The 53828-nt window shown below is 73.4% G+C and carries 59 protein-coding genes and 1 other RNA gene (2 of these 60 only partly in view); 28 read left to right on the top strand and 32 right to left on the bottom strand.

Features of this window, described 5'->3' with window-relative positions; translation table 11 throughout:
* From QQZ14_RS06185 to QQZ14_RS06170, 4 genes are all read left to right on the top strand, one after another.
* A protein-coding gene (locus QQZ14_RS06185; RefSeq protein WP_284533350.1) for a zinc-dependent alcohol dehydrogenase crosses the window boundary here: on the top strand, positions 1-957 show its 3' portion. The gene continues 234 nt to the left of window position 1, outside the view; 957 of the gene's 1191 nt are visible here — the last part of the coding sequence; its start codon lies off the left edge, out of view; the stop codon is at positions 955-957.
* A 109-nt stretch (positions 958-1066) separates the two neighbouring features.
* Positions 1067-2647 (top strand): lactate racemase domain-containing protein, encoded by a 1581-nt coding sequence (locus tag QQZ14_RS06180; protein WP_284533349.1) that lies wholly within the window; start codon positions 1067-1069, stop codon positions 2645-2647.
* A 7-nt stretch (positions 2648-2654) separates the two neighbouring features.
* Positions 2655-3581: a lysophospholipid acyltransferase family protein gene (locus tag QQZ14_RS06175; protein WP_284533348.1), complete on the top strand. Its 927-nt coding sequence runs from the start codon at positions 2655-2657 to the stop codon at positions 3579-3581.
* Between the two features lie 161 nt (positions 3582-3742).
* Positions 3743-4084, top strand: a complete 342-nt coding sequence (locus QQZ14_RS06170) for a hypothetical protein (RefSeq protein ID WP_284533347.1) — start codon at positions 3743-3745, stop codon at positions 4082-4084.
* Positions 4085-4147: 63 nt separating this feature from the next.
* On the opposite strand, the gene QQZ14_RS06165 is transcribed toward QQZ14_RS06170, so the two are convergent.
* The 3 genes from QQZ14_RS06165 to QQZ14_RS06155 form a co-directional block, all read right to left on the bottom strand.
* Positions 4148-5296: a Dyp-type peroxidase gene (locus QQZ14_RS06165; RefSeq protein ID WP_284533346.1), complete on the bottom strand. Its 1149-nt coding sequence runs from the start codon at positions 5294-5296 to the stop codon at positions 4148-4150.
* On the bottom strand, positions 5296-5856 hold the full coding sequence (locus QQZ14_RS06160; protein ID WP_284533345.1) for a copper chaperone PCu(A)C: 561 nt from the start codon (positions 5854-5856) through the stop codon (positions 5296-5298). Before QQZ14_RS06160 ends, QQZ14_RS06165 begins: the two co-directional genes overlap by 1 nt.
* A 78-nt stretch (positions 5857-5934) precedes the next feature.
* Positions 5935-6651, bottom strand: coding sequence for a hypothetical protein (locus tag QQZ14_RS06155; RefSeq protein ID WP_284533344.1), 717 nt, complete (start codon positions 6649-6651; stop codon positions 5935-5937).
* Positions 6652-6862: 211 nt separating this feature from the next.
* Between QQZ14_RS06155 and QQZ14_RS06150 the strand changes: the two genes are divergently transcribed.
* Together QQZ14_RS06150 and QQZ14_RS06145 are read left to right on the top strand one after the other, a co-directional pair.
* Complete coding sequence (locus QQZ14_RS06150; RefSeq protein WP_284533343.1) at positions 6863-7243, top strand: hypothetical protein; 381 nt, start codon at positions 6863-6865, stop codon at positions 7241-7243.
* A 4-nt stretch (positions 7244-7247) separates the two neighbouring features.
* Positions 7248-8096, top strand: coding sequence for a serine/threonine-protein kinase (locus tag QQZ14_RS06145; protein WP_284533342.1), 849 nt, complete (start codon positions 7248-7250; stop codon positions 8094-8096).
* Positions 8097-8180: 84 nt separating this feature from the next.
* On the opposite strand, the gene QQZ14_RS06140 is transcribed toward QQZ14_RS06145, so the two are convergent.
* The 3 genes from QQZ14_RS06140 to QQZ14_RS06130 are packed head-to-tail and all read right to left on the bottom strand — an operon-like array spanning position 8181 to position 10685.
* Positions 8181-8849: a response regulator transcription factor gene (locus tag QQZ14_RS06140; protein ID WP_284533341.1), complete on the bottom strand. Its 669-nt coding sequence runs from the start codon at positions 8847-8849 to the stop codon at positions 8181-8183.
* Positions 8834-10240, bottom strand: coding sequence for a sensor histidine kinase (locus tag QQZ14_RS06135; protein ID WP_284533340.1), 1407 nt, complete (start codon positions 10238-10240; stop codon positions 8834-8836). The genes QQZ14_RS06140 and QQZ14_RS06135 overlap by 16 nt, the downstream gene beginning before the upstream one ends.
* 52 nt (positions 10241-10292) lie before the next feature.
* A complete protein-coding gene (locus tag QQZ14_RS06130) occupies positions 10293-10685 on the bottom strand; it encodes a hypothetical protein (protein WP_284533339.1) in 393 nt (130 codons plus the stop codon).
* 134 nt (positions 10686-10819) lie between these two features.
* Here QQZ14_RS06130 and QQZ14_RS06125 point away from each other — a divergent pair, with 134 nt between their 5' ends.
* The gene (locus QQZ14_RS06125; RefSeq protein WP_284533338.1) at positions 10820-12370 is read left to right on the top strand and encodes an AMP-binding protein; all 1551 of its coding nucleotides are present in this window, start codon (positions 10820-10822) and stop codon (positions 12368-12370) included.
* Between the two features lie 6 nt (positions 12371-12376).
* Here QQZ14_RS06125 and QQZ14_RS06120 read toward each other — a convergent pair whose 3' ends face one another.
* From QQZ14_RS06120 to QQZ14_RS06105, 4 genes are all read right to left on the bottom strand, one after another.
* Positions 12377-12910, bottom strand: coding sequence for a NifU family protein (locus tag QQZ14_RS06120; RefSeq protein WP_284533337.1), 534 nt, complete (start codon positions 12908-12910; stop codon positions 12377-12379).
* The gene (gene feoB, locus QQZ14_RS06115; RefSeq protein ID WP_284533369.1) at positions 12907-14799 is read right to left on the bottom strand and encodes a ferrous iron transporter B; all 1893 of its coding nucleotides are present in this window, start codon (positions 14797-14799) and stop codon (positions 12907-12909) included. The genes QQZ14_RS06120 and feoB overlap by 4 nt, the downstream gene beginning before the upstream one ends.
* A 59-nt stretch (positions 14800-14858) precedes the next feature.
* Positions 14859-15146 carry a FeoA family protein gene (locus QQZ14_RS06110; RefSeq protein ID WP_284533336.1) on the bottom strand — a complete coding sequence of 96 codons (288 nt, stop codon included), beginning with the start codon at positions 15144-15146 and terminating at the stop codon, positions 14859-14861.
* 136 nt (positions 15147-15282) lie between these two features.
* Entirely contained in the window at positions 15283-15588 is a 306-nt protein-coding gene (locus QQZ14_RS06105) for an antibiotic biosynthesis monooxygenase family protein (RefSeq protein ID WP_284533335.1), read from the bottom strand.
* 323 nt (positions 15589-15911) lie between these two features.
* Here QQZ14_RS06105 and QQZ14_RS06100 point away from each other — a divergent pair, with 323 nt between their 5' ends.
* From QQZ14_RS06100 to QQZ14_RS06090, 3 genes are read left to right on the top strand one after another with little or no spacing between them, the layout of a single operon-like run.
* The gene (locus QQZ14_RS06100) at positions 15912-17039 is read left to right on the top strand and encodes a Nif3-like dinuclear metal center hexameric protein (protein ID WP_284533334.1); all 1128 of its coding nucleotides are present in this window, start codon (positions 15912-15914) and stop codon (positions 17037-17039) included.
* 49 nt (positions 17040-17088) lie between these two features.
* Positions 17089-17793 carry a zinc ribbon domain-containing protein gene (locus tag QQZ14_RS06095; protein ID WP_284533333.1) on the top strand — a complete coding sequence of 235 codons (705 nt, stop codon included), beginning with the start codon at positions 17089-17091 and terminating at the stop codon, positions 17791-17793.
* A complete protein-coding gene (locus QQZ14_RS06090) occupies positions 17790-19001 on the top strand; it encodes a bifunctional RNase H/acid phosphatase (protein ID WP_284533332.1) in 1212 nt (403 codons plus the stop codon). The genes QQZ14_RS06095 and QQZ14_RS06090 overlap by 4 nt, the downstream gene beginning before the upstream one ends.
* Here QQZ14_RS06090 and yaaA read toward each other — a convergent pair whose 3' ends face one another.
* Positions 19002-19751: a peroxide stress protein YaaA gene (yaaA, locus tag QQZ14_RS06085; RefSeq protein ID WP_284533368.1), complete on the bottom strand. Its 750-nt coding sequence runs from the start codon at positions 19749-19751 to the stop codon at positions 19002-19004.
* Positions 19752-19775: 24 nt separating this feature from the next.
* Between yaaA and QQZ14_RS06080 the strand changes: the two genes are divergently transcribed.
* Complete coding sequence (locus QQZ14_RS06080) at positions 19776-21224, top strand: RNB domain-containing ribonuclease (RefSeq protein ID WP_284533331.1); 1449 nt, start codon at positions 19776-19778, stop codon at positions 21222-21224.
* 15 nt (positions 21225-21239) lie between these two features.
* The gene (locus QQZ14_RS06075) at positions 21240-21500 is read left to right on the top strand and encodes a class I SAM-dependent methyltransferase (protein WP_284533367.1); all 261 of its coding nucleotides are present in this window, start codon (positions 21240-21242) and stop codon (positions 21498-21500) included.
* A gap of 80 nt (positions 21501-21580) precedes the next feature.
* On the opposite strand, the gene QQZ14_RS06070 is transcribed toward QQZ14_RS06075, so the two are convergent.
* Positions 21581-22825 (bottom strand): HNH endonuclease signature motif containing protein, encoded by a 1245-nt coding sequence (locus QQZ14_RS06070; RefSeq protein ID WP_284533330.1) that lies wholly within the window; start codon positions 22823-22825, stop codon positions 21581-21583.
* Between the two features lie 430 nt (positions 22826-23255).
* On the opposite strand from QQZ14_RS06070, the gene QQZ14_RS06065 reads away from it, so the two are divergent.
* The gene (locus QQZ14_RS06065; protein WP_284533329.1) at positions 23256-24326 is read left to right on the top strand and encodes a hypothetical protein; all 1071 of its coding nucleotides are present in this window, start codon (positions 23256-23258) and stop codon (positions 24324-24326) included.
* Here the strand turns inward: QQZ14_RS06065 and QQZ14_RS06060 are convergent.
* Genes QQZ14_RS06060 through acsA form a run of 5 tightly spaced genes read right to left on the bottom strand, consistent with a single transcriptional unit; the run spans position 24323 to position 29666 of the window.
* A complete protein-coding gene (locus tag QQZ14_RS06060) occupies positions 24323-24574 on the bottom strand; it encodes an acyl carrier protein (protein WP_284533328.1) in 252 nt (83 codons plus the stop codon). The two genes, QQZ14_RS06065 and QQZ14_RS06060, sit on opposite strands and share 4 nt — an antisense overlap.
* Positions 24571-25926 carry a dihydrolipoamide acetyltransferase family protein gene (locus tag QQZ14_RS06055; RefSeq protein WP_284533327.1) on the bottom strand — a complete coding sequence of 452 codons (1356 nt, stop codon included), beginning with the start codon at positions 25924-25926 and terminating at the stop codon, positions 24571-24573. Before QQZ14_RS06055 ends, QQZ14_RS06060 begins: the two co-directional genes overlap by 4 nt.
* Position 25927: 1 nt before the next feature.
* Complete coding sequence (locus tag QQZ14_RS06050) at positions 25928-26911, bottom strand: alpha-ketoacid dehydrogenase subunit beta (RefSeq protein ID WP_284533326.1); 984 nt, start codon at positions 26909-26911, stop codon at positions 25928-25930.
* Positions 26908-27894 (bottom strand): pyruvate dehydrogenase (acetyl-transferring) E1 component subunit alpha, encoded by a 987-nt coding sequence (pdhA, locus tag QQZ14_RS06045; RefSeq protein ID WP_284533325.1) that lies wholly within the window; start codon positions 27892-27894, stop codon positions 26908-26910. Before pdhA ends, QQZ14_RS06050 begins: the two co-directional genes overlap by 4 nt.
* Positions 27891-29666: an acetate--CoA ligase gene (acsA, locus tag QQZ14_RS06040; protein ID WP_284533324.1), complete on the bottom strand. Its 1776-nt coding sequence runs from the start codon at positions 29664-29666 to the stop codon at positions 27891-27893. The genes pdhA and acsA overlap by 4 nt, the downstream gene beginning before the upstream one ends.
* 178 nt (positions 29667-29844) lie before the next feature.
* Between acsA and QQZ14_RS06035 the strand changes: the two genes are divergently transcribed.
* From QQZ14_RS06035 to QQZ14_RS06025, 3 genes are all read left to right on the top strand, one after another.
* Entirely contained in the window at positions 29845-30522 is a 678-nt protein-coding gene (locus QQZ14_RS06035) for a phosphoribosyltransferase (protein WP_284533323.1), read from the top strand.
* Positions 30522-31973: a bifunctional aminoglycoside phosphotransferase/ATP-binding protein gene (locus QQZ14_RS06030; RefSeq protein ID WP_284533322.1), complete on the top strand. Its 1452-nt coding sequence runs from the start codon at positions 30522-30524 to the stop codon at positions 31971-31973. Before QQZ14_RS06035 ends, QQZ14_RS06030 begins: the two co-directional genes overlap by 1 nt.
* Before the next feature lie 132 nt (positions 31974-32105).
* Complete coding sequence (locus QQZ14_RS06025) at positions 32106-33314, top strand: phosphoribosyltransferase family protein (protein WP_284533321.1); 1209 nt, start codon at positions 32106-32108, stop codon at positions 33312-33314.
* On the opposite strand, the gene QQZ14_RS06020 is transcribed toward QQZ14_RS06025, so the two are convergent.
* The 3 genes from QQZ14_RS06020 to QQZ14_RS06010 all read right to left on the bottom strand — a co-directional run bounded on the left by QQZ14_RS06020 (position 33315) and on the right by QQZ14_RS06010 (position 34436).
* Positions 33315-33683: a hypothetical protein gene (locus QQZ14_RS06020; protein ID WP_284533320.1), complete on the bottom strand. Its 369-nt coding sequence runs from the start codon at positions 33681-33683 to the stop codon at positions 33315-33317. It lies immediately after the preceding gene.
* A gap of 86 nt (positions 33684-33769) precedes the next feature.
* An RNA gene (gene rnpB, locus QQZ14_RS06015) (RNase P RNA component class A) lies at positions 33770-34158 on the bottom strand.
* A gap of 8 nt (positions 34159-34166) precedes the next feature.
* A complete protein-coding gene (locus QQZ14_RS06010) occupies positions 34167-34436 on the bottom strand; it encodes an isocitrate lyase/phosphoenolpyruvate mutase family protein (protein WP_284533319.1) in 270 nt (89 codons plus the stop codon).
* A 49-nt stretch (positions 34437-34485) separates the two neighbouring features.
* Here QQZ14_RS06010 and QQZ14_RS06005 point away from each other — a divergent pair, with 49 nt between their 5' ends.
* Positions 34486-35055: a GNAT family N-acetyltransferase gene (locus QQZ14_RS06005; RefSeq protein ID WP_284533318.1), complete on the top strand. Its 570-nt coding sequence runs from the start codon at positions 34486-34488 to the stop codon at positions 35053-35055.
* Entirely contained in the window at positions 35052-35501 is a 450-nt protein-coding gene (locus QQZ14_RS06000; RefSeq protein WP_284533317.1) for a tetratricopeptide repeat protein, read from the top strand. Before QQZ14_RS06005 ends, QQZ14_RS06000 begins: the two co-directional genes overlap by 4 nt.
* Before the next feature lie 22 nt (positions 35502-35523).
* Here the strand turns inward: QQZ14_RS06000 and map are convergent, their stop codons facing one another.
* Positions 35524-36351: a type I methionyl aminopeptidase gene (map, locus tag QQZ14_RS05995; protein WP_284533316.1), complete on the bottom strand. Its 828-nt coding sequence runs from the start codon at positions 36349-36351 to the stop codon at positions 35524-35526.
* Between the two features lie 24 nt (positions 36352-36375).
* On the opposite strand from map, the gene QQZ14_RS05990 reads away from it, so the two are divergent.
* Positions 36376-36561 carry an SPOR domain-containing protein gene (locus QQZ14_RS05990; protein ID WP_284533315.1) on the top strand — a complete coding sequence of 62 codons (186 nt, stop codon included), beginning with the start codon at positions 36376-36378 and terminating at the stop codon, positions 36559-36561.
* Positions 36562-36571: 10 nt separating this feature from the next.
* On the top strand, positions 36572-36859 hold the full coding sequence (locus QQZ14_RS05985) for a hypothetical protein (RefSeq protein WP_284533314.1): 288 nt from the start codon (positions 36572-36574) through the stop codon (positions 36857-36859).
* A gap of 6 nt (positions 36860-36865) precedes the next feature.
* Here the strand turns inward: QQZ14_RS05985 and QQZ14_RS05980 are convergent, their stop codons facing one another.
* The 9 genes from QQZ14_RS05980 to QQZ14_RS05940 all read right to left on the bottom strand — a co-directional run bounded on the left by QQZ14_RS05980 (position 36866) and on the right by QQZ14_RS05940 (position 45376).
* Positions 36866-37714 (bottom strand): endonuclease/exonuclease/phosphatase family protein, encoded by an 849-nt coding sequence (locus QQZ14_RS05980; RefSeq protein ID WP_284533313.1) that lies wholly within the window; start codon positions 37712-37714, stop codon positions 36866-36868.
* Positions 37715-37780: 66 nt separating this feature from the next.
* Positions 37781-39034 (bottom strand): hemolysin family protein, encoded by a 1254-nt coding sequence (locus QQZ14_RS05975; RefSeq protein WP_284533312.1) that lies wholly within the window; start codon positions 39032-39034, stop codon positions 37781-37783.
* Between the two features lie 41 nt (positions 39035-39075).
* A complete protein-coding gene (locus tag QQZ14_RS05970; protein WP_284533311.1) occupies positions 39076-40251 on the bottom strand; it encodes a PQQ-dependent sugar dehydrogenase in 1176 nt (391 codons plus the stop codon).
* A gap of 30 nt (positions 40252-40281) precedes the next feature.
* Positions 40282-40887, bottom strand: coding sequence for a response regulator transcription factor (locus tag QQZ14_RS05965; RefSeq protein ID WP_284533310.1), 606 nt, complete (start codon positions 40885-40887; stop codon positions 40282-40284).
* The gene (locus tag QQZ14_RS05960) at positions 40884-41987 is read right to left on the bottom strand and encodes a sensor histidine kinase (RefSeq protein WP_284533309.1); all 1104 of its coding nucleotides are present in this window, start codon (positions 41985-41987) and stop codon (positions 40884-40886) included. Before QQZ14_RS05960 ends, QQZ14_RS05965 begins: the two co-directional genes overlap by 4 nt.
* A gap of 24 nt (positions 41988-42011) precedes the next feature.
* Positions 42012-42803 carry an ABC transporter permease gene (locus QQZ14_RS05955; RefSeq protein WP_284533308.1) on the bottom strand — a complete coding sequence of 264 codons (792 nt, stop codon included), beginning with the start codon at positions 42801-42803 and terminating at the stop codon, positions 42012-42014.
* A complete protein-coding gene (locus QQZ14_RS05950) occupies positions 42800-43735 on the bottom strand; it encodes an ABC transporter ATP-binding protein (RefSeq protein WP_284533307.1) in 936 nt (311 codons plus the stop codon). Before QQZ14_RS05950 ends, QQZ14_RS05955 begins: the two co-directional genes overlap by 4 nt.
* Before the next feature lie 214 nt (positions 43736-43949).
* Positions 43950-44804 carry a 3-methyl-2-oxobutanoate hydroxymethyltransferase gene (panB, locus tag QQZ14_RS05945; protein ID WP_284533306.1) on the bottom strand — a complete coding sequence of 285 codons (855 nt, stop codon included), beginning with the start codon at positions 44802-44804 and terminating at the stop codon, positions 43950-43952.
* Between the two features lie 98 nt (positions 44805-44902).
* Positions 44903-45376, bottom strand: coding sequence for a VOC family protein (locus QQZ14_RS05940; RefSeq protein WP_284533305.1), 474 nt, complete (start codon positions 45374-45376; stop codon positions 44903-44905).
* A gap of 277 nt (positions 45377-45653) precedes the next feature.
* Here QQZ14_RS05940 and QQZ14_RS05935 point away from each other — a divergent pair, with 277 nt between their 5' ends.
* Positions 45654-46418: a class I SAM-dependent methyltransferase gene (locus QQZ14_RS05935; RefSeq protein WP_284533304.1), complete on the top strand. Its 765-nt coding sequence runs from the start codon at positions 45654-45656 to the stop codon at positions 46416-46418.
* Positions 46419-46428: 10 nt separating this feature from the next.
* Here QQZ14_RS05935 and QQZ14_RS05930 read toward each other — a convergent pair whose 3' ends face one another.
* Entirely contained in the window at positions 46429-46929 is a 501-nt protein-coding gene (locus tag QQZ14_RS05930; RefSeq protein WP_284533303.1) for a hypothetical protein, read from the bottom strand.
* A gap of 17 nt (positions 46930-46946) precedes the next feature.
* On the opposite strand from QQZ14_RS05930, the gene QQZ14_RS05925 reads away from it, so the two are divergent.
* Entirely contained in the window at positions 46947-47732 is a 786-nt protein-coding gene (locus tag QQZ14_RS05925; protein ID WP_284533302.1) for a hypothetical protein, read from the top strand.
* A 94-nt stretch (positions 47733-47826) separates the two neighbouring features.
* On the opposite strand, the gene QQZ14_RS05920 is transcribed toward QQZ14_RS05925, so the two are convergent.
* Entirely contained in the window at positions 47827-48150 is a 324-nt protein-coding gene (locus QQZ14_RS05920) for a hypothetical protein (RefSeq protein WP_284533301.1), read from the bottom strand.
* A gap of 53 nt (positions 48151-48203) precedes the next feature.
* Between QQZ14_RS05920 and QQZ14_RS05915 the strand changes: the two genes are divergently transcribed.
* The 6 genes from QQZ14_RS05915 to QQZ14_RS05890 all read left to right on the top strand — a co-directional run.
* Positions 48204-50363, top strand: a complete 2160-nt coding sequence (locus QQZ14_RS05915; RefSeq protein WP_284533300.1) for an NAD(+) synthase — start codon at positions 48204-48206, stop codon at positions 50361-50363.
* 81 nt (positions 50364-50444) lie between these two features.
* Positions 50445-51098 carry a hypothetical protein gene (locus QQZ14_RS05910; RefSeq protein ID WP_284533299.1) on the top strand — a complete coding sequence of 218 codons (654 nt, stop codon included), beginning with the start codon at positions 50445-50447 and terminating at the stop codon, positions 51096-51098.
* Positions 51095-51247, top strand: coding sequence for a hypothetical protein (locus QQZ14_RS05905; RefSeq protein WP_284533298.1), 153 nt, complete (start codon positions 51095-51097; stop codon positions 51245-51247). Before QQZ14_RS05910 ends, QQZ14_RS05905 begins: the two co-directional genes overlap by 4 nt.
* Before the next feature lie 54 nt (positions 51248-51301).
* On the top strand, positions 51302-52639 hold the full coding sequence (gene glnA / locus QQZ14_RS05900) for a type I glutamate--ammonia ligase (protein ID WP_284533297.1): 1338 nt from the start codon (positions 51302-51304) through the stop codon (positions 52637-52639).
* A complete protein-coding gene (locus QQZ14_RS05895; RefSeq protein ID WP_284533296.1) occupies positions 52639-53379 on the top strand; it encodes a type 1 glutamine amidotransferase in 741 nt (246 codons plus the stop codon). The genes glnA and QQZ14_RS05895 overlap by 1 nt, the downstream gene beginning before the upstream one ends.
* Positions 53376-53828, top strand: partial view of a bifunctional [glutamine synthetase] adenylyltransferase/[glutamine synthetase]-adenylyl-L-tyrosine phosphorylase gene (locus QQZ14_RS05890; RefSeq protein WP_284533295.1) — the beginning only. It continues 2535 nt past the right edge of the window; 453 of the gene's 2988 nt are visible here — the first part of the coding sequence; the start codon lies at positions 53376-53378; its stop codon lies off the right edge, out of view. The genes QQZ14_RS05895 and QQZ14_RS05890 overlap by 4 nt, the downstream gene beginning before the upstream one ends.

Here is a 53828-nt window from a genome sequence, read left to right as displayed (position 1 = left end):
GTCGTGTCGCTGCCGTTCGTGCCCGGCCACGAGGTGGTCGCCGAGCTGGTCGACGACTGCGAGGACCTGCCCGCGGGCACCCGCGTCGTGATCGACCCGGTGCTGGCCTGCGCGGCCCGCGGCGTCGAGCCGTGCGACGCCTGTGCCGGTGGCGCGACCAACCGGTGCGCGCGGATCACCGTCGGGCACCTGTCGCCCGGACTCCAGACCGGCTTCTGCCACGACACCGGGGGCGGGTGGGGCCAGCAGCTGGTGGCCCACCGCAGCCAGCTCCACCCCGTGCCGGAGGGCTTCTCCGACGAGCAGGCGATCCTGCTCGAGCCCGTGGCGTGTGCCGTGCACACGGCGCTGCGGGCCGGGATCCGTGGCGGGGACCGGGTGCTCGTCAGCGGAGCCGGCTCGGTCGGGCTGTTCGCGACGCTCGCGCTGCGCGAGCTCACCGACGCCGGCGAGATCATCGTGGTGGCCAAGCACGCCCACCAGCGCGAGCTGGCCCGTGAGCTCGGTGCGACCGAGGTGGTCGCCCCGGGCGAGGTGATGCGGCGCGTACGCCGCTCGACGGGCGCGTTCCAGCTCGAGCCGGAGCTCTCCTCGCCGTACCTCCTCGGCGGCGTCGACGTCGCGATCGACGCCGTCGGCAGCCGGCAGTCGCTCGAGACCTCGCTGCAGTCGACCCGCGCCGGCGGCCGCGTCGTGCTCTCCGGGATGCCCGGCTCCGCCGACCTGTCCGCCGCGTGGTTCCGCGAGCTGGAGGTCGTCGGCACCTACGCGTCGGCCCGCGCCGACGACGCGTTCGCCCGCGCCACCGAGCTGGTCGCCACCGGCGCCGTCCAGCAGCTCGCCAAGTCCGTCGCCGCCTACCCACTGCACCGTTGGCGGGAGGCGCTCGACCACGCCCACTCCGCCGGCCGTCTCGGCACGGTCAAGGTGGCCTTCTCACCGGGCAGCACGTCGTGAGGAACGAACGGCGTGCGTGGGCCCGGGGAGGTCGAGCAAGCGGCGCGGCCGAGGCACGAGGGCGCGGCGGCGCGTCGAGACCCAGCTACATGTCAGGAGCGATCACACGATGAGCCGTCCAGGATTCGTCCTCGAGGTCGACGACCGTACCCCGCCCCTGATCGTGCACGAGGGGCTGGGCTTCCGGCTCGAGAGCTTCCCGCTCGGCACCCGCGTGGTCTACCCGCCGGAGTCGATCCCGACCGTCCCGGACGTCGAGGAGGCGATCCGTGACGCGCTGCTGCACCCGCACGACTGCGAGCCGCTGCCCGAGCTGCTGCGGCCCGGGATGCGGCTGACGATCGCGTTCGACGACCTCTCGCTGCCACTGCCGACGATGCGGGCGCCCGACATCCGGGGCCGGATCATCGAGCAGGTGCTGACGATGGCGGCCGAGGCCGGCGTCGACGACGTGCAGCTGATCGCGGCGAACGCGCTACACCGCCGGATGACCGCGGCCGAGCTGAAGCACATCGTGGGGGAGCGGGTCTTCCGCTCGTTCTACCCGCAGGGCCAGCTCTACAACTTCGATGCCGAGGACCGCGACAACCTCGCCCACCTCGGCACCACCGACAAGGGTGAGGACGTCGAGATCAGCAAGCGGGCCGCGGAGTCCGACCTGCTGGTGTACGTCAACGTCAACCTGGTCGCGATGGACGGCGGCCACAAGTCGGTGGGCATCGGCCTGGCGTCGTACACGTCCCTGCGCCACCACCACAACGCCAAGACCATGGTCCAGTCGCGCTCGTTCATGGACCACAAGCACTCCGAGATGCACCACTCCGCCTGGCGGATGGGCCGGCTCATCAAGGAGCACGTCAAGGTCTTCCAGATCGAGACCACACTCGACAACAACGTGTTCCCCAAGCCGTACGACTTCCTGATGAAGCGCGAGTGGGAGTGGTCGGTCAAGGACCAGGCGTCGATGCTCGCGATGCGCCGCGGCCTGGCGGTGGCACCGGCGAAGCTGCGGCACAAGATGTTCCACGACCTGCGTGGCGCCTACGGGCTCACGGGCGTCAACGCCGGCGAGGTCGAGGCCGTGCACGAGCGCACCCTGGAGAAGGTGCACCAGCAGCACCTGGTCGAGGTGCAGGGGCAGTCGGACGTGCTGGTGATGGGCGTGCCCTACCTGGGCCCCTACAACGTCGGGTCCTCGATGAACCCGATCCTGGCCACCTGCATGGGGCTCGGCTACTACTTCAACTCCTACCGGGGGCAGCCGGTCGTCCGGAAGGGCGGCGCGGTGATCCTGTACCACCCGCTCAATGAGGGGTTCAACCAGCTGCACCACCCGTCGTACGTCGACTTCTACGAGGAGGTGCTCGCCGAGTCGACCGACCCCGCCGTGGTGGGGGCGAAGTACGAGCAGCAGTTCGCCGAGGACCCGTGGTACATCCACCTGTACCGCACCTCGCACGCCTACCACGGCGTCCACCCGTTCTACATGTGGTACTGGGCGGCGCACGCGATGGACCACGTCGACGAGGTCATCTGGGTCGGCGCCGACCGCCGGGTCGCATCGCGGCTGGGGTTCCGGGCCGCGAGCACCCTCGCCGACGCGCTCGAGATGGCGTCCGGCACCGTCGGCACCAGCCCGTCGATCACCTACCTGCACAACCCGCCCCACCTGCTGGCGGACGTGAGGTGACCTCGCGATGAGCTTCCTCAAGGAGACCGCGGACGACGTCCGCCTGGTCGCCCGCGGCTGGCGGTGGGGACGGCGTGCCCAGGTGCCGCGCTCGGCCGAGCAGTGGGTGCCGCCCGCCCGGTCCACGGTGTTCCGCACCGACTGGTCGCGCCGCCGCCCGGCGATGGCGGCCCGCGAGGTCGCCCAGAAGGCCGGCCTCGAGCCGCTGTTCCGCTCCCAGGTGCGCACCCGCGTCGAGGGCCTCGACGTGCTCGAGAGAACCTCGGGCCCGGTGATCTTCGTGGCCAACCACGCCTCCCACCTCGACACCCCGCTGATCCTGCTGTCACTGCCCGACGCGTGGCGCCGGCGTACGGCGGTGGCCGCCGCGGCCGACTACTTCTTCGACACCTGGTGGCGGGCGGTCGGCTCCTCCCTGCTGTTCAACACCTTCCCGATCGACCGCCGCGGCGGCGCGATGGCGGCCACTCCCGGCGAGGTGCTGGCCGACGGCTGGAGCCTGGTGATCTACCCCGAGGGCACCCGCTCGACCGACGGCTGGGTGGGCCGCTTCCGGATGGGGGCGGCGTTCCTCGCCAAGGAGTACGGCGTGCCGATCGTGCCGGTCGCCCACCGCGGCACGTTCGCGGCGATGCCGCGGGGCCAGGGCTGGCCCGCGCCGGGCCGGCGGCAGCTGACGATCCGCTTCGGGGAGCCGCTGGTGGCCGGCCCGGACGAGAACGTCCGCGACTTCGCCGGGCGGGTCAAGGACGCGGTGGCCGTGCTGCTCGACGAGGACGGCACCACCTGGTGGGAGGCCCGGCGCCGGGCCGCGGCCGGGTCGACGCCGGACGCGACCGGGCCGAAGGTCGCGCAGTGGCGCCGGGTGTGGGAGCAGACCGAGTCGCCGCGCGCCGACGCGCCCGCCCGGCGGCTGCACGCGTGGCGCTCCTGACCGCGGCCGTCGCCCGGCGTCGGGTCGCGTGAGAGCAGTCTCATGGAGGGCTCACCCTCCTCTTACCCGCCGCCGGCAGTGTCGCTCCTGAAGCAACGACCGGCCGGCCACGCCCGCTGGGTCCGGCCCGGCCGGTCACGACAGCCCAAGGGGGCGACACGATGAACAAGGCAGTGAGGAACGGATCGCTGGCAGCACTCGGCCTGGCCGCCGCGGCGGCGCTCGGCTGGCAGGCGCCGGCCACGGCGGCCGGCGGCGGCGACACCGGCGGCGCAGCCACCAGCAGCGTCGGCCAGGGCTACGGCGGCCAGGGCTACGGCGGCGCGGGCGGGGGCGATCGCGACCGTGACCGTATCCACGACGGTGACTGCGACGGCACCCGTGACGGTGACCGCGATCGCGACCGCATCCACGACGGTGACCGGGATCGGGACCGGCTCCACGACGGCGACCTCGACCGTGACCGTGACCGCATGCACCGCCACGGTCACGGTGGTTGGTGACCTGTCGACGCAACGCCGACCCGCCCGCAGGGGCGGGCGGGTCGGCGCCACTGCTCGGCCCCTTCAGCCCAGGATCCCCGAGCCCAGCCAGTCACCTCGCTCGAAGCCGGGCAGCACCGCGAACACCGCCGAGCCGATCGCCGTCGTCCACGTGTTGAGCGCGTCCGCGCGGTCCAGGGACCGCTGGATCGGCACGAACTGGCCGGCCACCGAGGCCTGGTAGCTCATGAACACCAGCCCGCTGTCCTCGGCGTTCGCGTAGCTCACGCCCTTGCGGAAGATCCGGGCCCCGGCGTTCTCCATCGGGAGCGCGAGCCTGGCGTGCGCGTCCGGACGGGGCTCGGCCAGCCGCTCGCCGTCGTCGAGCCGACGTCCGACGGCCTGCTCCTGCTTGTCGCGGGTGAGCGTCGCCCAGGTGTCGAGGTCCATCGCGATCCGGCGTACGACCAGGGTGGTGCCGCCCGCCCACGGCGGGCCGACCACCCAGACGGCCTGGTCGAACGCGTCCGTGCCCGGCACCGGGTTGGCGGTGCCGTCGACCTGGCCGAACAGGTTGCGCCCGGTGACCCGTCGTCCGTCCGCGTCCACGCCGTTCCAGAACCCGGCCTGGCGCCACCGCTGCCGGGCGAACGGCGCCGCGTCACGGACCAGTTGCCGCACCGCGTGGGCGACGGTCGTCCCGTCGCGAGCACCCACGACCAGCACCAGGTCGCCCCCGGACCACCGGTCCTCCAACCGGTCGTGCCGCATCGGCGGGACCTGCTCGAAGCCCACCGGCGGGTCGACCCGCGCGGCGGCCAGGGCGCCGGGCCCGAGGCCCACGGTGACCGTGACGTCGGCGCGGGCGGCCGCGAGCCAGGGCTCGGTGTCGCCGGGCGTCGGGCGTCCGGTGGCCAGGGCCTCGATGTCACCGGTCCACACCCGGAACAGCCGGCCGAGGGCGTCCCGGTCGACGGTCTCCAGCAGGTCGAGGGCGACCACCTCGACCACGGTGGGGGTCGGCGCGGTCACGCCGGCCTGGTGGGCGCCGTACGGCGTCACCTCGGCCCCGAGGCCGACGCGGGCGGGCGCCGGGTCCTCGGCGGTCCCGCCCCAGGCGGCGCCGCCGGCCGCGCCGGCGGCCGCACCAGCGACCGCCGACCCGGCGTACCCGAGGAACCCCCGCCGGCCGATGCCCCGCCTCGCGGGCGCGGGCGTCTCGGGCTCGGCCATCAGTGGCCGTGCTCCGCGGTGCCCGGTGAGTGGTAGTGGCCGGCCTCCTCGGTGAACTCCTTCACGGGCGCGGTCACCTCCACCGCGGTCCCGTCGGAGAAGCCGAGGGTCAGCTCGACCTCGTCGCCGGGGGCGAGCTCGCGCTTCAGCTTCATCAGCATCACGTGGTAGCCGCCGGGCTGCAGCAGCTGGCCGCCGCCGGCGCGCACGACGATGCCGCCGGGGGCCTCCTGCATCACCATCTCGCCGTCGACCGCGACCATCTCGTGCAGCTGGGCCATCCCGGCCACCGGCGACGAGGCGCTCTCGAGCGTGACGTCCTCGTCGGTGTTGTTGTCGACGACCAGGAAGGCCCCGGTCATCGTCGGGTCGTCGGTCCCGGTGGTCGCGCGGACCCACGGGTCCTCGACGGTCACGGCGCCGGAGGCGCTGCTCGGGTCGCCGCTCGGGCTGGTGGCGTCGGCGTCGTCGCCGCAGCCGGCGAGCGTGGCCAGCGCCACCACGAGCGCCAGTCCCGGCATCAGGGTGCGCCAGGGTCGGCGCGCAGCAGTGTTCGTCATGGGGGTTCTCCTCGGTCTGGGGTGGGCGCGCGGGCGCGCGCCGGACCGGCCCGGTCGGGCGGGTCCGTGGGGTGGGTGTCAGACGGCGAGGAGGGCGGGTGGGCCGCGGCGCGAGAGCGCGGGCCGGTCGAGACGGGGGAGCGGGACGAAACCGGTGGCCCGCGGGCGCGGGCGGGGTGCGGCGGCGGCACCGCGGAGGACCGCGAGGGCCGCGGCGGCGCTGCGGCCGGCGGCGGCGAGCACCACCACCCGGGCTGCCGCCAGGTGCACCAGGGCCCACAGCGCCCGCTCGCCCACGGCCAGGACCAGGCCGAGGACGACGGCGGCGGCGAGGTGCGCGGCGAGCATCAGCGGGCCCTGCTCGGCCAGGTGGTGGACCAGGTGGCTCAGCGCCCCGAGCGGTACGCCGGGGCCGTCGTGGCCGGCCGTGACGGGTGCGGAGGAGTAGGCGTCGAGGAGCGACCCGACCCGGCGGCCGTCGCCGTCCAACGGCAGCGTCGCCGACAGGACCTGGTGCGGCCCGTGGTGGGCGTCGGGCGCCGCCGTACCGCCGTCGCCGCGGTGGCCCGCCAGCGCGGACAGTGCGGTGTGCGCGGCGCCCTGGCCGACGACCACGAGCGTCACGATCCGGCGGGTCGAGGCGGGGCCGAGGAGGAACCGGCCCGCGAGCGCCACGAAGCCCGTGGCGAGCACGAGCAGCGCGACCGGGTGGGGGAGCAGGCCGCCCGCCGAGACGTGCGAGACCGTCCCGGTGCCGAGCATCGCGGCACCGAGCAGGGCAGCGCGCGCCCACACCAGGAACGGCGGTGCGGGGGCTGCGGTCGCGGGACGGGACGGGATCGCGGGACTCCGGGGGCTCGGTGGCGGGCGCGCACAGGATACGTGGGTCCGCGGGACGGTCCGTGTGAGAGGTCTCTCATCGACGGCTCATGGCCACCTCACCTCGGCCACGGAGGCTCCTGGTCGTGGCAGATCCGCTGCACCTTCCGACGACAAGGAGACGACGATGAACAAGCTGATGACCACGGGCACTCTCGGGCTGGCGGGCCTGGTGACCACCGGGCTGATCGCCTGGCAGGCACCGCTGGCGCTGGCCGACCAGGGCTTCGACGACCCGGCGGGTGACGACCGTGGTCACCACCACAGCAAGGCGCTCAAGCGCGACGACGACGCGCAGGCCGTGGTGACCACGGTGGAGGACGATGACGACGACGACACCGGCCTCGGCAACGGCACGCAGACGCGCACCCGCACCCGGGGCGCCGTCACGGACCACAGCCGGGGCGGCAGCGTCCGTGACCTGACCGGCGACGGCCCCGGCAGCGGCAACGTCGACCACTCCCGCAACCACACCAACGACGGCACCCGCCACAACACCCGGGGCTGACGTGGTGGCGTCCCCGGCCTCCTGGTGCTTCGCCGAGGGCGACCCGATCACCGCCGAGCTGACGGCTGTCCGTCGGCTCGGCGGCGGGTCCGCCTACGAGGCCTACCTGGCGTTCGACGAGGTCACCTACGCCCCCGTGGTGGTCAAGGTGGTCCGCCCCGACCAGGTGGCCGACGAGCACGCGTTGCGCGGGCTGGTCCGGGAGGTGCAGGCGCTCGCGACCGTCAACCACCCCGTCGTCGTGCGCGGGCTGCGCCACGACCTGACGTCCGGGCGACCCCACGTCGTACTCGAGCACATCGACGGACCGCGGCTCTCGACCCTGGTCCGCCGCTACGGCCCGCTGCAGGAGCAGCAGTACCTCCCGCTCGCCATCGAGCTCGCGAGCGCGCTGCACTACCTGCGCCGGCTCGGCTGGGCGCACCTCGACGTGAAGCCGAGCAACGTGATCATGGGTGCGCCCGCCCGGCTGATCGACCTCTCGGTCGCCCGCCCGCTCGCCGACGCCGCCCGCACCCGGCTGATCGGCACCGACGCCTACATGTCGCCCGAGCAGGCCGACCCGGATCGGTACGGCGGGCCCGGTCCCGCCAGTGACGTCTGGGGGGTCTGCGCGACAGTCTTCGAGGCGGTCGCGGGCTACCGGGCCTTCGACGGCCCGGGCTTCCCCCAGCTCGACGAGGAGCCGTTCGAGCTCCCCGAACGCACCCCCGCGGAGGTGGTGAAGATCCTGTACGCCGGCCTCGAGCGCCGGCCGGCCGACCGGCCCCTGCCGCACGAGGTCGCCGAGGCCCTCGAGCCGGTCCTGGACCGCCAGCCCGCCGTCCGGCTGGGTGGGTTCGAGACCCGCTGACACGTTGACCCGCCCGAAACTTCACGACGGGTCAACGCTCAATGTCGACAATCCACGTTGACCCGCCCGAAAGTTTCGGGCGGGTCAACGGTTGAAGCGGTAGCCCATGCCCCGGACTGTCGCGATGGTGTCGGAGCCGAGCTTCTTGCGCAGGTAACCGACGTACACGTCGACGACGTTGGACCCGGGGTCGAAGTCCATGCCCCAGACGTGGTCGAGCAGCTGCTCGCGGGAGAGCACCTGCCCGGCGTTGGTCATGAACATCTCGGCGAGCCGGAACTCGCGTGCCGAGAGGTCGACCTGCCGGCCGCCGACCATGGCGCGGCGGGTGCGCAGGTCGAGCGACACCCCGCCGGCCCGGAGCACCTCGTCGCGTTGCGCCGACGGGTCCGGGCACTGGCGCAGCCGCAGCCGGACCCGCGCCAGCAGCTCGGCGAACCGGAACGGCTTGGGCATGTAGTCGTCGGCGCCGCCCTCGAGGGCGGACACGGTGTCGCCGACCGAGTCGCGGGCGGTGAGCACGATGACCGGGACGGCGGATCCTTGGGCGCGGAGCCGTTCGAGCACCTCGAAGCCGTCGATCCCCGGCAGCCCGATGTCGAGCACCACGAGATCGACGTCGCCGCTCAGCGCGAGGTCGAGCCCCTCCCGACCGTCGGCGACGCAGGTCGTCACGTGGCCCTCGGCGCGCAGGCCCTTCGCGATGAACGACGAGATCCTCCGCTCGTCCTCCACGATCAGGATGCGGGCCACGGGTCCTCCTCCGGTGGAGCCGTCGCCGGGACGGGCAGGATGATGACGAAGCGTGCGCCCTGGGGTGGGGCGTCCTCGACCGCGACGCTGCCGCCGTGCGACCGCGCGATGGCGGACACGATCGACAGGCCCAGGCCGAAGCCCTCGTCGCCGGGAGACACGGCGGCCCGCCCGAATCGTTCGAAGATGTGCTCGCGCTGGTCCGGCGGCACCCCCGGTCCGGTGTCCCGGACCCAGAGCCGGGCCTGGTCGCCGTCGTACGACGAGCCCACCGCGATCGTGTCCCCGGGGCGGGTGTGCTTGACGGCGTTGTCGGTGAGCTGGAGCAGCGCCTGGGTGAGCCGCTGCTCGTCGCCGCGGACCTGCACCTCGGCGGTCTCGTCGAGCACCCAGTCGCGGTCGCCGAGCCCGCGGGCCTTGGCGAGCACGTCCGCCGTGAGCGCGGCCAGGTCGACCGGCCGGAGGCGGAGGAAGTCGGGCCGGTCACTCTTCGCGAGCAGGATGAGGTCGCCCACGAGGCGCGCCATCCGGTCGGTCTCCTCGAGGAGCAGCGCCCGGGTCTCGGCGACCTCCTCGGGGCTGCCGGTGTCGAGCAGCTCGAGGTGGCCGCGCAGCACGGTGAGGGGAGTGCGCAGCTCGTGGCCGGCGTCGTCGAGGAACTCGCGTTGCCCCACGAACGCCGCCTCGAGGCGGTCGAGCATGCCGTTGAACGTGCGGGTCAGCGCGGTGATGTCGTCGTTGCCGGTGACCGGCAGCCGGCGGGCGAGGTCGCTCTCGGAGATGTCGTCGGCGGTCTCGCGCAGCACCCGCAGCGGCGCGAGCAGCCGGCCCGAGAGCCAGGCGGCCGCGGCGGTCACCAGCAGCAGCGACAGCAGGGCCACGATCGCGTAGGTGCGCATGGTGTCGCGCAGCTCGCCCCGGCTCTCCTCGAGGTAGGTCACGATCACCAGGGCGCCGTCCTCGGTGGAGCTGCGCACCGGCTGGACGGTCACGAGCGCCTCGCCGTACCCAGGGACGTCGATGCGCGTCGACCCGCCCTCGGTGATCAGGGGCTCGGCGGTGTCCCGGAAGAGGGTCGTCCCGGCGAAGGCCTCCTGCGGTGACGCCTTGACCGGGCGGCCGTCATACCAGCTGACCAGGATCTCGTTGTCGTCGGGCACGTTGCGGGCGAGGAACGTGTCGAGCATGACGCCGACGCTGTCGAAGGGACGGCCGGTGTCGGGGTTGAGGCCGTTCTCCTGGAGCTTCGCGAGCTCGGCGAGCTCCTGGTCGATCTCCGCTACCACCTGCTCCTCGAGCCGTTGGGACTCGACCGCATACACGATCGCGCCCGCACCGGCCAACGCCAGGGTGACCAGGAGGGCGACCGCGGCCGAGATGCGGACGCGCACCGAGGCGCCCGGCCGGTAAGCCGGCCGAGCGCGCCATCGGGAGGTCGCCGTGTCAGCCGCCGTGGCCACCGCGGCCGCCATCGCCGCCCCCCGACCCGGAGCGGTCCTCGCCGTGCCGCTCGCCGTGGTCCTCACCGCGACCGTCCCGGTGGTCCTCGCCGTAGTTGCCACCGTGGTCGTCGTCGCGGCCCCAGTCGTCGTCGGGGTCGTCGATGTCGTCCGGGTCGAGCTCGACCCGGCCGACCGTGCCGGACGGCGTGGGGTCGCTGCTCGGGGAGCCGGTGGGCGTCCCGCTGGGGGAGCCGCTCGGGTCGCGGTCCTCGATGACGATCGGTGGCCGCGGCGAGGGGTCGTCGGCGGCCGAGGCCATGAGCGAGCCCGCGACGTACGCCCCCATCGGGACGAGCAGCGCGAGCGCGAGGAGGACCTTCCAGAGCTTGTTCACGGCCCCACCATCCTCCTCCATCGTGGGGCCGCGATGAGAGCCGGATGAGAGGACTCTCATCCCGACGATCGGAGGCAACCTCCGGCCAACACGACCGTCACTAGAGTGGTCGGCACACCACCAGGAGGGCACCGATGATCGTTCCGTTCAGCGTTTCCGACTTCCTCGACCGGGCCGTGCAGGTGTACGGCGAGCGCGTCGGTGTGGTGGACGAGCCGGACCAGCCGGCGCCGCCACTGGGTGGCGGTGGGCTGACGTACGCCCAGATGGGGGAGCTCGCGCGGCGTCAGGCCGCCAAGCTCGACGAGCTCGGGCTCGCGGTCGGTGACCGGGTCGCGATCGTCAGCCACAACAGCGCCCGGCTGCTGACGGCGTTCTTCGGAGTGAGCGGGTTCGGCCGGGTGCTGGTGCCGGTGAACTTCCGACTCCGTCCCGACGAGGTGCACTACATCGTCAAGCACTCCGGGGCCCGGGTGCTGCTGGTCGACCCCGAGCTGGAGGAGACGCTCGAGGACGTGCCGGCGGAGTTCAAGTTCGTGCTCGGCAAGGACGACGACCTGTACGCCGCACCGGGCGTGGAGCCGCGGGCGTGGGAGCCCGACGAGAACGCCACGGCGTGCATCAACTACACCTCCGGCACGACCGCGCGGCCCAAGGGCGTGCAGATCACGCACCGCAACATCTGGGTCAACGCGGTGACGTTCGCGATGCACGCACAGGCCTCCGACCGCGACGTCTACCTGCACACGCTGCCGATGTTCCACGCCAACGGCTGGGGCTGGCCGTTCGTGGCAACCGGCCTGGGGATCAAGCAGGTCGTGATCCGCAAGATCGACGGCGCCGAGATCCTGCGCCGGGTCCGCGACCACGGGGTCACCGTGATGTGCGCCGCCCCGGCGGTCGCCGCGGCCGTCCTCGACGCCGCCCAGGACTGGGAGGGCGAGATCCCCGGGCGCGACAAGGTGCGCATCATCATGGCCGGTGCGCCGCCACCGACGAAGACCGTGATCCGCGTGCAGGAGGAGCTCGGCTGGGAGTTCATCCAGATCTACGGCCTGACCGAGACCTCCCCGCTGCTGACCTTCAACCGGACCCGTGAGGAGTGGGACGACCTGCCCGCCGAGGAGCGGGCCGTCCGGCTCACCCGGGCCGGCGCGCCCGCGCTCGGCGTACGCCTTGCGATCTCTGAGCACGAGGAGTCGACCGGGGAGGTGCTGGCCCGCTCCAACGTGGTGCTGGAGGGCTACTGGGAGCAGCCGGAGGAGACCGAGCGGGCACTCGCGGGCGGCTGGTTCCACACCGGCGACGGCGGCGTCCTCGGTGACGACGGCTACCTGACGATCAGCGACCGCAAGAAGGACGTGATCATCACCGGCGGCGAGAACGTCTCCTCGATCGAGGTCGAGGACGTGCTGTTCTCCCACCCGGCGGTGGCCGAGGTCGCGGTGATCGGCGTGCCGAGCGACAAGTGGGGCGAGACGATCAAGGCGCTGGTCGTGCTGGCGGCGGGGCAGACGGCGACCGAGGAGGAGCTGATCGCCTGGTGCAAGGAGAAGGCCGCGGGCTACAAGGCGCCGACCTCGGTGGAGTTCCGCGACCAGCTCGCCCGCACGGCCACCGGCAAGCTGCAGAAGTTCAAGCTGCGCGCGCCGTACTGGGAGGGCCGCGACCGTCAGGTCAACTGACCCGGACTACTGGGCGACGAGCGAGACGAGCGCCGGGCACTCCTCGCGGAGCCGGCGCTCGACGCGCATGCGCAGGGTGAACTCGGAGGCCGGGCAGCCGTGGCAGGCGCCGCGCAGGCACACGGTGACGACGCCGTGGCGCACGCCGGCCAGGTCGATGGCGCCGCCGTGGGAGCGCACGTAGTCGCCGACGTCGCCCGCGACCAGGCGGCGTACGGCGTCGGCCAGCGCCTCGTCGTCCGCGGACCCGGTCGCCTCCATCCGCCAGCGCTCCGGCTCGGCGACCGCGGCTGCGACCGCCGCGCGCACCCGGGCGCCGCACTGCCGCCAGTCGGCGGCCGACGCAGCGCGGGTGACCACGCACCCGGGCAGCACCCGGACCTCGACCAGGGTGCCGTCGGCGATCAGCGCACCGAGGTCGCCGGGCGCCTCGACGACCGTGCCCGGGGCGGGGAGCGGAGTGCCGGCCACGATCCAGCGCACCTCCTCCGGCACGGCTCCGGCCTCGGGGTGCAGGGCCACCGGCGCGAGCGTCGTCATGCGAACGCTCCGACCGCGGTGTGGGCCAGGAACGCCATCGCCCAAGCGAGCGCGAAGTAGGCGCCGAAGACCGTCAGCGGCCACCGCCAGCCACCGGTCTCGCGCCGCAGGGTCGCGATCGTGGCCATGCACTGCAGGGCGTAGACGAAGAACACCAGCAGCGCGGCGAGCGTGGCGGAGGTGAACACCGGCTCGCCCGCGTGGGGGCCGCGGTCGAACGTCGTGTCCTCCAGTGCCTGGGAGGGATCCGACGGGTCGCTCGCGGCGGTGATCTGCCCCATCGTCGCGACGAACGTCTCCCGGGCGGCGAGCGAGGAGATCACCGCGACGTTCGTGCGCCAGTCGAAGCCCAGCGGGTCGAAGACCGGGGACGCCGCGCGGCCGATGCCGGCGGCCACGCTGTGCTCCATCGTGTACGCCGCGACCGCCGAGCCGTCGCCGGGGTCCACGCCGTGCGAGCGCAGCTCGGCCGCGGACTGCACCGGCAGGTTGAGCAGCGCCCACAGCACGATCGTGGAGGCCACGATCACGGTGCCCATCTTGTGCAGGAACCCCTTGACCGGCAGCCAGACGGCGACCACCACCGAGCGCAGCGCCGGCAGGCGGTAGGGCGGCATCTCCATCGTGAACGGCATCAGCGTGTGCCGCGCCCCGCCGACCAGGGTGGCGACGCGGGCGGCGAGCATCATCGACACCGCACCCAGCAGGTAGAGCCCGAACATCGTCGCGCCGCGGGCGCTCATCCCGGCCCAGCGGGCGTCGGCCGGGATCAGCATCGAGATCAGCAGCGTGTAGACCGGCAGCCGCGCCGAGCACGTCACGAGCGGCACCGAGAGCATCGTGGCCAGCCGCTCGCGCGCCGACGGCATCGTGCGGGTCGCCATGATGCCGGGGATCGCGCAGGCGAAGGAGGAGAGCAGCGCGACGAACGCCCGCCCCTCCAGGCCGGCCAGCGCCATCACCCGGTCCATCAGGAACGCGGCGCGGGAGAGGTAGCCCACCTGCTCGAGGGCGGCGATGAGCACGAACAGCAGCGCGATCTGCGGCACGAAGACCAAGACGCCGCCGACGCCGCCGAGCAGGCCGTCGGAGACGAGGCGGACCGGTGCGGAGTCGCCGAACGTGCCGGTGACGGCCGTCGCGAGGCGCTCGATGCCGGTGCCGATGGCGTCCTGGGCGGGCGCGGCCAGCGCGAAGATCGTCTGGAAGAACCCGAACATCACCGCGAAGAACACCGCGACGCCGGCCACCGGGTGCAGCAGCACCCGGTCGATCCGGGCGGTCAGCGCGCTCTCCTGGGCACTGCTGTAGCCCGCGGTCGTCAGCACGGAGCCGATCCAGGAGGTGCAGCCCTCGGGGTCGGTGGGGGGTGCCACGACCGGTGCGGTCCAGGTCGCCCAGCCGGGCAGCAGGTCGCGCAGCTCCGCGGCGCCGGAGCGCTTGCGTCCGTCGGCGATGACCACGGGGATGCCGACCGCCCGCGCGAGCCGGTCGAGGTCGAGCCGGCCGCCGCGGGCGACCAGCTCGTCGTGCATCGACAGCACCAGGGCGGTCGGCCGGCCCAGGGCGAGCACGCCGGCGAGGAGCCGGAGCGACGTACGCAGCGTGGTGGCGTCGGCGACCACGACCACCGCGCCCGGCTCGCCGACGCCGTCGAGGCGGCCGTGGAGCAGGTCGACGACGATCCGCTCGTCGATGCTGATCGGCTCGAGGCTGTAGGTGCCGGGCAGGTCCTCGACGTCCACGGCGGTCCCGTCGGGGAGGGTGCAGCTGCCCTGCGAGCGGCCGACGGTGACACCGGGGTAGTTGCCGGTCTTGACCCGCAGGCCGGTGAGGGCGTTGAAGATCGTCGACTTCCCGGCGTTGGGGGCGCCGACCAGCGCGACCATCGGGCGTTCGGCGGTGGCCGTCGAGCCGGCCTGGGCGCCGCCCGGGTCGCAGTGGGCGCTCATGCCACGGTCACGCCCGCGCGCGGGGCGACGGCGGCGGCCACGCTCAGCCGCACCGTCACCAGGCGGGCCTGTGCGGCGCGCAGGCACATCGCGGTGTCGGCGAACCGGTAGAGCGTCGGGTCGCGCAGCGGCGCCCGGCGTACGACGGTGACCTCGGTGCCCGGCACCAGGCCGAGGTCGACCAGCCGGCGGGCGACGTGCGGCTCGGCGTCGTCGGAGAGCCCCACGACCGTCGCACTCGCTCCGGCCGGCAGCTCCACCAGCGACCGCGTCGTACCAGACAAACCCGACTCCTCATGACGAAGGTAAGGCTCAACTTACTCGCCGTAGTCGGGGAGTGCCCAGGGACCTTGGTCCCGCCACCTCCGGCCGCGAGATGACGTCGACCCGCCCGAAACTTTCGGGCGGGTCAACGTCGGATCAGGCCCGCGGCACGTCCAGCACGACCTCGAACTCCAGGAGATCGGCGCCGGTGGACACCGGGCTGCGGCGCTCGCCGGCGTGCGCCTCGACCGCGTCGCCGTCGCGCCAGGCCTCGAAGGACGCCTCGTCCTCCCACTGGGTGACCACGAAGTAGCGGTCCTCGCCACGCACCGGCCGCAGCAGCTGGAAGCCCAGGAAGCCGGGCGTGCCGTCGACGGTGTGGGCGCGGTTGGCGAAGCGCTTCTCAAGCTCCTCGCGGGCCTGCGGCGGGACGGAGATGGCGTTGATCTTCACGACGGGCATGCTGCGAGCCTAGATCCCATCCTGGGACGTAGAACCCATGGCCGGTACGGCGCCAGCCCGGCCCCCGCGCTGCCGTGGGCGTCGGACAGGGCTGGCCGGCCGAGGGGGTACTCCCTGACGATCGGGCCCCAGATCGGGCCGAACAGGGGCCCGATCGTCAGGGACTACCCCAAAGCTCATTGAGCCTGGGCCCCCGCCTCGGCCATGATCCGGTTGCCGGTGCCGGGCGACGCACAGCGCCGCCACCACAACCGCTCCTTCACTCGCACCGTCGTCCACTGCCGCTCCCGCCGCGGGCAGATCCCCCCCGATAGCCTCGAGCCATGCCCACGCTCGCGGACGTCGTCGACCTGCTGCACGGGTGGTACCCGCCCGCCACCGCCGACTCGTGGGACGCCGTCGGTCTCGTGTACGGCGACCCCGCGGCGCCGGTGCGCAAGGTGCTGTTCGCGGTCGACCCGGTGTTGCCGGTGGCGCAGGAGGCGGCCGCGTGGGGAGCGGACCTGCTGGTCACCCACCACCCGCTGTTCCTCAAGGCCGTCCACGGGTTCCCGGCGACCACCCCCAAGGGACGCACCCTGGCCGCGCTCGCCGGCGCGGGCTGCGCGCTGCTCGCCGCCCACACCAACGCCGACCAGGCGGAGGGCGGCGTCTCCGAGGCGATGGCGCTCGCGCTCGGCCTCACCGACCTCGAGCCGATCCTGCCGGCCCCCGCGGACCCGCTGGACAAGCTCACCGTCTTCGTGCCGGCCGGCGACGCCGACCGGCTGCGTGCGGCGCTCGCCGTCGCCGGCGCCGGCCGGATCGGCGACTACGACCACGCCTCGTTCTCGACCCCCGGCGAGGGCCGGTTCCGGCCGCTCGAGGGCGCGCACCCCACGATCGGCACCGTCGACGAGGTGGAGGTGGTCAGCGAGGTCCGCGTCGAGGTGGTGCTGGCCCGGCACCGGCGCGCCTCGGTGGTGCGCGCGATGCTCGCGGCCCACCCGTACGAGGAGCCGGCGTACGACGTCGTCGAGCTCGGCGACCCGGGGCTCGCGACGACCGGCACCGGGCGGATCGGGTCGGTGCCCACGACCACGCTGGAGGAGTTCGCCGCCGGCGTGGGGGCCGCGCTGCCGGCGACCGCCCAGGGGGTGCGCGTCGCGGGCGACCCGGCGCGCCCGGTGCGCCGGGTGGCGCTGTGCGGCGGGGCCGGCGACTTCCTGCTCGACACGGTCGCCCGCACCGACGCCGACGTGTACGTCACCAGCGACCTGCGGCACCACCCGGCGAGCGAGTTCGTCGAGCGCGACGGGCCCGCGCTGGTCGACGTGGCGCACTGGGCGGCGGAGTGGACCTGGCTCCCGGTCGTCGAGGCACGGCTGCGGCGTGCGCTGGGCCGTCCGGGCGATACGGTGGAGACCCGGGTGAGCACCATCCGGACCGACCCCTGGCAGTTCCGCATCTGAGGAGCACCCCCTGAAAGCCGACCCGTCCGCCCAGCTCAAGCTCCTCGACGTGCAGGCGCTCGACGCCCGAGCCGACCTGCTGCGCCACCAGCGGGCGAGCCTGCCCGAGCTCGCGGAGATCGCGACGCTCCAGGCCAGCCGCACCGATCTCGACAACCGCGCCCGCGACGCCCGGATCACCGTCGATGACCTGACCGTCGAGCAGGAGAAGGTCGACGCGGACGTCGAGGCGGTCAAGACCCGCCGCCGGCGCGACCGCGACCGGATGGACCAGGGCCTGGTCACCAACCCCAAGGACCTCGAGCGGATGGGGCACGAGCTCGAGTCGCTCGAGCGCCGCATCTCCTCGCTCGAGGACGAGGAGCTCGAGGTGATGGCCCGGCTCGAGGACGCCCAGCGCGACCTCGACGAGCTGGTCGCCCGGGTCACCGAGGCCGACCACCGGCTGGCCGAGCTCGCCGCCGCCCGCGACGAGCGGCTGGCCGTGATCGACGCCGAGCTCACCTCGCTGGAGGCCGAGCGGGCGCCCGCGGTCGAGGGTCTCCCGGCCGACCTGCTGGCGCTCTACGGCCGGCTGCGGGAGCAGAAGGGCGGCATCGGCGCTGCGGAGCTGCGCCAGCGGCGCTGCACCGGCTGCCAGCTCGGCATCGACAACGCCGAGATCGCGGTCATCAGGGCCGCCCCGGCCGACGACGTGATCCGCTGCGAGGAGTGCCAGCGGATCCTGGTGCGCACCGCCGAGTCAGGTCTGTGACCGAGCCCGTCACCAGGCCCTCCATCACCAGGGTCGTCATCGAGGCCGACGGCGGTTCGCGCGGCAACCCCGGCCCGGCGGCGTACGGCGCGGTCCTGCGCGACGCCGACACCGGCGCGGTGATCGCCGAGGACGGCACCGCGATCGGGGTGGCGTCCAACAACGTGGCGGAGTACTCCGCGCTGATCGCCGGGCTGCGGCTGGCCGAGCAGTACGCCCCGGACGCCGAGATCGAGGTCCGGATGGACTCCAAGCTCGTGGTCGAGCAGATGTCGGGCCGCTGGAAGATCAAGCACCCCGACATGCGGCCGCTGGCGGCCGAGGCGACCCGGCTGGCGCCGTCCGGCACGACGTACACCTGGGTGCCGCGGGGGCAGAACACGCACGCCGACCGGCTGGTCAACGAGGCGCTCGACGGCAAGCGCAGCGGCGTCACGGTCGCCGCGGAGCTGCAGGAGCCGGACTCGCTGATCGAGGAGGTCGAGTCCCCCCGGGCGCCGGAGGGGGAGCAGCCGGCCTCCATCCAGAGCCAGGCACGCGGCTGGGGTGGCGGTGGCGAGCCGACGACCGTGGTGCTGGTCCGGCACGGAGTCACCCCGCACACGACCGCGAAGCGGTTCTCCGGCGGGCTGGCCAGCGCCAACCCCGGGCTGAGCGACGAGGGCAAGGCGCAGATCCGGGCGGTCGCCGACTGGCTCTCGCCGATCGCCGACCGGGTCGACGCGGTCGTGGCCTCGCCGGTGCGGCGCACACGCGAGTCGGCCGAGATCCTCGCCGACGTCCTCGGCAGGGAGGTCGAGGTCGAGCCGGGCTTCGCCGAGATGGAGTTCGGCGCCTGGGACGGGCTGACCTTCGCCGAGGTGGGGGAGCGGTACCCCGAGGATCTGAAGGCATGGCTGGGGTCGCTCGACGTCGCGCCCGGCGGGGGCGAGTCGTTCCGGGTCGTCCAGGAGCGGGTGCTCGCGGGCCTGGCGCGGCTGCTGGAGGCGCACACCGGCAAGACCGTCGTGGTCGTCAGCCACGTGACCCCGATCAAGACCCTGGTCGCGAACGCCGTCGACGCCTCCCTCGAGGCGGTGTTCCGGATGGAGCTCACCCCGGCGTCGGTGACGGTGATCTCGTACTACGACGACCGGCCGTCGCTGCGGATGTACAACGCGCTGCCGCCGGGCAACGACGTGTTCGCCGCCGACGTCACGAAGTGGTAGTCAGAGCTCGCTGACGACGACGTCGAGGCGGTTGCCGTCCTCCTCGACCACCCAGCCGAGGTCGCGCAGCGCCTCGGCCAGTCGCGCCGGGGTGCGCGGGTCGGCGCCGGCCTCGAGCAGCGCGCGCACGATCCGGCCCTTGGTCGCCTTGTTGAAGTGGCTGACCACCTGGCGCCGGCCGTTCGCCTCGTGCAGCACCCGCACGCTGGCGGTGCGCACGCCCGCCGGCCGCCAGAACGCGACGTACGTGCCGCTGCGCAGGTCCACGAGCAGCCCGCCTCCGACCGCGTCGGTCAGCACGGGCCCGAGCCGCTCGCGCCACACGGCCGCGACCGGGCCGAGGCCGGGCAGCGTCGTGTCGCCGGAGAGCCGGTACGCCGGGATCCGGTCCGCGGTGCGCACCAACCCGAACAGGCTCGAGGTGACCGCGACCCGGGTCGCGGCCCGCCGCCTGGCGGCCGCGGACAGCGTGGCGACGTCCAGGGCGTCGTACAGCACGCCGGTGTAGGTCTGGTCGGCCCGCTGGGTCGGCGCGGTCCGCAGCCGGGCGTTGAGCTCGACCAGGTCGTGCTGCGTGGCGCCCAGTCCCAGCGTCTTCGCGGCCGCCGCCGGGTCGCCGCCGCACAGCTCCTCGAGCGCACCCAGCACCCGCTCGCGCGCCCCGCTCAGCGCCGGGAAGGACAGGCCGTCGGGGTCCAGGGCACGACCCCGCCGCGCGGTGGACTTGCCCTCGCTGGGCGGCAGCAGCATCAACACGGTGGTTATGGTGCCGGTATGCCGAGCAGCCGTGTCGTCCGGGTCCGCTCCGTCCGCGACGGGGTGGCTGCTGCCGCGCTGCGGGACGGCATCGCGCAGATCCAGGCCGACCTCGAGGTCACCGCCGAGTTCCCACCCGAGGTCGAGGAGGCGGCGGCCGCGTCCGCTGCGGCACCCCGGCTGCCGGACCTGGACCGCACCGGCCTGCCGTTCGTCACCATCGACCCCGCCGGGGCGCTCGACCTCGACCAGGCGCTGCACATCGAGCGGGACGGTGACGGCTACGTCGTGCAGTACGCGATCGCCGACGTCGCGGCGTTCGTGACCGCCGGAGACCCGGTCGACGTCGAGGCGAACCGCCGCGGCGAGACGCTCTACGGCGCGGACTCCAAGATCCCGCTGCACCCGCGCAGCATCAGCGAGGACGCGGCGTCGCTGCTGCCGGGCCAGGTCCGCCCCGCCCTGCTGTGGACGATCCGGGTCGACGGCGAGGGCGGACGCACCGACGTACGCGTCGAGCGGGCGCGGGTCCGCTCGGTCGCCCAGCTCTCCTACGACGAGGCGCAGCGCGCGATCGACGCCGGCACCGGCGCCCCGGTGCTGACGCTGCTGAAGGAGGTCGGCGAGCTCCGCCTGGCCCGCGAGGCCGACCGCGGCGGGGTCTCGCTGCCGCTGCCCGAGCAGGAGGTCGACGTCGAGGGGGAGGAGTGGCGGCTGGAGTTCCGCAAGCAGCTCCCCGTGGAGCAGTGGAACGCCCAGATCTCGCTGCTCACCGGCTTCGCGGCCGCCTCGCTGATGGTCTACGCCCGGGTCGGGCTGCTGCGCACGCTCCCGCCGCCGGACCCGCGGGACGTGCAGCGGCTGCACCGCACCGCCCGCGCGCTGCGCATCGACTGGCCCGCCGAGCAGCTCTACCCCGACTTCATCCGCTCGCTGGACCCGTCGATCCCCAGCCACGCCGCGATGGTCAACGCCTCCACCCGACTGCTGCGCGGCAGCGGGTACGTCGCGTTCGACGGCGAGATGCCCGCCGACCCCCAGCACTCCGCGCTGGCCTCGGAGTACGCGCACGTGACCGCGCCGCTGCGCCGCCTCGGCGACCGGTACGCCGGCGAGGTCTGCCTGGCGCTGTGCGCCGGCACCGAGGTGCCGGCGTGGGTGCTCGCCGCGCTCCCGGACCTGCCGAAGACCCTGCAGGCCTCCGGGGCGCGAGCCCGTTCCTACGAGCGGCAGGTGGTCGACCTCGTCGAGGCCGGCGTGCTGCGCTCCCGGGTCGGCGAGGTCTTCGACGGCGTCGTGGTCGACGTGGACGAGAAGGACCCGCGGCGCGGGGTGGTCGTCATCCACGACCCGGACGTCGAGGCGCGACTGGTCGGCGCGGAGCCGCTGCCGCTCGGCACCGACGTGCGGGTCCGGCTCACCACCGCCGACCTCGCCGCCCGGACGGTCGAGTTCACGCTGGAGTGATGGTCGCGTCCTCCGCTGGGGGCATCGGAGTGTCGCTTCCACCAGCCATCCGGGAGGGATTTCTTCTCCTGCGGTCAGGGCACCCAGGCGATCGAACTCGCCCGCCGTGGCTGCCGGGTCACCGGGGTCAACCCGTCAGCACGTCTCTTGGCGCAGATGATCGAGCAGGCGCGGTTCGCCGGCTGCACTGTGGAGGCGCTCCAGGGAAGGCTCGAGGACATCGACGCCGTCGTCGGCGACCGCACCTTCGACCTGGTCTGCGCTCGGTGCAGATAAAGGCTCGGCGCCCAGATCCACGTCATCGCACGTCGCTGACGGCCGATACGGCACGGCGGCACGCCCCAGGACGGTTTGGCTTAGGTGCGTCTGGTGAAGGCCACTTTCCCGTTGGGGAGGATGGTCGTGATGTAGGTGGGGTCGTGGGCTCGGGTGTGGTGGTGGGGGCAGTAGAGGCGGGCGTGGGTGATGTCGGTGGGTCCGCCCGACGCCCAGGACGGGTCGTGGTGGACATGGCAGTGCCCGGGTGGGGCGTCGCAGCCGTGGGCGGTGCAGCCGCGGTCGCGGTGGGCGATGGCGATCCTCTGGGCTTTGGTGTGGAAGCGGCGGGTGCGGCCGAGGTCGAGGATCTCGGAGGTGCCGCTGAGGACGAGGGGGATGATCCCGGCTTCGCAGGCGAGGCGTCGGGCTTCACCGGGGGAGATGACCGCACCGGTGTCCAGGGTGCCGGGTTTGAGCCCTCCGGTGAGGGTGTCGATCGGGATGGTGACCACGACGGTGGCGTTGACGCCGCCGGCGTGGGGGAGCCGGTTGGCCGGGTAGCGCTCGATCCACTCGACCAGCGCCTGCCCCATCCGCTCGGGGGTGGGTTTGCGTTCGCCGAGGTGTCCGTCGACGGTGGCGCGGTGTTTGGGGGCGGCGATGGCGAGGAGCTGTTTGCGGAACATCTGCCCGACCCGGGTGGGGAGGGTGAAGGTGCCGCGCAGGGTGCCGTCCTGGTCTTCGCGCAGGGTGAGTCGGGTGGCCAGGGATGCGGCTCGTTCCTCGGCTTCGAGGAGCTTGGCGTGGTGGGCGTCGGCGGCTTCGGGGTCGATGACGTGCAGGAGGCCTTTGCCGAGGTCGGCCAGGGCTTTGGCGTCGAAGTGGGCGGCTTGGCCGACCAGGTGCTCCTCGGCTTGGCGGGCGAGGTCGGGGTGGACGTGGTCGGGGAGGTCCTCGACGGCCTTGATGATCGCGAGGGCCTGGTCGGGCAACACGTCCCCGGCGGCGAGCGCGGCCTGGACCGGCTGGTGGTGCTCGAGGCCGGCGGCGAGGCGGGTCTTGCGGTGGGACTCACCGCGGGTCATCCGGGTGGTATGGCCCCACCAGTTCGCGACCGAGGTGGCACCGTCCTGCTCGGCCACCCCGACGGTCCCGGCATGCGATGCGACCCGGGCTTCGAGTTCGGCCACCCGGGACGCGACCCGGGTGAGCCGGACCAGGGTGTCGGCGGTCTCGGCGGTGTCCATCGACCACAGCGCGGCGTCGGCAATGTCGTCGAGGGTGGCTTCGAGCTGGGTGACGGCGCGTGAGACCTGGTGTCGTGGGTTGGTCTGTGCGGTCATCGCCACTCCCGAGAGTTTGTGGCGTCAGTCTATCGAACACGTGTTCGAGTGTCAATACCTCGTTTGGGACGACTTCTGAGGTGGCGGCCGGGAAGTCGGCTGCGGACGCCGACTGGAGCGGCTCGGGTCCGCTTTGCTGCCACGGACCGCGACCGCGGCGGACCTGAAGGTCGACGTCGTCGGGCCCGTGGGGGGTGGTTTCGAGGCTCGCTGCGCTCGCACCTCAACCACCGTGGCGTCGGTGGGTTCGAGGCTCGCTGCGCTCGCACCTCAACCACCGTGGTGTTTTCGAGACGGTTGCTGCGCAACCTCCTCAACCACCCGGGGGAGGCAGCGGTCGGGGAGCCGGGCGCGGACGCCGACCGGCAGCAGGGCGTGACAACAGATTGCCGTGCTGGGTCGTCACAGGGGCATGCGAATCGGATCGTGGATGGCCACGCTGGTCCTGGTGGGTGTGGTCGCCGGGTGCTCGGAAGCAGCGGACGACGAGGACCGGACGCCCGTCGCCGGCGAGAGCGCGTCCACGGCGACGCCACCGGAGCCCGCTGGTGCAGCAGCCGAGGCGGTGATCGAGGCCCGTGGCGCGCACGTCTCGAGCTGGTCGGTCGATGGCGACAGGGCCGTCCTCGGCATCTGGGCGCGCGGGTGGGCGGTGCGGAGTCCCGAGGCCCTGGCCGTGCACGCCCGCGACGGCCGCGAGGTGCTCAGCCGGTCGCCGGCCGGCGTGACCACGAGGGTCGTCGCGGACCTGCCGCACGGGTGGCTCGTCGACGTGAGCGACCACGGCGAGGACGGGATCGCCCGGGTCGGGCAGGACGCGACCACCCACCCGCTGGGTGTCTCGGGACCAGAGGTCGCGCCGCGGGCCGGCGACGTGGCCGTGACCGTCGGCAACCGCCTGCTCGTCTACCGACCGGAGGACGACGCGCTCCACGTCGTACCGCCACCTCCGATGCGCCGGTGGACCGGCGCCCTCGTGACCCCGGACGGTGCCCTGCTCGTGGCCGGTGGAGATGCTGGTGCGGCGCGCTGGGCCCGGTTCGACCACGGCCGGTGGAGCCGGGGGAGGTGGCAGACCGGCGTCTCGGTCGCCGCGGTCGGCGACAGCGGTGACCACCTCGCAGTGGCACTCGGTGGCCCGACCGCGAACGGTGTCGACTCGACACCCGTCGCGGGCCTGGTCGTCTCGGACGACGCGGGCCGCACCTGGCGCGCCGTGGACGTCCCGGAGCACCTGGACGAGACCCTCGGCGTCGCCGTGACCGACGACGGGACCGTGTTCGTCTCGACGGGCAGCGGCCCGCTCCTCCGAGTCCCACCGGGTCACGACGCGGTCGTCGTGCGCTCACTGCGGCCGATCACCGTGGCGGCGGTCGGGCACCGGCTCTACGCGTTGGACGCGCCGGGACGTCGCTGGTCGGAGGAGCGGCTTCTGGTCAGCAGCGACCTCGGTCGTTCCTGGGCACGGGCGCGGATCGGCCGCGGAAATGGTGCTGCCTAGGCGCCGCTCGAGCGGCTGACGACGAACGCCACCGAGGAGCCGAGCGTCGCGAGCTCGGGGTAGTCGGTCTCGTCGATGCGGACCTGGGCCCGGGTGCTGAGCTGCTCGACGAACGAGAGGAAGTCGAGGGAGTCGAGCTCGAGCTCGTCACGCAGGGAGGCGTCGTCGGGGAGGCCGTCGATGTCGGCGTCGGGGACGATCGCGGTCAGCGCCGCGGCCACGGCCCGGCGCGCGTCCTGGGGGGTCATAGCTCCTCCGGTTGCTGTAGGTGTCGGTCGATGAGGTCGAGGAACCGAGCGCCGGTGAACCCGTCGGTGACCCGGTGGTCCGCCGAGAGCGTCATGGTGGTGACCGGGCGGGCGCCGACCATCCCGCCGGAGGCCCACGGCCGCTCGACGACCTTGCCGACGCCGAGCAGCGCGACCTGGGGGACGTGGATGACGCCGTACACGGCCTCGACGCCCTGGTCGCCGAGGTTGGTGACGGTGATCGTGGGCTCGGTGAGCTCCCGGCCGCGCAGCCGCCGCCCACGAGCGCGGACGACGAGGTCCTTGAGCCCGGCCATCAGCTCCTCGAGCGACAGCCGGTCGGCGTCCAGGAGCGCGGGGGCCACGAGCCCGCCGCCCCGCAGCGAGATCGCCACGCCGAGGTGCACGCCGGACCCGGGCCGGAACGCGCCGTCGACCCAGAACCCGTTGAGGGCGGGGTGGGCGGCCACGGCGAGCGCGGTCGCCTTGAGCACCAGCGCGGCCGGGACCAGCCGCCGGTCCATCGGCAGGTCGCGGTTGCGCTCGTGCATCCAGGCCAAGGCGCGCGACAGGTCCACGGTGTTGGCCAGGTAGTAGTGCGGCACCTCGCGCTTGGAGCGGCTCATCGCGGCCGCGATCGTGGCCCGCATCGGGTCCACGCCGGGCGCGGCGGCGGGCGGCGGTGCCGGGGCCGGTAGGGCGGGCGCGCCCCGGGTCGCCGCCCGGACGTCCTCGGCCCGGACGGTGGCGCCGTCGGCGGCCCGCACGGCGCCGAGCTCGACGCCCAGCTCCGCGGCCAGCCGCCGTGCGTACGGCGTGACCCGCGCCCGCTCGCCGGCCGGAGCGGCCGGTGCCGGTGCTGCCGGTGCCGGTGCCGGGGCGGCCGCGGCCGCTGCGTGGCGCACGTCCTCGCGGGTGATCTCCCCGCCCTTCCCGCTGCCGGGCACCTGGGCCAGGTCGACCCCCAGCGCCTGCGCGTCGCGGCGGACCAGTGGGGAGTGGACCCGCTCGGCCTGCTGCGGCTGCTGCCTCGGCGGCTGGGGCGCTCGCTTGGCGCGCTTGGCTCGCTTGGCCGGCGCGGCCGGTGGCGCCGGTGGCACCGGAGCGGGCGCGCCGCCCGCCTCGGAGAGCGTGGCCAGCACGGTGCCGACCGGTACGGTCGTGCCGGGCTCGACGAGCAGGGCGTCGACGACGCCGGCGGCGAACGACTCGACCTCGACGGCGGACTTGGAGGTGTCGACCACCGCGAGGATGTCCCCCTTGCGCACCTGGTCGCCGGGGTGCACCAGCCACTCCAGCAACGTGCCCTCGTCCATGTCGGCGCCGAGCGACGGCATCGTGAACTCGGCCATGTCAGCCCTTGGTCCGGTGCGCGGCCGCGACGACGTCCTCCACCTGGGGGAGCGCGGCCTGCTCGAGGTGGCGGGCGTACGGCATCGGCACCTCGGCCGAGCAGACCCGCTCGACCGGCGCGTCGAGGTCGTAGAACGCCTGCTCCTGGATCCGGGCCACGATCTCGGCCGAGAGGCTGCCACTGCGCCAGCCCTCGTCGACGACCACGACGCGGTGGGTGCGACGTACGGACTCGAGGACCGTCGCGTCGTCGAGCGGACGCAGGGTCCGCAGGTCGACGACCTCCGCGGAGAGGCCGTCGGCGTCGAGGGCCTCGGCTGCGTCCAGGGCCCGGCCGAGCATCCCGCCGTAGGCGATCAGCGTGACGTCGGTGCCCGGGCGGCGGACGGCCGCGTGGTCGATGTCGACGGCGCCGGCGTCCTCGGCCAGCTGCCCCTTCATCGTGTAGAGCGAGCCGTGCTCGAAGAGCAGCACGGGGTCCGGGTCGGCGAGCGCGCCAGCCAGCATGCCGCGGGCGTCCTCCAGCGTCGCCGGGGCGACGATGCGCAGCCCGGGGATGTGGGCGTACCAGCCCTCGAGGCTGTGGGAGTGCTGGGCGGCGAGCTGCCGCCCGGCGCCGGTGGTCATCCGGATCACGAGCGGTACGGCGTACTGCCCGCCGGACATGTGCAGCAGCGACGCGGCGTTGTTCATGATCTGGTCGAGCGCGAGCAGGCTGAAGTTGACCGTCATCACCTCGACGATCGGGCGCATCCCCTGGATGGCCGCGCCGATGCCGGCGCCGACGAACGCGGACTCCGAGAGGGGCGTGTCGCGGATCCGATCGGGGCCGAACTCCTCGAGCAGCCCGAGGCTGACCGCGAAGCAGCCGCCGTAGCTGCCGACGTCCTCGCCCATGAGGAACACCCGCTCGTCGGTGCGCAGCGCCTCGCGCAGGCCCTCGCGGAGCGCGTCGCGGTAGGTGGTCTCGACCATGCGGGTCATCGCGGGCCTCCTGCGACCGCGGCGGTGGATCCGTCGGAGTAGACGAAGCGGGTCAGGTCCGTGACCGGCTCGTCGGGCTCGCCGGCGGCCTGGTCGACGGCCGCGGTGATCCGGGCCATGACCTCCTCGTCCATCCGGGCCAGGGTCTCGTCGGTGAGCCGGCCGTCGGCACGCAGCCGCTGGCCGAGCAGCTCGATCGGGTCGCGCTCGCGCCAGTGGGCGATCTCGTCCTTGGCGCGGTAGCGGTCGGGGTCGTACATCGAGTGGGCGCGGAACCGGTAGGTCTGGAGCTCCAGGAACACCGGGCCGCCGCCGCCGCGGATCTCCGCGACCGCCTGCTCGGCGGCCTCCGCGACCGCGACCGCGTCCATGCCGTCGACCGGCCACGCGGCCGCGCCGTACGACGCCGCCCGCAGGGCCAGCTCGGTGCGGCCGTGCTCCTTGCTGATCGCGGTCCCCATCGCGTAGCGGTTGTTCTCGCAGCAGAACAGCACCGGCAGCCGCCACAGCACCGCGAGGTTGAGGCTCTCGTGGAACTCGCCCTCGGCCATCGCGCCGTCGCCGAAGAAGCAGGCGGTGACCCCGGGCCGGTGCTGCAGCGCGTCGCCGAGCGCGAGCCCGACGGCCAGCGGCAGGCCGCCGCCGACCACCGCGTTGCCGCCGACGAACCGCAGGGAGCGGTCGAACAGGTGCATCGAGCCGCCGCGGCCGCGGCTGCATCCGGTCACCTTGCCGAACATCTCGGCCATCAGCGCCTCGGGCTCGGCGCCACGGGCGAGCGCGTGCCCGTGCTCGCGGTACGTCGAGACCACGGAGTCGTCCTCGCCCAGGGCGCTGCACACGCCCGCGGCCACGGCCTCCTCGCCGACGTACAGGTGCAGGAAGCCGCGGATCTGCCCGCCGCTGTACAGCTCGGCGCACCGCTCCTCGAAGCGGCGCACCAGCAGCATCGTCGCCAGCAGGTCGAGCGGGTCGGTGGTCACGGGACCCGCTCCATCGTCGACACGTCGCCCTCCGGGAGGCCGAGCGCGCGGGCCTTCAGCACCCGCCGCATCACCTTGCCGCTGCTGTTGTGCGGCAGGTGCTCGTCGAACAGGATCTCCTTCGGGGCCAGGCCGCCGAGCCGGCGGCGGGCGAACGCGACCAGGTCGAGGCGCAGCGCCTCGTCGGCGTCGAGGCCGGCGCGGACCGTGACGTAGGCGCGGACCAGCTCACCGGCCAGCTCGTCGGGCATGCCGATCACGCCGGCCTCGACGACCGCCGGGTGCTCGAGCAGCGCGGACTCGACCTCGAAGGGCCCGATCAGGTGGCCGGCGGACTTGATCACGTCGTCGGCGCGGCCCACGAACCACAGGTAGCCGTCGGCGTCGAGGCTGGCCAGGTCGCCGCTGAGGTACCAGCCGTCGGCGAAGCACGCCCGGTAGCGCTCCTCGTCGTCGAGGTAGGTGCGGAACATCGACGGCCAGCCGGCGCGCACCGCGAGCTCCCCGGACTCCCCGACGCCCGCGGGCGTCACCTTGCCGTCCTCGACGCGGGCCCGCCCGTTGTCGCCGAGCGCGAGCGTCGTCACCTGGACGCCGGGCATCGGGCGGCCCATCGACCCGGGCCGGATCGGCATGCCGGGGTAGTTGCTGACCATGATCGCGCCGGTCTCCGTCTGCCACCAGTTGTCGTGGATCGGCAGGCCGAGGGCCTCCTGGCCCCACCGGACGACCTCGGGGTTGAGCGCCTCGCCGACGCTCGCGACGTGCCGCAGCGTGCTCAGGTCGTGGCTGCGCGGCAGGTCGGCGCCGTAGCGCATCAGCATCCGCAGCGCGGTCGGTGCGGTGTACCAGACCGTGACGTGCTGGTCGGCGAGGATCCGGTACCACGCGGCCGCCTCGAACTCGCCGGCGTAGCTGACCAACGTCGCTCCGATCGTGAGCGGCGCGACGATGCCGTACGACGTGCCGGTCACCCAGCCGGGATCGGCGGTGCACCAGAACACGTCGCCGGGGTGCAGGTCGAGCGCGAGCCCGGCGGTCACCCGGTGGGCGACCACCGCGTCGTGGACGTGCACCGCGCCCTTGGGCAGCCCCGTCGTGCCGCTGGTGAAGTGCAGCAGCGCCGGGTCGGAGGGCTCGGTCGCGGCGACGTCGTACTCCGTCGGCTGCTCGGCCATCGCCTCGTCGAACCCGATCAGCCGCTCGTCGGCCCCCTCGTCGGCGCCGTCGTGCCGGCCGATCAGCACGATGTGCTGGAGGTAGGGCAGCTCGGCGAGCTGCGGCGCGATCTTGCGGCGGTACAGCGACTCGGTGGTGACCAGCACCGACGCGCGGCTGCGCAGCAGCCGCTCGCGGATCGGGTCGGGGCCGAAGGAGGAGAACAGGGGCGAGAAGACCGCGCCCGCCTTGAGCGTGCCGAGGCACACGACGTACTGCTCGTGCTGGCGGCCGAGCAGCGAGACCACGGACTCGCCGCGGCGCACGCCCAGGGAGCCGAGCAGGTGCGCGAACCGGCTGGTCTCCTGGCGGAGCTGGGCGAAGGTGACGGCGGTCATCGAGCCGTCGGCGGCGACGCAGCGGATCGCGACCTGGTCGCCGCGGCCCTCGTCCACGTGCCGGTCGACGGCCTCGTGGGCGATGTTGAGGCCGTGCCCGCCGGGGAGCCCGGCGAGCGCCTCGCGGGCGTGGTCCCAGGTGAATCCGTGGACCAGTTCTCGGTAGTCGGGTGCCGTCGGTTGTGCCGGGTCGAGCTCGGGTCGGGTGCTCGCCATCGCCACCGACCTCCTTCGGTCGTCTCCCGCCAGTCTGTAGAGCCTGATGCGGCGATACGGAAGAGGCGAAGGTCCCCGCGGGCCGGGCGATCGGCCCGACCGATCCGGTCGGTGGCCCCTGGTCCGTCGCCAGGCGGCGGCGCACCGTGGAGACGGGATCGGAGCGAGGAGGGACCACATGTTCCGGGACCGCGCCGAGGCCGGACGGCGGCTTGCGGAGGTCGTGCTCGCGCGTCACCGAGACGACGACCTGGTGGTGCTCGGGCTGCCGCGTGGCGGGGTGCCGGTGGCCGCCGAGGTCGCCCGTGCGGTGGGAGCGCCCCTCGACGTGATCGTGGTCCGCAAGCTCGGCCTGCCGCAGCAGCCCGAGGTCGCGATGGGGGCGATCGGAGAAGGCGGTGTCGAGGTGCTCGACGCCGACCTGGCCCTGCGGGCCGGCGTGAGCGCGGCCGCCCTCGCGTCGGTCGGGGGCCGGGAGCGGGCGGCCCTGCGCGAGCGCGTGGCGAGGCTGCGCGCGGAGCGGGACCCGGCCGACCTGCGCGGCCGGGTGGCGGTCGTCGTCGACGACGGCGTCGCCACCGGGAGCACCGCCCGGGTCGCCTGCCAGGTCGCGCGGGCCCGCGGGGCCGCCCGGGTCGTCGTCGCCGTCCCGGTCGCGGCGCCGGACGTCACCGCGTCCGGTCTGGGCGCCGACGAGCTGCTGTGCGTGGAGACCCCGTCGCGGTTCGGCGCCGTCGGCGCGCACTACCGGCGCTTCGACCCCACCTCAGACGACGAGGTGCGTGACCTCCTGACGGCCGGCCACGGCGGACCACGGCCGACACGGGGGACAGGGAGGACGCGGAGGACACCGTGATGGCGGAGCAGTACGCAGAGGTCCGCGAGACCCACTCCGGCGTGGTCGTGCTGCTCGGCGACCTCGCCTACAAGCTGAAGCGGCCGGTGCGGCTCGGCTTCCTGGACTTCACCACGCTCGAGGCGCGGCGCCAGGTGTGTGCCCGCGAGGTCGAGCTCAACCGGCAGTTCTCCCCGGACGTCTACCTCGGTCTCGGCGGGCTCCGCACCCCCGACGGCACCGAGGAACCGGTGGTGGTGATGCGCCGGATGCCCGACGACCGGCGGCTCGCACACCTCGTCGCGGGCCGGGAGTCGGTGCCGGACCTCGCGGCCCACGTGCGCGCGATCGCCCGCCGGGTGGCGGCGTTCCACGGGCGGGCCCGGCGCGGGCCGGAGGTGGACGCCGAGGGCACCCGGGACGCGATCCGGGGCCGGTGGGACGCCAGCTTCGCGCAGGTCCACGGGCAGGGGGCCGACCTGATCGGGTCGCCGCTCCTCGACGAGGTCGAGACCCGGGTGCACACGTTCCTCGCGGGCCGGGAGCCGCTGTTCGACGACCGGGTGCGGCGCGGACGGGTGGTGGACGGGCACGCGGACCTGCTCGCCGACGACATCTTCTGCCTCGACGACGGTCCGCGGATCCTGGACTGCCTGGAGTTCGACGACCGGCTGCGGTACGTCGACGGGCTCGACGACATCGCGTTCCTGGCCATGGACCTCGAGTGGCTGGGCGCGCCGGAGCTCGCCGAGCTGCTCTGCTCGACGTACCTCGAGCTCGCCGACGACCCGGCGCCGCAGGCCCTGCTGGAGCACTTCGTCGCCTACCGGGCGTTCGTGCGGGCGAAGGTCAGCTGCCTGCGCGGGGCGTCGCTGCACGGCTCGGCGGCCCACCAGGCCGCCGGCTTCACCGAGCTCGCGGCGCGCCACCTGCGGGCGGGGACGGTGCGCCTGGTGCTGGTCGGCGGACCGCCGGGGACCGGCAAGACCACGCTCGCCGGCGACCTCGCCGACCGGCTCGGGTGCACGGTGCTCAGCAGCGACCGGGTGCGCAAGGAGCTGGCCGGCGTCCCCGCCGAGGCGTCCGCCCGGGCGCCGGTGGGCCAGGGCATCTACGACCCGACGCATACGCGGGCGACGTACGACGAGCTGCTGCGCCGCGCCGGCGCCCTGCTCGCGATGGGGGAGTCGGTGATCCTCGACGCGTCGTGGTCGGACGCCGAGGACCGGGCGCGGGCGGCCGCGGTCGCCGTCATGACCAGCTCCGCGCTGGTGTGCCTGCGCTGCCTGCTCGACGAGCAGCGCGCGGCGGCGCGGATCCTCGCGCGGACGGGGATCTCGGACGCCGACGAGGCGATCGCGGCCGCCGTCCGGCACCGCGAGGCGCCCTGGCCCGAGAGCACCGCAGTCGACACCGGGCGGTCCCGTGAGGAGTGCGTGGACCTCGCGGCCGCCGCGGTGACAGGGGCCTGATCGTCCCGCCGGAGCGCTGCCGGAGGCCCTGGGAACGGGGGCAGAAGGCCCCGGGACCCTGGGTCGTGGTGCTCTGTCTGGCCCCCGGCGGTCCGAGCGACCGTGGTGTGGACAGGGCTGGAGGTGTCCACGATGTTCCTCGACCGGATCGACGGCGGCCGTCGTCTTGCTGCCCTGGTGTCGCACCTGGCGGGCACCGACGTGGTCGTGCTCGGGCTGCCCCGCGGCGGGGTCCCGGTGGCGGCGGAGGTCGCGCACGAGCTGCGCGCCCCGCTGGACGTGATCGTCGTGCGCAAGCCTGGCCTGCCCGGCGAGCCCGAGCTCGAGGCCGACGAACGCGCGATGCTGCGCGACCGCGCCACCCAGCTGCGCCGCGGCCGTGCCCCGCTGGACCTGTCCGGCCGGGTCGCCCTGATCGTCGACGACGGGATCGCCACCGGCGCCACCGCCGCGGCCGCCTGCCAGGTGGCCCGCGAGGTGGGGGCGGCGTACGTCGTGGTCGCGACGCCGGTCATCGCGCCCGGCATCAACGCGCGCGCGCTGGGCGCCGACGAGGTCGTGTACGTCGAGATGCCCGCGGAGTTCACCACGGTCGCCGACCACTACCAGGACTTCCGGACCACCACCGACGAGCAGGTCATCCGGCTGCTCGACGTGGGCCGCGAGTACGGCTCGGACCCCGGTGGCCGGACGGTCCGCATCCCGACGGGCGGCGCGATCCTGGCCGGCACGCTGCGTGTGCCCGACGAGCCGCGCGGCGTGGTGGTCTTCGCCCACGGCGCCGGCAGCAGCCGGCATAACCCCCGCAACGTGCACGTGGCGCGCCGGCTCTCGCGCGCCGGGTTCGCCACCCTCCTCCTGGACCTGCTGACCCCGGCCGAGGAGTCCTCGTGCGCCCGGGTGTTCGACGTCGAGGAGCTGGCCGGGCGCCTCAGCGCCGCGACCCGCTGGCTCACGGGCCTCCCGGGGCTCGGCGGGCTCCCGATCGGCTACTTCGGCGCCAGCACCGGTGCCGCGGCCGCCCTGCGCTCGGCCGCCGACCTCGATGGGCTGGTCAGCGCCGTCGTGTCCCGCGGCGGTCGCCCCGACCTGGCCGGCGACGCCCTGGGCCGGGTGGGCGCACCGACCCTGCTGGTCGTCGGCGGGGCGGACCCGACCGTCCTCGACCTCAGCCGCTGGGCCGCCGCCCGGATGCACAGCCCGACCCGGGTCGCCGTGGTCTCCGGGGCCACGCACCTGTTCTCGGAGCCGAACTCGCTGGAGCGGGTCTGCGAGCTCGCGAACGACTGGTTCGCCTCGCACCTCGTCTCCGCGCCGGCCGCGCTGAGCGCGACCAGCTGATCAGTCTCGGTCCCAGGGCGCGGTCTCGCCGAGCTTGTCGTAGTACTTCGCCAGGTAGCTCTTGACCCGGTCGATGTCCCTCTCCGGCAGGTCGACGCCGCCGCGGGAGCCCTGCATAGCGTTGCCTGCCGCCATCACTCCACGGGGCACGGCCTTCAGCCGACCGTCGACGACGTCCGCGATCAGCAGCTTGTAGGCGGTGAAGTTGTCCTTGTTCTCGGCGTCGTACCAGACGTGCGCGTCGCGGTACTTCTCGTTCGGGCCCTCCTCGGCCCCGGCCCACTCGCGCACCCGCTTCTCGGCGGCGGCGCCGTCCCACTCGCGGTCGCGGTCCGCGAGGGGCAGGTCCTGGAAGCTCGTCACGGCCATGGGTGTCTCCTCCTCGTCGTCCTGCCTTGGATCTGGTCGGTCTCGCGACCGGTACCCAACCGGGCGCGGGAAGAACGGTGAGGGTGCGGACGGGCTGGCCTGTAGGCCGGGTTCTGTCCCCGGCGAGCCGGGGGGCGACCATCCATCTACGGGTGCCGTTGCCGACACCCTCCAGCGGTCTACCCGCGCACTCGGGCGGGCCGCCCTCGAACGTGCGCGCATCCCGTGCAAGCACGGGACTTCTTGACCTTGCTCCAAGTGGGGTTTGCCGAGCCGGCCGGGTCGCCCCGGTCGCTGGTGGTCTCTTACGCCACCGTTTCACCCTTACCCCTCCTCGCCGGAGCGGGGAGAGGCGGTCTGTTCTCTGTGGCACTGTCCCGCGGGTCACCCCGGGTGGGTGTTACCCACCACTCTGCCCTGTGGAGCCCGGACCTTCCTCGGGGAGTTGCCTCCACGCGGTCGCCCGGCCAGCCTGTCCGCGGCTCAAGGATAGCGGCGAACACGCTCCTGTGCGTCGGCGTACGTCGTCGCTGCCGGCACGACCACGCCGTCAGCGCCGGCCTCGACGTACGCCGGCGCCCGCACGACGGTCGCGGGCACCGTGTCGTCCTCGTGGCACCAGTACGTGTCGACGCGGGCGTTGCCGAACACGTCCGGGGTGAGGTCCTTGACCGCAGCGACCTTGGCGGCCGGCAGCAGGAGGGGCAGCCGGGCGTGGTGGAGTGCGGGGAACGACCTGCGTGGATTGAACACCGTCGCGGGGACGATCCGGCAGGGTTGAGCCGGCCGCTAGCCTGTCCCGGTGCTTCCCGAGGGCTACGAGATCAGGCCACTGAAGACCACCGATGCGGAAGCGTTCGCAGCGGCATACCGAGACAATCGGGAGCACCTCGCGCCGTGGGACCCGGTGCGGCCCGAGAGCTTCTTCACCGTCGAGGCGCAGGCCGCCGAGATCGACAAGCAGCTGGCCGACCTCGAGCGCGGCAAGCGGCACACCTACGTGCTCTGGCACGGCGACGTGGTGGCGGGCCGGATCGCCATCGACAACATCGTGCGCGGGGTGCTCCAGAGCGCGACCATCGGCTACTGGGTCGCCCACGACCACACCCGCCGCGGGCTGGGCACCGCACTGGTCGAGCACGCGGCCACGGAGGCGCGCGGGCTCGGCCTGCACCGCCTCGAGGCCGGCACGCGGCTGCCCAACGAGCCGTCACAAGCCGTGCTCCGCAAGGCCGGGTTCCAGCAGTACGGCGTGGCCGAGCGGTTCTTGTTCATCGCGGGGGAGTGGACCGACCACGTGCTGTTCCAGCGCATCCTGCACGACGACCCCCCGGGGAATCCACCGCCCCCGGCGAGCGTTGGAGAGGCGTGAACGACTTCGACCAGCAGATGGACCTTCAGGCGCCGCCGGTCGTCTTCCCGGGTCAGACCGGCCCGGAGTCGGCGTACCGCACTGCCTTCGACCTCCTCGCCCGCCGGGCGCCCCGCGAGGCGCTCGAGGTCATCGAGCCTGCGCTGGCCGACGAGCCCGGCAACAGCGGGTTGCGGATGCTGCGCGCCTGGGCGTTCCTGATGCGTGCTCAGCTGCAGCGGGCCGAGGCCGAGCTCGGCGACCTGGTCGAGGAGAACCCCGCCGACGACTGGGTGCGGCACGCGCTCGGGCGGTGCCTGGAGCGGCAGAGCCGGTACGCCGAGGCGCTGCCGCACCTGCGGCTCGCCGCGACGATGAGCGGCGACCCCGAGCACGAGGTCGCGGTGCTGCGCGTCGAGCGGCGGCTCGCCGAGACCGGTGAGACGTCGTTCGACCGGCTGGTCTGAGGCGACGCCCGACCCCCGGCCCTCAAGGCAGCGTCAGCACCTCGGCGCCGGTGGGGGTGACGAGCAGCGTGTGCTCGAACTGCGCGCTGCGGCGCCGGTCGCGGGTGAGCACCGTCCAGCCGTCGTCGGCCATGTCCCACTCGTGGGTGCCGAGGTTCAGCATCGGCTCGATCGTGAACGTCATCCCGGCCTCGATCACCGTGTCGTAGGCCGGGTCGTCGTAGTGCGGCACGACGAGCCCGCTGTGGAAGGCGGTGCCGATGCCGTGGCCGGTGAACTCGCGGACCACGCCGTAGCCGAAGCGGGCGGCGTATGACTCGATCACCCGCCCGATCACGTTGATCCGCCGCCCCGGCCGCACCGCCTTGATGCCGCGGGCCAGCGCCTCGCGGGTGCGCTCGACCAGCAGCCGTGACTCCTCGCCGACGTCGCCGGCGAGGAACGTGGCGTTGGTGTCGCCGTGGACGCCGTCGAGGTACGCCGTCACGTCGATGTTGACGATGTCCCCGTCCTCGACCACGCGGTCGCCCGGGATGCCGTGGCAGACGACCTCGTTGACGCTGGTGCACAGCGACTTGGTGAACCCGCGGTAGCCGAGCGTCGAGGGGTAGGCGCCGTGGTCGCAGAGGAACTCGTGGCCGACCAGGTCGAGCTCGTCGGTGGTCACCCCCGGTGCGACGTGCGAGCCGACCAGGTCGCGGGTCTGGGCGGCGAGCCGGCAGGCGACCCGCATCCGCTCGACGGTCTCGGCGTCCTTGACCTCGCTGCCGGTGAACCGGGCGGGGGCGTCCTTGCCGACGTACTCGGGCCGGGGGATCGATGCGGGCACGGCGCGGAGCGGGGGAGTCACCCGGCGAGTGTAGTTTCGACCGACATGAGCCAGTTCTGGTACTGCGTGCGCCACAAGCGGGTCGAGGACGAGACCAACCTGTGCCCGCCGATCGACCGTCTCGGGCCCTACGCCTCTCGTGAGGAGGCCGAGCACGCCCTGGAGGCCGCCGAGCGGCGCAACGAGGAGTGGGACAAGGACCCGGTCTGGAACGACGACGTCGACGAGTGAGGCCCGCGTGATGACCAAGCCGGGGCGCCGACCGCGCGGACGCCCCGACGTGTCGCCGTGGCCGTTCGTCGGGATGGCCGGGATGGCGTGCGCGTTCTTCCTGTACGCCGCGAGCGGGCTGGTCGCGCCCTGGTGGGCGGTGGTGGTGCTGCTGCTCGTGTGGGTGGCGCTGTTCGTCGTGGCCTGCGCCTGGTGGTCGCTGCACCCGCGCTGGGTGCCCGGTCTGGCGGTGTTCGCGGTGGTGCTCTGGTTCGCGAGCGTGACCGCGGGTGGCGCGCTGCTCGGGTGGAACGGGTAGGAGCGTCTACGGCACCAGCCGGACGTGCGCGCTGACGAGCGGGTGGTCGCTGGCGGCGGTGACCAGCCAGGAGCGGTCGACGAGCGGCGCGGAGAACTCGACGTACCGGTTGCCGAAGATCCAGTCGATCCCCGCGGGCGGCGGGAGGCACGGTCCACCCACGGGGTTGGAGCCGCCGAGGAACGACTGCATGACACCGATCTCCGTGAACGGGCAGAAGAACTCGGCCCGGTCGTTCATGTCACCGGTCAGGAACACGGGGGCCTGCAGCTCCTCGGTGAGCCGGCTGGTGACCCGGCGCTCGATGAAGGTGGCCCGGCGGCGCCAGGCCGACGCGTCGCCGTGGCTGTCGGCCGGGTTGTGGACGTTCATCACGTAGATCACCCGGCCGGTCGGCCGCGACCGCAGCGCCACGATCGGCATCTTGCGCATCCGGCCGTGGAAGTAGGGCACGCGGGCCGACCAGCCCTCGACGAACGCGAACCGGTCGGTCCGCCAGGCGACGGAGTTGTCGGTGTTCCGGGTGTACGTCGAGTACACCCCCCACTCCTTGCCGACCCGCGCGACGAACCGGTCGCGCTGCGAGCGCTGGAACTCCTGCAGCCCGACCACGTCGGCGGAGGCCCGTCGCAGCGCCTTGATCGCCCGGGGCAGGCGCACCTCGGACCGGTCGAAGCCGTGGTGGCGGTGGCGGCCGTCGGTGTGGCTGGCGCCCAGGACGTTGAACGACGCGATCACGAACTCGTCGGGCCCGTCGGGCCCGCCGGGCTCGTCGGTGCCGGCCGAGGCCGGCGAGGAGGGACCGAGGAGCGTCCCGAGGGCGAGCGTGACGGCGAGCAGGGTGGCGCGGAGCATGTCGGGAAGTTCGACCCGTGCGCCCGGCTCCTGATGACCCGAAGGGGTGATTTTCGGCCGAGTGGCTCAGTCGAGCGGGCGCACCCGCAGCCGGGTGATCCGGTGCCGGTCGACCGAGGCGACGACCAGCTCCCGGTCGCCCACCACGACCACGTCGCCACGCACGGCGAGCCGGCCAAGACGGTGGACGACGTAGCCGGCGGCGGTCTCGTACGGGCCGTCCTCGAGCTCCACCCCGGTGCGCTCGGTGAACTCCTCGATGGTGAGCCCGGCGTCGATCTCGCCGGCCACCTCGGGTGCGGCCCGGTCGTACTCGTCGTGGATCTCGCCGACCAGCTCCTCGACGAGGTCCTCGAGGGTGACGATGCCGTCGGTCCCGCCGTACTCGTCGACGACGACCGCGATGTGGCTGCCCTCGGCCCGCATCCGGGTCAGCGAGGGCAGCACCCGGTTGGTGGCCGGCAGGTGCAGGATCTCGCGGGTGAGCGTGCGCACCGGCGCCGCCGGGTCGGCGCCGAGCAGGTCGCGCACGTGCAGGAACCCGCGTACGTCGTCGAGACCGGACCCGATCACCGGGAACCGTGAGTAGGGGCTGGTGCGGGCCGTGACGATCGCGTCCGCGACCCGGAGCCCGGCGCTCATGAACGTGACGTCGCCGCGGGGACGCATCACCTCGCTCAGCGACCGGTCGCCGGCGTCGAAGACGTCTGTGAGGATCCGGCGCTCGTCCTCCTCGAGGCCCTCGTGCCGGTCGACCAGGAACCGCAGCTCCTCCTCGCTGAGCTCCTCGGCGGCCGCGCCTGGGTCGCCCCCGAACAGCCGGACGACCGCGTTCGTGGACACGGAGAGCAGCCACACCACGGGTCGCATCGCGGTCGCGAACCGGTCGAGCGGGGCCCCGACGAGGTAGGCCACGCCGGCGGCCCGCTGCAGCGCCAGCCGCTTGGGGACCAGCTCGCTGAACACCAGCGAGAGGTAGGCGATGAAGAGGGTCAGCAGCACCAGCGCGACCGTGTCGGCCGCGTCCTCGCCGAGGCCGGCGTGCTCCAGCACCGGCGCGAAGTCGGGCGCGAGCGTGGACGCGCCGTACGCCGCGGAGAAGAAGCCGGCCAGGGTGACGCCGATCTGCACCGCGGCGAGGAAGCGGTTGGGGTCCCGCGCGACCGAGGCGACCCGCTCGCCGCGCGCGCCGCGGGAGGCGAGGGTGTTGATCTGCCCCTCGCGCAGCGAGACCAGGGCGATCTCGGTCCCGGCGAACACCCCGCCCACCAGGATGAACAGCACGACCAGGGCGAGGTTGATCAGGGTCTGGGCGTCCACCGGGTGGTCGTCACCGCTCTCTGGTCGTGCTCAGCGTGTGCTCAGCGTCTAGGTCGGACAACGAGGATCGCGTCCCGGCCGTTCCCGTTGTCCGTGGTGACGTAGGCGACCGAGCCGGGCCCGTCGACCACGGTGCGGATCCGGCCGAACGTCCGCAGCGCGGCGGGCACGCGCACCTTCTCCAGCTTGCCGGTCGAGGACAGCTGGAGGAACAGCACCCGCTCGGCCTTGAGCGCGGCGACGGCGAAGCTGCCGTTGTAGGCCCCCCACCGCTCGCCGTAGACGAACCCGCCGCCCGAGGTGGCCAGGGTCGGGTTGCCCGAGCGCCAGACCGCGGCGCGTTGACGGCCCGGCAGCGACTGGTCGGTCATCGGCACGGACTCGTTGTAGCCCGGCACCGGGTTGTAGCCGTAGTCGCCGCCCCGGCGCAGCCGGTTGACCTCGTCGTCGCGGTAGGTGCCCTGCTCGACCGACCACAGGGTCCCGTCGCTGCGCTGGTCGAGCCCCTGGACGTTGCGGTGGCCGTAGGTGTGCACGTAGCGGCTCCTGCGGTTGTTGGAGCCGATGAACGGGTTGTCCTCGCAGGGCTTGCCGGTCTCGGCGAGCAGGCACAGCGTCTTGCCGCCCAGCGACTTCTTGTTCTCGGGGTTGGTGCCGGTCGCGGCGTCACCGGTGCCGACGTACAGCCGGGGCCCGACGGCGAGCAGCCGGCAGCCGCCGTGGCGGCCGCTGGTGGCGGGCAGCCCGCCGAGCAGCTTCGTGCTGCCCGTGACCCTGCGGAGGCTGTCGCTCAACGTCCAGCGCATCACGCGTACGTCGTGGCCGCGGCTGGTGGTGCCGCCCTGGCAGGTGTAGAAGCGGTGGTTGGTCGCGAACGACGGGTCCACCTCCAGCCCCATCAGGCCGGTCTCACCCGAGACCCACACCGAGCCGCTCGGGAAGTCCCGCACCTTGCGGGCGCGGCCGTCGGCCCAGATCGACACGGTCGCCCGGTCGCGCTGGGTGAAGATCAGCCGCCCGTCGCCGATCGGGCGGACGTCCCACGGGTGGTCGAGGCCGGTCACGAGCCGGGCGACCCTCAGGTCGGGGACGTCCTGGCGGGCGATCACCCCCTGCTGGGTGTCGGGGCCCTGGGTGTCGAGACTCTGCGCGTGGGCGGCAGGCGTGAGCAGGCTGAGGGCCAGGGTGGCCAGGACTCCGAGAATGACCGAGCGCATGGGGACACCGTAGATGGCCCGACAAGAGTGTCACAGCCAGCCGTTGCCCTCGGCGGTGATCACCGCCTCGGCGCGGTTGGTGGCCCCGGTCTTGCCGATCGCGGCGGAGAGGTGGTTGCGGACCGTGCCCTCCGACAGGAACAGCCGCGCGGCGATCGCCGCCACGGGCGAGCCGTCCCGGGCTGCCTGGAGCACCTCGGTCTCGCGGGCGGTCAGCGGCGAATCGCCCGCGACCAGGCTGTCGGTCGCCAGGGCCGGGTCGACGACGCGGAGGCCGGCGTGCACCCGGCGTACGGCGTCGGCGAGCTGCGCGGCGGGCGTGTCCTTGACGACGAACCCGGAGGCGCCGGCCTGCAGGGCACGGCGCAGGTAGCCGGGCCGCCCGAACGTCGTCACGATCAGCACCCGGGTGTCCGGGGCCGCCTGCCGGAGCGCCGCGGCTGCGGCGATGCCGTCCAGGCCGGGCATCTCGACGTCGAGGAGCGCCACGTCGGGGTGGTGGGCGAGCACGGCGGCGACCACCTCGTCACCGGATCCGACCTCGGCGACCACCTCGAGGTCGGGCTCGAGGCCGAGCAGCGCGGAGAGCGCGCCCCGGACCAGCGCCTGGTCGTCGGCGAGCAGCAGCCGGATCATCGGACCACCTGCAGGCTGAAACCGGGGGAGAGCTGCCGCGTCACCACGGTGGCGCCGGCGGCCGTGGCCCGCTCGCGCAGCCCGGCCAAGCCCGAGCCGCCCGTCGCCGGTCCCGGACAGCCCTGCCCGTCGTCGCGCACCTCGGCGGCGGTCGGGGTCAGGCGCACCTCGCAGGTGCGGGCTCGGGAGTGCCGGATCACGTTCGTGACGCCCTCGCGCACCGTCCACGCGAACAGCTCGCGCAGCTCGGTCGGCACCTCGTCGGCGGAGTTGGGCAGCCGCGCGTCGATCTCGGCGGCGGCCAGCGCGGTGCGGGCGCGGGCCAGCTCGCCGGGCAGGGTCAGGTCGCGGTAGCCCTCGACCGCACGGCGTACGTCGGCGAGCGCGTCGCGGCTGAGCCGCTCGAGGTCCGCGAGCTCGGCGCGGGCCCGCTCGGTCCCCGCGGGCGTGTCCTGGTCGAGCAGCCGCTGCGCGAGCTCGGCCTTGACGGTGATCACCGTGAGCGAGTGGCCCAGGATGTCGTGCAGGTCGCGGGCGAAGCGGGTGCGCTCGTTCTCGACCGCGAGGCTCGCGTTCTCCTGCTCGGCCCGGAGCAGCTCGATGTTGCGGCGCATCACCGTGCGCATCCCGAAGATCGCCACCGAGGCGGCCATGATGCCGAAGGCCAGACCGACCTGGCTGCCCCAGTCCTCGACGGCGCTGAGCCCGAGCGAGCCCGCGACCAGCGCCGCGACCACCGGCATCGCGAGCCGCAGTGGGAACACCATCACCGCCGCGACCGCGACGTACACGACGCTCGCCATGCCCTTCTCGCCCAGGCAGGCCACCATCACGCCGCCGAGCACCACCAGCGCGCCCAGGTAGGGCGCGGTGAAGGACAGCGGCGGGTCCGCGACCAGTCGTGCGCGGTCCTGGCGCATCCGGATCCACAGCGTCATGTAGGCGGTGGCGAACGCGACGGTCGCGACGATGCCGACCACGCCGCGCGCCTCGTCGCGGTGCGTCCAGCCCTCCAGCAGCGGGTCGACCAGGAAGAACAGCCAGATGCCGGCGAAGAGGGGCCCCGCCCGGCCGACGCGGTTGGGCGGGGTCTCGCTCATGCGGGGAAGGCTAGCCACCGGGGCTCAGACCCGGGCGGTGTCCCGGCTCATCCGCCACGCCGCCCCGACGACGAAGACCGCGAGCCAGCCGACGGCGTTGACCAGGGCGTACCACGGGAGCTCGTCCGTCAGCGGGGAGCGGGCGACCTCGGCGACGCCGTACATCGGGGTGAAGACGGCGACGTGCCACAGCGTGCTGCCCTCGGTCAGCGGCCAGAAGACGCCGCCGAGGAACGACAGCAGCGCCAGGCCCGGGCCGAGCAGCTGCATGGCGTTCTCGCCCGGGACGATGTAGCCGATGAACACGCCCAGCGCGGCGAACGTCAGCGTGCAGCACAGCGTGACCGCCGCGGCGGCGAGCCAGACCCCGCCGGGCATGTCGGCGCGACCCTGGACGATGCCGCAGGTGTTGACGACCGCGATCGCGAGCGCGCCCATGGCCAGCGCGACCAGCGCCTTCATCGTGACGTAGGCGACGGGGTTCAGCGGGGTGAGCCGCAGCTGGCGCGACCAGCCGAGCGCGCGCTCGGTCGCGACCATGGCCCCGCCGGCGGCGGCGATCAGCGCCGCGCCGTACAGCGCCATCGAGATCAGGATGTACGCCGCCTCGTTGCCCGACCCGACGGGGGTGTCCCAGGTCGTGTCGCTGCCGGTGATCGCGTAGTACAGGCCCGCGGGGAAGATCATCGTGAAGAGCACGGTGCGGCGGTTGCGCAGCATCCGGAGCAGCTCGATGCGCAGCACGCGCCGGTTGAAGCCGCCGAGCGGCGGGACGCGGCGGACGGCGGGGTCGATCGTCGTGGTCATCGTGGTCATCGGGCGTCTCCGGTCAGGCTGAGGAACGCGTCCTCGAGACCGTGCGAGGTGATCTCGAGGTCGCGGGCGGGGGTGTGGGCGAGCAGGTGGCGGGCGACGGCGTCGCTGTCGCGGGTGCGCACGAGTACGGCGTCACCGCGGACCTCGACGCCCGTGACGCCGCCGAGCGCGGTGAGGGCGTCGACGTCGGGGTCGGGCAGCGTCGCGCGGACGGTGCGGCCGGAGGTGAGCGCCTTGATCTGGGCGCCGGTGCCGTCGGCGACGATGCGGCCCTGGCTGATCAGCACGATGCGGTCGGCGTACTGGTCGGCCTCCTCGAGGTAGTGCGTCGCGAACAGCACCGTGCGGCCCTGCTCGGCGTCGCGCCGGATCGCGGACCAGAACGCCCGGCGCCCCTCGACGTCCATGCCGGTGGTCGGCTCGTCGAGCAGCAGCAGCGCCGGGTCGGAGAGCAGTGCCATCGCGAAGCGCAGCCGCTGCTGCTCGCCGCCGGAGCACTTCGCGACCCGGCGGTCCGCGATCGCGGTGATGCCGGCGTCGTCGAGCACCTCGGCGGCCGGCCGGGTGTCGGCGAACAGGCTCGCGGTGTACTCCACGGTCTCGCGGACCGTCAGGTCCTTGAGCAGCCCGCCGGTCTGCATGACGGCGGACACCAGGCCGCGGGCGATCGCCTCGCGGGGCTCGAGCCCGAGGACCTGCGCCGTACCCGTCGTGGGGCGGGACAGGCCCAGGACCATGTCGATGGTGGTGGTCTTGCCGGCGCCGTTGGGGCCGAGGAACGCGACGATCTCGCCCTGCTGGAGCTCGAGGTCGATCCCGCGCACGGCGTGCACGGGGCCGAAGTCCTTGGTCACCCCCGACAGGCGGACCGCGGGGACGCCCACGGTGCCGGCCGGGTGGGAACCCGTGGTGAGGGTGTCGGTGGAGGTCATGCCCCCAGCCTGGTGCTCAGCCCGCGCCCGGACCTCGCGCGTGCGTCACGACTGCGCCATGACAGTTGTCATGGCCGGGGCTGGGGTGGTTTCGAGGCTCGGGCCTGGCGGCCCTCGAACCTCAACCACCGCGTCGTTGGTTGAGGTGCGAGCGAACCTCGACCGCGTCGTTGGTTGAGGTGCGAGCGAAGCGAGCCTCGAAACCACCGACGGCTCAGAAGGTGTGCTCGGGGCCGGGGAACGTGCCGGCCTTGACGTCGGCGGCGTAGTCGCGGGCGGCCTGGAGGAGTACGCCGTGCAGGTCGGCGTACTGCTTGACGAACTTCGCCATCCGGCCGGTGCGCAGGCCGAACGCGTCCTGCCACACCAGCACCTGGCCGTCGCACTCGACGCCGGCGCCGATGCCGATCGTGGGGATCGAGACGGCCTTGGTCACCTCGGCCGCCACGTCGCCGGGCACCATCTCCATCACGACCGCGAAGGCGCCGGCCTCCTCCATCGCGCGGGCCTCCGCGAGGACCTTCGCCGCCGCCTCACCACGGCCCTGGACGCGGTAGCCGCCGAGGTTGTGCTCGGACTGCGGGGTGAAGCCGATGTGGGCCATCACCGGGATGCCGCCCTCGGTGAGCTTGCGGACCTGGGGGACCATCTCGACCCCGCCCTCGAGCTTGACGGCGTGGGCGTTGGCCTCCTTCATGAACCGCACCGCGGTCAGGTAGGCCTGCTCGGCCGACGCCTGGTAGGAGCCGAACGGCAGGTCGGCGACGACGAGCGCGCGGTGCGCCGACCGGGTGACGGCGCGGACCAGCGGGATCAGCTCCTCGACGGTCACCGGCAGCGAGGTCTCGTTGCCGTAGACGTTGTTGGAGGCGCTGTCACCGACCAGCAGCACCTCGATCCCGGCCTCGTCGAAGGTCTCGGCGGCGTACTGCTCGTAGGCGGTGAGCATCGCGAACCTCTCGCCGCGCTGCTTCATCTCCCGCAGATGGTGGGTGCGGATCCGCCTCACCGGCGCGGTCGAGCTTGTCGAGACCCCGGAACCGTACGGGGGCGTCTCCTCGGTGCTCATCTCGTACTCCCTGACGTCATCTCGCAGCTCCCTGATGGAGTCCACGGACCGCTGGTCAGGCTAGCCCCGTACTCGTCGGTTCACTCCTGTGTCGATGGTCACCTCGCCGCGTCCGCAGCGGCCTCCGCCGCCGCCTCCAGGTCGGCGATCACGATCTTCTGCATCGTCATCATGGCCGCCATCGCCGCCTGGGCCCGGACCGGATCCGGGTCGGAGATCAGCTCGTAGAGACGGGTCGGCACGATCTGCCAGGACAGGCCGAACCGGTCCTTCAGCCACGCGCACTGGTCCGGCTGCCCGCCGTCGACCAGCGTGTCCCAGTAGTAGTCGACCTCGGACTGGTCGGCGCAGCTGACGCTCAGCGAGATCGTCTCGGTGAACCCGGCATGGTCCGGGCCGCCGTTGATCCCGCGGAACGGCTGGCCGTCGAGCGTCCACTCCGCCGCGAGCACCCGCCCGTCGTCGTAGTGGGAGATCGCGCGGACCTCGGAGCGGGGGAAGACGGTCGTGTAGAACTCGACCGCCTCCATGAGGTCTTCGTCGAACCACAGGCAGGTGCTGATCTCGGGCATACGGATCAGACCGGCACGAGCGCGGCAACTCATCGCAACTCGCGCCAACCTGCCGCGGGCGTGCGAGCGTTCAGGGAGGGAGGAGGCCGATGGTCCCCGGCCTGGTGGGCGCGGCGGTCGCGCTGGTGCTCACCGGCTGCTCGGCCGCAGCGCCCCAGGACCCTGCGTGGACTGCCGAGGGTCGTCGACCCGCCGGCCGCCGAGCCGGGTGGCCGGTCCGGTCGAGCTCGAGTCGGTGGCCCCTGGCCCGGTGGGGTGATCGGGCCTACAGTCGCCCATGGCCTTCGACGTCGCCGCGGACTCCTACGCCCGCTTCATGGGTCGCTACTCCGAGCCGCTCGCCGACCGCCTCGTCGAGATCGCCGGCGTACGCGCCGGGCAGCGCGCGGTCGACGTCGGCTGCGGCCCCGGCGTCCTGACCTCCCGCCTCGTCGAGCGTCTGGGCCCGGACAACGTCGACGCGATCGACCCGTCGCCGTCGTTCGTGGCCGCCGCGCGCGAGCGGTGCCCGGGCGTCGACATCCGCTACGGCAGGGCCGAGGCGCTGCCGTTCGCGGACGTGGCGTACGACGTGGTGCTCGCCAACCTCGTCGTGCACTTCATGTCAGACCCGGTGCAAGGCCTGCAGGAGATGGGCCGCGTCGCGCGCGCCGAGGGCGTGGTCGCCGCGACCGTCTGGAACCACGCGACGGCGACCGGCCCGCTCTCGACGTTCTGGCAGGCGGCCAAGGACCTCGACCCCGACGCCGCCGACGAGGCGACGCTGCCCGGCACCGGCGAGGGTGACCTAGGCACGCTGGCCCGGGAGGCGGGACTGCAGGACGTGGTCGAAGGGACGATCACGGTCACCGTCCCTTACTCCTCCTTCGAGGAGTGGTGGGAGCCCTACACGCTCGGTGTCGGGCCGGCCGGTGACCACGTGCGGCAGCTGGACGAGGCGGCGCGTGCCGAGCTGCGGAAGCACTGCCGCGAGCGGTTGCCCACCGGACCGTTCACCGTCGAGGCGACCGCGTGGTCGGTGTTGGCCCGGCCCCCGGCCTGACGAAGCGCGCTCAGCCGGCTTGCTCGAGCCCGACGGCGAACTGGTCGAGGGCGCGTTGGATCGCCGCGGTGCGGGCGAGATCGCGAGCCTCCGCGGCGTCGATGACGTGGGTGCCTCGGTCGTCGACGTGCCGGTGGAGACCGTGGGGCGTGGTCCAGAGGTAGCTCGCGGGTCCGAGCTGGCGGACTTGATAGCCGAGGTGGGTCTTCGCCCGATGGTTGGTGCGACTCAGAGGTGCGGCGTTGTGGTCGCCGGTCTGGCCGGGTGGACCGTGCTCGTCGTACTCGGCCGGATGATCGATGTCGACGGCGCGGCTGACGCGGGTGGCGTGGGGGAAGACCTCGCCGACCGTGCGGAGGTGGACGCGTTCCTTGACCGCCTCGGGGTGCTCGTAGGCGTTGACCCGGGTGCGGTCGTGGAGGTCGATGACGGGCTTGAGCTCGACGTGGGCGTGGCCGAGCAGCCGGCGGACCTGGTCGAGGAGGAGCGGGCGACGCGCGCGACACCCCACCGGTGGAGGGCGCCCTCGTGGAGGTGGACGTGGACCACGGCCCGAGCGCGGCTTCGTCGCGGCGGCAGGTCCTCGCGGGCGGGCTCGAGCAGCTCGAGGACGCGCTCGGGGTGGGCGAGCCAGCCGAAGGCCTCGGCGCGCAGCTCGTCGCGGCCGACGTCCGCCGGCAGGTGGGGAACAAGGTCGCGGCGGGCGTGGAGCGCGTCGGCGATCCGGTCGACGAGGTCGCTGACCCAGAGCGCGGGACCGGACTCGACGTGGGCGATGACGTGTTGCATGCCGTGATCGTCGATGCGCGAGAGCGAGACGAAGCGGTGGCGCAGCTGCTCCTCGAGGCGGCTGGCGTAGGCGGCCGGGTCAGCCTCGATGACCTTGGCGCGGGCCAGCTCGAGGACCCGGGAGGGCGACTCTCCGGCGATCGCGGCGGCGACCGCCGCGTCGACGATCCCGATCACGGCCAGGTCGAGGGCCCGGGACATCGTGGCGACCTTGCGCGCCACCCAGGCCTCGCACTCCAGCGACTCGACCACCTCCCAGGTGCGGGGCAGCCGGTGGCGCAGGTCGAGTACGTCGGCCATCGCGGCGCGCACGGCAAGCGTTTGCACGCGGCGAGCGATCGCGAGCTCGGGCAGGCACAGCTCCTGCACCAGTGGCGTCCCGTCGCCACCGATCTCGACGACCCGGTCCTCACCGTTCCAGCTCCGCCGTTGGATCGGCCCCCGCCGCGGGTCGTTGGCGTGCAGATCGGCCCAGTGGGCGATCAGTCGAAGGTCCTCGACCTCGGCGGCTCGACGTCGCAGTAACGCGTCGTCCGCGGCGGCGAGGACGCCGGCCGCGTCGAGCTCGTCGATCGCGGTGGATGCCATACCGCATGGTATACGAACGGGCGTTCGAACTTCAAGAGCTTCCGCAAGCCTCGCCTGCTTGCGGATCGGTGAACGTGACCGGCTTGCCGGCCGCCTGGGCGTACGCGATCTCTCGCCGCGTCGACTCACCGACGTACCCACCAGGGTTCACGACAAGAACCCGGTCGGCCAGGTCGATCTTGTGCAGGTGAAGGGCGTCGAGGACGGCCTTCTGGTCAGGGGTGGGCGACGCGTCCGCCTCGCTGGGGGCAACGACGATCACGCCGGCCAGGGTCAGCTCTCGATTCGCCGCGCGCATCTCGGCCAGGAATCTCGCCGAACCGCAGAGACACACGATCTCCGGACGATCGCTCACGCCTCGACCCTAGCGGTACGTGTGCCGATCGCGGCCGTGGGAAACTCCGAGGCGTGGACTTCTACTCCGCTTACGCCCACGGCTTCGCCCGCGTCGCCGCCTGCACAGTCCCGGTCCGGGTGGCCGACCCCGAGACCAACCTCCGGGCGGTGCTCGAGCAGGCCCGCGCCTGCTCCGAGGACGGCGTCGCCGTCGCGATCTTCCCCGAGCTGTGCCTGTCGGGGTACGCCGTCGACGACCTGTTCCTGCAGGACACGCTGCTGCGGGCGGTCGAGGGCGCGATCGCGACGCTGGTCGAGGAGTCCACCGACGTCCTGCCGGTGCTCGTCGTCGGCGCGCCCCTCGTGCACGGCAACCGGGTGCTCAACGCCGCGGTCGTGATCCACCGCGGCCGGATCCTCGGCGTCGCGCCGAAGTCGTACCTGCCGACGTACCGCGAGTTCTACGAGCGCCGCTGGTTCGCGCCCGGCGACGACGTGCGCGGCACGACGGTGCTCGCGGGCCAGGAGGTGCCGATCGGCCCGGACCTGCTGTTCGAGGCCGAGGACGTGCGCGGCCTGGTGCTGCACGTCGAGGTCTGCGAGGACATGTGGGTGCCGATCCCACCGAGTGCCGAGGCCGCGCTCGCGGGCGCCACCGTGCTCGCGAACATCTCCGGCAGCCCGATCACGATCGGGCGGGCCGGCGACCGGCAGCTGCTGGCTCGCAGTGCCTCGAGCCGCTGCCTGGCGGCGTACCTGTACGCGGCCGCCGGCCAGGGCGAGTCGACCACCGACCTGTCCTGGGACGGGCAGACGATGGTCTTCGAGAACGGCGAGCTGCTCGCCGAGACCGAGCGGTTCCCCGACGGGTCGCGGGCGTCGGTCGTCGACGTCGACCTGGACCGGCTCCGGATGGAGCGGATCCGGATGGGGACGTTCGACGACAACAGGCGTGGTTTCGAGGCTCGCTTCGCTCGCACCTCAACCACCGGGGAGGCTCGCTTCGCTCGCACCTCAACCACCGGGGAGGCTCGCTTCGCTCGCACCTCAACCACCGGGGAGGCTCGCTTCGCTCGCACCTCAACCAGCGAGGGCGGGTTCCGGACCGTGGGGTTCGAGCTCGCCCCGCCGACCGCCGACATCGGGCTGCGCCGCAAGGTGGACCGGTTCCCGTTCGTGCCCGACGACCCCGAGCGGCTGGCCCTGGACTGCTACGAGGCCTACAACATCCAGGTGTCCGGCCTCGAGCAGCGGCTCGCCGCCATCGGCCAGCCCAAGGTCGTGATCGGCATCAGCGGGGGGCTCGACTCCACGCACGCGCTGATCGTCGCGGCCAAGGCGATGGACCGGCTCGGCAGGCCGCGCACCGAGATCCACGGGTTCACGCTGCCGGGCTACGCGACCGGCGAGCGCACCAAGGGCTACGCCTGGCGTCTGGCAGAGTCGCTCGGCATCACGATGGAGGAGATCGACATCACCGGCGCCGCCCGGCAGATGCTGACCGACCTCGACCACCCCTACGCGAGGGGGGAGGAGGTCTACGACATCACGTTCGAGAACGTCCAGGCCGGCCTGCGCACCGACTACCTGTTCCGGCTCGCCAACCACCGCGGCGGGATCGTGCTCGGCACCGGCGACCTGTCCGAGCTCGCCCTCGGCTGGTGCACGTACGGCGTGGGCGACCAGATGTCCCACTACAACGTGAACGCCGGCGTCCCGAAGACGCTGATCCAGCACCTCATCCGCTGGGTGGTCGCCGACGGCCAGTTCGACCAGCACACCAACGATGTGCTCATCGAGATCGTCGGCCAGGAGATCACCCCCGAGCTGATCCCGACCCGCGAGGACCAGCTGCCCCAGTCGACCGAGCAGTCCGTCGGCCCCTACTCGCTGCAGGACTTCACGCTCTACCAGGTGCTCCGCAACGGGTTCGTGCCGAGCAAGATCGCGTTCCTCGCCTGGCACGCCTGGCACGACGCCGACGCGGGGGAGTGGCCGCCCAACTTCCCCGACGACCGGCGCATCGAGTTCGACCTCCCGACGATCCGGCGCTGGCTGGTGGTGTTCGTGAACCGGTTCTTCGCCAGCCAGTTCAAGCGCTCCGCGCTGCCCAACGGTCCCAAGGTCAGCCACGGCGGCACGATGTCGCCCCGCGGTGACTGGCGGATGCCCTCGGACGCCAGCCCGGCCGCCTGGCTCGCCGAGCTCGAGGCGAACGTCCCCACCGACTGAGTCCGGGGCCGGCCGCAACAATCACCCCTGGTCGGCGCGTCTCCTGCGTGGAAGCAATCCACGACCACCACGAGGAGAGACATGCGCACGACCTCGGGGCGACGCACCATCGCCACTCTCGCCGCACTGACGGCGGCCCTGGCCGGCTCGGCCACGATCGGCAGCTCCACCCAGGCGGTTGCGGCGGGCGCGACGACGACCGCGCCGGCGCAGCACGCGCACCGGCAGGCACCCCACCGCACCAGCCTCACCCTGACGTTCCAGAAGTGCGACAGCTGCTCGGTGTACCTGCAGCACGCGATCTCGGGCGCCGGCGACACCGTCTGGACGTCGAAGACCCGGAGGATCGGGCTCGACCACCAGGTCACGTTCCGGATGCGGACGCGGCTGACGCACGGTCTGTCGTTCGTGCTGGACGCGCCCTGGGCGGGCAACATCGGTGCGGTGCCCAACCTGGTCACCCGGTACGCCGGGCACGAGGTCGGCAGCGCGGTCGACCGTCACGACGCGCGGCACGGCCGGCGCGCCGAGGGCTGCTGGGCGGGCACCCGCGCCGACGCCGCGACGCTGACGTTCCGGGTGGACCGGGTCCGGGCCCGGACCCCCGACGGCCAGCCCACCACGATCCCGCTCGCGTACAGCACGCACACCCTGCCGAGCTGGAAGCCGATGATGCGCACCTTCAAGGGCACCATCGCCAACCAGGACGCCTTCTACTGCGAGAGCCCCCGGTGAGCCGGGGGCGGGGCGTCCGGCACCGGGTGCGCGGCTCGATCGCCTACGCCGACGTCACCCAGGACTGGATGAAGCCGGTGCGCGACGTCTGGGACGGCGTGCCGGGCTCCCAGGACGTCAACGTCTGCGGGGAGCAGCCCCGGCGCTGACCGCTCGTCGCGCACCGGCGTCGCCCCTGGGCACAGCCTGGATAGGGTGCGCCTATGGGTAAGCAGGAAGAGTTCGTCCTCCGCGCTCTCGAGGAGCGGGACGTCCGGTTCGTCCGGCTGTGGTTCACCGACGTCCTGGGCTTCCTGAAGTCGGTCGCCGTCGCGCCGGCCGAGCTGGACGGGGCGTTCTCGGAGGGTATCGGCTTCGACGGCTCCGCGATCGAGGGCTTCGCGCGGGTCTACGAGGCGGACATGCTCGCGATGCCCGACCCGTCGACCTTCCAGATCCTGCCCTGGCGCGGTGAGGGCCCGGCCACGGCGCGGATGTTCTGCGACATCGTGATGCCGGACGGCTCCCCGTCGTACGCCGACCCCCGCCACGTGCTCAAGCGCACGCTGAGCAGGGCGGCCGAGCAGGGGCTCACGTTCTACACCCACCCGGAGATCGAGTTCTACCTGTTCCAGGACACCCCGGCGCCGGGCGTCGAGCCCGTGCCGGTGGACCGCAGCGGCTACTTCGACCACACCGCGACGTCGATGGGCGCCGACTTCCGCCGCGAGGCGATCAGCATGCTCGAGGCGATGGGCATCTCGGTGGAGTTCAGCCACCACGAGGGCGGCCCCGGACAGCAGGAGATCGACCTTCGCTACGCCGACGCGCTGACCACCGCCGACAACGTGATGACCTTCCGCACGGTCATCCGCGAGGTCGCGCTGGGCCAGGGCGTGTGGGCCTCGTTCATGCCCAAGCCGTTCACCACTCACCCCGGCTCGGGGATGCACACCCACGTCTCGCTGTTCGAGGGGGACCGCAACGCGTTCTTCGAGGCGGGAGCGGAGTACCAGCTCTCGACCACGGGCCGGCAGTTCATCGCCGGCGTGCTGCGCCACGCGAACGAGATCAGCGTGGTCACCAACCAGTGGGTCAACAGCTACAAGCGGCTGATGTTCGGCGGCGAGGCGCCGTCGTACATCTGCTGGGGCCACAACAACCGCTCGGCGATGATCCGGGTCCCGATGTACAAGCCCAACAAGGGCCAGTCCACCCGCATCGAGCTGCGCACGATCGACGCGGCCTGCAACCCCTACCTCGCGTTCGCGGTCGTGCTGGCCGCGGGCATGAAGGGCATCGCCGAGGGCTACGAGCTGCCGCGCGAGGCCGAGGACGACGTCTGGGCGCTCACCGAGCGGGAGCGCAAGAGCCTCGGCATCGAGCCGCTGCCCAAGAGCCTCGCCGAGGCCATCGCGGTCGCCGAGCACTCGGAGCTGCTCGCCGACACACTGGGGGAGCACGTCTTCGACTTCTTCCTGCGCAACAAGCGTGCGGAGTGGGAGGAGTACCGCGGCCAGGTCTCGGCGTTCGAGCGCGACCGCATGCTGCCGGTGATCTGATGCCCCGGCCGACGGTCCTGGTGGTCGAGCACGACGCCGAGTGCCCGCCGGCCCTGGTGGGGTCCTGGCTGGCCGAGCAGGGGTGCGCCCTCGACGTGCGCCGACCGTACGCCGGCGACGGGCTGCCCGGTCTCGCGCCGTACGACGCCCTCCTGGTGCTGGGCGGCCCGATGGGCGCCAACGACGACGACCGGCACGCCTGGCTGGGCCCGGTGAAGCAGCTGGTCCGCGAGGCGAGGGACCGCGGGCTGCCGACGCTGGGCATCTGCCTGGGCCACCAGCTGATCGCCGCCGCGCTCGGCGGCACCGTCGAGCGCAACAGCCGCGGGCAGCAGGTCGGCCTGCTGGAGGTCGGCTGGACCGACGCGGCCGCGGGCGACCGCCTGCTGGGGCCGCTGGCCACCCCACGTCGCGGCGTGCAGTGGAACGACGACGTCGTCACCGAGCTGCCGCCGGGCGCCGTGCTCCTGGCCGCGACGGCGGACGGCGAGGTCCAGGCGGTGCGCTACGGGCCGGCGATGTGGGGCCTCCAGCTGCACCCCGAGGTCGACGTGCCGGTGCTGCGGCCGTGGGCGGAGTCCGACCGCGGCTCGCACGAGACCCGCGGCATCGACACCGACGCGGTGCTGCGCGACATCGACGCGGCCCGGGCCGAGCTGGACGACGCGTGGCGGCCCCTGGCCGTGGGCTTCGCCGCGTTGGCCGCCGGGTCGCGGCATCCGGAGCCGTCCGCACGATGAGCCGGTCGGCGACCAGCACCGGCAACCTGCTGCGCCTGGGCTTCCGCGACCCGGACGCCGCCCTGGCCGCGCTGACGCGCGTGGGCGACGCCGCCGGCCCGCTGCTGGCGCTGCTCGCCCGGACCGCCGACCCCGACGAGGCGGCCGCCGGCCTGCACCGCCTCGTCGAGGCGGTCGACGACCCCGAGGAGATGCTCGAGTCGCTCGTCGACGACGAGGGCACCGCGATGCGGCTGCTCAGCGTGCTGGGGGCGAGCGAGGCGCTGGCCGACCACCTCGTGCGCCACCCCGAGCACTGGCGCGAGCTGGCCGACCCGGTGCTCGGCTCGACGCGGCCGGCCGCGTGGGCGGTCCGCGAGGGGCTGCTCGGCGTCGTGGGCGCCGACGCCGCCGACCCCGAGCCGATCGCGACCCTGCCCGACGAGGTCGCCGTCGACGCGCTGCGGGTG

It is taken from the genome of Nocardioides sp. T2.26MG-1 (genome assembly GCF_950101795.1).
In the GTDB taxonomy this organism is placed as follows: Bacteria; Actinomycetota; Actinomycetes; order Propionibacteriales; family Nocardioidaceae; genus Nocardioides.
The sequence above is the reverse complement of the archived record's forward strand: the minus strand, read 5'-3'. Positions and strand labels throughout refer to the sequence as shown.

What these genes read in the sequence shown, in the direction of transcription:
- QQZ14_RS06125 (WP_284533338.1), top strand. Translation starts at nt 10,820, where the DNA reads ATGATCGTTCCGTTCAGCGTTTCCGACTTCCTCGACCGGGCCGTGCAG.
- QQZ14_RS05955 (WP_284533308.1), bottom strand. Translation starts at nt 42,803, where the DNA reads ATGACCACGATGACCACGACGATCGACCCCGCCGTCCGCCGCGTCCCG.
- QQZ14_RS05985 (WP_284533314.1), top strand. Translation starts at nt 36,572, where the DNA reads ATGACCAAGCCGGGGCGCCGACCGCGCGGACGCCCCGACGTGTCGCCG.
- panB (WP_284533306.1), bottom strand. Translation starts at nt 44,804, where the DNA reads ATGAGCACCGAGGAGACGCCCCCGTACGGTTCCGGGGTCTCGACAAGC.
- QQZ14_RS06080 (WP_284533331.1), top strand. Translation starts at nt 19,776, where the DNA reads ATGCCGAGCAGCCGTGTCGTCCGGGTCCGCTCCGTCCGCGACGGGGTG.
- QQZ14_RS06055 (WP_284533327.1), bottom strand. Translation starts at nt 25,926, where the DNA reads ATGGCCGAGTTCACGATGCCGTCGCTCGGCGCCGACATGGACGAGGGC.
- QQZ14_RS06170 (WP_284533347.1), top strand. Translation starts at nt 3,743, where the DNA reads ATGAACAAGGCAGTGAGGAACGGATCGCTGGCAGCACTCGGCCTGGCC.
- QQZ14_RS06165 (WP_284533346.1), bottom strand. Translation starts at nt 5,296, where the DNA reads ATGGCCGAGCCCGAGACGCCCGCGCCCGCGAGGCGGGGCATCGGCCGG.
- QQZ14_RS06175 (WP_284533348.1), top strand. Translation starts at nt 2,655, where the DNA reads ATGAGCTTCCTCAAGGAGACCGCGGACGACGTCCGCCTGGTCGCCCGC.
- QQZ14_RS06120 (WP_284533337.1), bottom strand. Translation starts at nt 12,910, where the DNA reads ATGACGACGCTCGCGCCGGTGGCCCTGCACCCCGAGGCCGGAGCCGTG.
- QQZ14_RS05980 (WP_284533313.1), bottom strand. Translation starts at nt 37,714, where the DNA reads ATGCTCCGCGCCACCCTGCTCGCCGTCACGCTCGCCCTCGGGACGCTC.
- QQZ14_RS05970 (WP_284533311.1), bottom strand. Translation starts at nt 40,251, where the DNA reads ATGCGCTCGGTCATTCTCGGAGTCCTGGCCACCCTGGCCCTCAGCCTG.
- QQZ14_RS06020 (WP_284533320.1), bottom strand. Translation starts at nt 33,683, where the DNA reads ATGGCCGTGACGAGCTTCCAGGACCTGCCCCTCGCGGACCGCGACCGC.
- feoB (WP_284533369.1), bottom strand. Translation starts at nt 14,799, where the DNA reads ATGGTCGCGCTGGTCGGCGCCCCCAACGCCGGGAAGTCGACGATCTTC.
- QQZ14_RS06070 (WP_284533330.1), bottom strand. Translation starts at nt 22,825, where the DNA reads ATGACCGCACAGACCAACCCACGACACCAGGTCTCACGCGCCGTCACC.
- QQZ14_RS05950 (WP_284533307.1), bottom strand. Translation starts at nt 43,735, where the DNA reads ATGACCTCCACCGACACCCTCACCACGGGTTCCCACCCGGCCGGCACC.
- QQZ14_RS06150 (WP_284533343.1), top strand. Translation starts at nt 6,863, where the DNA reads ATGAACAAGCTGATGACCACGGGCACTCTCGGGCTGGCGGGCCTGGTG.
- QQZ14_RS06160 (WP_284533345.1), bottom strand. Translation starts at nt 5,856, where the DNA reads ATGACGAACACTGCTGCGCGCCGACCCTGGCGCACCCTGATGCCGGGA.
- QQZ14_RS06060 (WP_284533328.1), bottom strand. Translation starts at nt 24,574, where the DNA reads ATGACCCCCCAGGACGCGCGCCGGGCCGTGGCCGCGGCGCTGACCGCG.
- QQZ14_RS06180 (WP_284533349.1), top strand. Translation starts at nt 1,067, where the DNA reads ATGAGCCGTCCAGGATTCGTCCTCGAGGTCGACGACCGTACCCCGCCC.
- QQZ14_RS05965 (WP_284533310.1), bottom strand. Translation starts at nt 40,887, where the DNA reads ATGATCCGGCTGCTGCTCGCCGACGACCAGGCGCTGGTCCGGGGCGCG.
- QQZ14_RS06025 (WP_284533321.1), top strand. Translation starts at nt 32,106, where the DNA reads ATGTTCCTCGACCGGATCGACGGCGGCCGTCGTCTTGCTGCCCTGGTG.
- QQZ14_RS06030 (WP_284533322.1), top strand. Translation starts at nt 30,522, where the DNA reads ATGGCGGAGCAGTACGCAGAGGTCCGCGAGACCCACTCCGGCGTGGTC.
- QQZ14_RS06065 (WP_284533329.1), top strand. Translation starts at nt 23,256, where the DNA reads ATGGCCACGCTGGTCCTGGTGGGTGTGGTCGCCGGGTGCTCGGAAGCA.
- QQZ14_RS05990 (WP_284533315.1), top strand. Translation starts at nt 36,376, where the DNA reads ATGAGCCAGTTCTGGTACTGCGTGCGCCACAAGCGGGTCGAGGACGAG.
- QQZ14_RS06105 (WP_284533335.1), bottom strand. Translation starts at nt 15,588, where the DNA reads ATGCCCGTCGTGAAGATCAACGCCATCTCCGTCCCGCCGCAGGCCCGC.
- QQZ14_RS05895 (WP_284533296.1), top strand. Translation starts at nt 52,639, where the DNA reads ATGCCCCGGCCGACGGTCCTGGTGGTCGAGCACGACGCCGAGTGCCCG.
- QQZ14_RS05935 (WP_284533304.1), top strand. Translation starts at nt 45,654, where the DNA reads ATGGCCTTCGACGTCGCCGCGGACTCCTACGCCCGCTTCATGGGTCGC.
- QQZ14_RS06050 (WP_284533326.1), bottom strand. Translation starts at nt 26,911, where the DNA reads ATGACCCGCATGGTCGAGACCACCTACCGCGACGCGCTCCGCGAGGGC.
- yaaA (WP_284533368.1), bottom strand. Translation starts at nt 19,751, where the DNA reads ATGCTGCTGCCGCCCAGCGAGGGCAAGTCCACCGCGCGGCGGGGTCGT.
- QQZ14_RS05910 (WP_284533299.1), top strand. Translation starts at nt 50,445, where the DNA reads ATGCGCACGACCTCGGGGCGACGCACCATCGCCACTCTCGCCGCACTG.
- QQZ14_RS06100 (WP_284533334.1), top strand. Translation starts at nt 15,912, where the DNA reads ATGCCCACGCTCGCGGACGTCGTCGACCTGCTGCACGGGTGGTACCCG.
- glnA (WP_284533297.1), top strand. Translation starts at nt 51,302, where the DNA reads ATGGGTAAGCAGGAAGAGTTCGTCCTCCGCGCTCTCGAGGAGCGGGAC.
- QQZ14_RS05940 (WP_284533305.1), bottom strand. Translation starts at nt 45,376, where the DNA reads ATGCCCGAGATCAGCACCTGCCTGTGGTTCGACGAAGACCTCATGGAG.
- QQZ14_RS05960 (WP_284533309.1), bottom strand. Translation starts at nt 41,987, where the DNA reads ATGAGCGAGACCCCGCCCAACCGCGTCGGCCGGGCGGGGCCCCTCTTC.
- QQZ14_RS06035 (WP_284533323.1), top strand. Translation starts at nt 29,845, where the DNA reads ATGTTCCGGGACCGCGCCGAGGCCGGACGGCGGCTTGCGGAGGTCGTG.
- acsA (WP_284533324.1), bottom strand. Translation starts at nt 29,666, where the DNA reads ATGGCGAGCACCCGACCCGAGCTCGACCCGGCACAACCGACGGCACCC.